Annotated in this window: 50 protein-coding genes (1 of these 50 cut by a window edge); 16 read left to right on the top strand and 34 right to left on the bottom strand. The window is 62.3% G+C overall.

Annotated elements, in window-relative coordinates; translation table 11 throughout:
* Nucleotides 1-47: the 3' portion of a kynureninase gene (gene kynU, locus X757_RS148015; protein ID WP_023684705.1), read on the top strand. 1,201 nt of this gene lie to the left of the window's left edge; the window shows 47 of its 1,248 coding nt (coding positions 1,202-1,248); its start codon lies off the left edge, out of view; the stop codon is at nucleotides 45-47.
* Between the two features lie 105 nt (nucleotides 48-152).
* Here kynU and kynA read toward each other — a convergent pair whose 3' ends face one another.
* Together kynA and X757_RS148025 are read right to left on the bottom strand one after the other, a co-directional pair.
* Nucleotides 153-989 (bottom strand): tryptophan 2,3-dioxygenase, encoded by an 837-nt coding sequence (gene kynA, locus X757_RS148020; protein ID WP_031202749.1) that lies wholly within the window; start codon nucleotides 987-989, stop codon nucleotides 153-155.
* On the bottom strand, nucleotides 986-2,611 hold the full coding sequence (locus X757_RS148025; protein ID WP_023726642.1) for an AMP-binding protein: 1,626 nt from the start codon (nucleotides 2,609-2,611) through the stop codon (nucleotides 986-988). The genes kynA and X757_RS148025 overlap by 4 nt, the downstream gene beginning before the upstream one ends.
* A 160-nt stretch (nucleotides 2,612-2,771) precedes the next feature.
* On the opposite strand from X757_RS148025, the gene X757_RS148030 reads away from it, so the two are divergent.
* The gene (locus tag X757_RS148030; RefSeq protein ID WP_373432841.1) at nucleotides 2,772-3,608 is read left to right on the top strand and encodes an alpha/beta hydrolase; all 837 of its coding nucleotides are present in this window, start codon (nucleotides 2,772-2,774) and stop codon (nucleotides 3,606-3,608) included.
* Between the two features lie 44 nt (nucleotides 3,609-3,652).
* On the opposite strand, the gene glp is transcribed toward X757_RS148030, so the two are convergent.
* Genes glp through X757_RS148055 form a run of 5 tightly spaced genes read right to left on the bottom strand, consistent with a single transcriptional unit; the run spans nucleotide 3,653 to nucleotide 9,096 of the window.
* A complete protein-coding gene (glp, locus tag X757_RS148035; RefSeq protein WP_023726640.1) occupies nucleotides 3,653-4,858 on the bottom strand; it encodes a gephyrin-like molybdotransferase Glp in 1,206 nt (401 codons plus the stop codon).
* Nucleotides 4,858-5,340, bottom strand: a complete 483-nt coding sequence (moaC, locus tag X757_RS148040) for a cyclic pyranopterin monophosphate synthase MoaC (RefSeq protein WP_023726639.1) — start codon at nucleotides 5,338-5,340, stop codon at nucleotides 4,858-4,860. The genes glp and moaC overlap by 1 nt, the downstream gene beginning before the upstream one ends.
* Nucleotides 5,341-5,342: 2 nt before the next feature.
* Nucleotides 5,343-6,155 carry an indole-3-glycerol phosphate synthase TrpC gene (trpC, locus tag X757_RS148045; RefSeq protein ID WP_023726638.1) on the bottom strand — a complete coding sequence of 271 codons (813 nt, stop codon included), beginning with the start codon at nucleotides 6,153-6,155 and terminating at the stop codon, nucleotides 5,343-5,345.
* Between the two features lie 3 nt (nucleotides 6,156-6,158).
* The gene (gene trpD / locus X757_RS148050) at nucleotides 6,159-7,169 is read right to left on the bottom strand and encodes an anthranilate phosphoribosyltransferase (RefSeq protein WP_023696567.1); all 1,011 of its coding nucleotides are present in this window, start codon (nucleotides 7,167-7,169) and stop codon (nucleotides 6,159-6,161) included.
* A gap of 31 nt (nucleotides 7,170-7,200) precedes the next feature.
* A complete protein-coding gene (locus X757_RS148055) occupies nucleotides 7,201-9,096 on the bottom strand; it encodes a peptidyl-prolyl cis-trans isomerase (RefSeq protein WP_023688560.1) in 1,896 nt (631 codons plus the stop codon).
* Between the two features lie 147 nt (nucleotides 9,097-9,243).
* Between X757_RS148055 and tpiA the strand changes: the two genes are divergently transcribed.
* The 5 genes from tpiA to X757_RS148080 all read left to right on the top strand — a co-directional run bounded on the left by tpiA (nucleotide 9,244) and on the right by X757_RS148080 (nucleotide 14,381).
* Nucleotides 9,244-10,014, top strand: a complete 771-nt coding sequence (tpiA, locus tag X757_RS148060) for a triose-phosphate isomerase (RefSeq protein WP_023688559.1) — start codon at nucleotides 9,244-9,246, stop codon at nucleotides 10,012-10,014.
* A 196-nt stretch (nucleotides 10,015-10,210) separates the two neighbouring features.
* Nucleotides 10,211-10,699 carry a preprotein translocase subunit SecG gene (gene secG / locus X757_RS148065; RefSeq protein WP_023693455.1) on the top strand — a complete coding sequence of 163 codons (489 nt, stop codon included), beginning with the start codon at nucleotides 10,211-10,213 and terminating at the stop codon, nucleotides 10,697-10,699.
* 201 nt (nucleotides 10,700-10,900) lie between these two features.
* Nucleotides 10,901-12,019, top strand: coding sequence for a L,D-transpeptidase (locus X757_RS148070; protein ID WP_023693456.1), 1,119 nt, complete (start codon nucleotides 10,901-10,903; stop codon nucleotides 12,017-12,019).
* A gap of 154 nt (nucleotides 12,020-12,173) precedes the next feature.
* Nucleotides 12,174-13,811, top strand: coding sequence for a CTP synthase (locus tag X757_RS148075; protein WP_081725397.1), 1,638 nt, complete (start codon nucleotides 12,174-12,176; stop codon nucleotides 13,809-13,811).
* 24 nt (nucleotides 13,812-13,835) lie between these two features.
* Nucleotides 13,836-14,381 (top strand): DUF1697 domain-containing protein, encoded by a 546-nt coding sequence (locus X757_RS148080; RefSeq protein ID WP_023726637.1) that lies wholly within the window; start codon nucleotides 13,836-13,838, stop codon nucleotides 14,379-14,381.
* An 89-nt stretch (nucleotides 14,382-14,470) separates the two neighbouring features.
* Here X757_RS148080 and X757_RS148085 read toward each other — a convergent pair whose 3' ends face one another.
* The 5 genes from X757_RS148085 to X757_RS148105 form a co-directional block, all read right to left on the bottom strand.
* Complete coding sequence (locus tag X757_RS148085; RefSeq protein WP_023710457.1) at nucleotides 14,471-15,928, bottom strand: NCS1 family nucleobase:cation symporter-1; 1,458 nt, start codon at nucleotides 15,926-15,928, stop codon at nucleotides 14,471-14,473.
* A 200-nt stretch (nucleotides 15,929-16,128) separates the two neighbouring features.
* Nucleotides 16,129-16,917 (bottom strand): trehalose-phosphatase, encoded by a 789-nt coding sequence (gene otsB / locus X757_RS148090; RefSeq protein WP_023672690.1) that lies wholly within the window; start codon nucleotides 16,915-16,917, stop codon nucleotides 16,129-16,131.
* On the bottom strand, nucleotides 16,914-18,695 hold the full coding sequence (locus tag X757_RS148095) for a trehalose-6-phosphate synthase (protein WP_023682445.1): 1,782 nt from the start codon (nucleotides 18,693-18,695) through the stop codon (nucleotides 16,914-16,916). The genes otsB and X757_RS148095 overlap by 4 nt, the downstream gene beginning before the upstream one ends.
* 145 nt (nucleotides 18,696-18,840) lie before the next feature.
* The gene (locus X757_RS148100; RefSeq protein WP_023682446.1) at nucleotides 18,841-21,003 is read right to left on the bottom strand and encodes an amylo-alpha-1,6-glucosidase; all 2,163 of its coding nucleotides are present in this window, start codon (nucleotides 21,001-21,003) and stop codon (nucleotides 18,841-18,843) included.
* A 43-nt stretch (nucleotides 21,004-21,046) separates the two neighbouring features.
* Nucleotides 21,047-22,108 carry a glycosyltransferase family 4 protein gene (locus X757_RS148105; RefSeq protein ID WP_023726636.1) on the bottom strand — a complete coding sequence of 354 codons (1,062 nt, stop codon included), beginning with the start codon at nucleotides 22,106-22,108 and terminating at the stop codon, nucleotides 21,047-21,049.
* Between X757_RS148105 and X757_RS1000000169730 the strand changes: the two genes are divergently transcribed.
* Complete coding sequence (locus tag X757_RS1000000169730; RefSeq protein ID WP_373432840.1) at nucleotides 22,094-22,600, top strand: DUF982 domain-containing protein; 507 nt, start codon at nucleotides 22,094-22,096, stop codon at nucleotides 22,598-22,600. The two genes, X757_RS148105 and X757_RS1000000169730, sit on opposite strands and share 15 nt — an antisense overlap.
* 184 nt (nucleotides 22,601-22,784) lie before the next feature.
* Nucleotides 22,785-22,943, top strand: a complete 159-nt coding sequence (locus X757_RS1000000168010) for a hypothetical protein (RefSeq protein ID WP_023696179.1) — start codon at nucleotides 22,785-22,787, stop codon at nucleotides 22,941-22,943.
* A gap of 601 nt (nucleotides 22,944-23,544) precedes the next feature.
* Here X757_RS1000000168010 and X757_RS1000000168995 read toward each other — a convergent pair.
* The 5 genes from X757_RS1000000168995 to X757_RS148130 form a co-directional block, all read right to left on the bottom strand.
* Nucleotides 23,545-23,745, bottom strand: coding sequence for a hypothetical protein (locus X757_RS1000000168995; protein ID WP_081725396.1), 201 nt, complete (start codon nucleotides 23,743-23,745; stop codon nucleotides 23,545-23,547).
* Between the two features lie 2 nt (nucleotides 23,746-23,747).
* On the bottom strand, nucleotides 23,748-23,933 hold the full coding sequence (locus X757_RS148115; protein ID WP_023682450.1) for a hypothetical protein: 186 nt from the start codon (nucleotides 23,931-23,933) through the stop codon (nucleotides 23,748-23,750).
* Nucleotides 23,934-24,588: 655 nt separating this feature from the next.
* Nucleotides 24,589-26,103: a YdiU family protein gene (locus X757_RS148120; RefSeq protein ID WP_023726635.1), complete on the bottom strand. Its 1,515-nt coding sequence runs from the start codon at nucleotides 26,101-26,103 to the stop codon at nucleotides 24,589-24,591.
* 243 nt (nucleotides 26,104-26,346) lie between these two features.
* A complete protein-coding gene (locus X757_RS148125; RefSeq protein WP_023672682.1) occupies nucleotides 26,347-27,723 on the bottom strand; it encodes an NAD(P)/FAD-dependent oxidoreductase in 1,377 nt (458 codons plus the stop codon).
* Nucleotides 27,724-27,753: 30 nt separating this feature from the next.
* Nucleotides 27,754-28,581 (bottom strand): DUF2243 domain-containing protein, encoded by an 828-nt coding sequence (locus X757_RS148130; RefSeq protein WP_023726634.1) that lies wholly within the window; start codon nucleotides 28,579-28,581, stop codon nucleotides 27,754-27,756.
* Between the two features lie 312 nt (nucleotides 28,582-28,893).
* On the opposite strand from X757_RS148130, the gene ctaD reads away from it, so the two are divergent.
* On the top strand, nucleotides 28,894-30,552 hold the full coding sequence (gene ctaD, locus X757_RS148135; protein ID WP_023682453.1) for a cytochrome c oxidase subunit I: 1,659 nt from the start codon (nucleotides 28,894-28,896) through the stop codon (nucleotides 30,550-30,552).
* Between the two features lie 103 nt (nucleotides 30,553-30,655).
* On the opposite strand, the gene sdhD is transcribed toward ctaD, so the two are convergent.
* Nucleotides 30,656-31,045 (bottom strand): succinate dehydrogenase, hydrophobic membrane anchor protein, encoded by a 390-nt coding sequence (gene sdhD, locus X757_RS148140; RefSeq protein WP_027050929.1) that lies wholly within the window; start codon nucleotides 31,043-31,045, stop codon nucleotides 30,656-30,658.
* A gap of 658 nt (nucleotides 31,046-31,703) precedes the next feature.
* Here sdhD and cphA point away from each other — a divergent pair.
* The 3 genes from cphA to X757_RS148155 are packed head-to-tail and all read left to right on the top strand — an operon-like array spanning nucleotide 31,704 to nucleotide 36,201.
* On the top strand, nucleotides 31,704-34,481 hold the full coding sequence (cphA, locus tag X757_RS148145; protein WP_050586853.1) for a cyanophycin synthetase: 2,778 nt from the start codon (nucleotides 31,704-31,706) through the stop codon (nucleotides 34,479-34,481).
* Complete coding sequence (locus X757_RS148150; protein ID WP_023682456.1) at nucleotides 34,481-35,380, top strand: isoaspartyl peptidase/L-asparaginase family protein; 900 nt, start codon at nucleotides 34,481-34,483, stop codon at nucleotides 35,378-35,380. Before cphA ends, X757_RS148150 begins: the two co-directional genes overlap by 1 nt.
* On the top strand, nucleotides 35,377-36,201 hold the full coding sequence (locus tag X757_RS148155) for a cyanophycinase (protein ID WP_023682457.1): 825 nt from the start codon (nucleotides 35,377-35,379) through the stop codon (nucleotides 36,199-36,201). Before X757_RS148150 ends, X757_RS148155 begins: the two co-directional genes overlap by 4 nt.
* Nucleotides 36,202-36,398: 197 nt before the next feature.
* On the opposite strand, the gene X757_RS148160 is transcribed toward X757_RS148155, so the two are convergent.
* Nucleotides 36,399-36,896 carry a hydrolase gene (locus X757_RS148160; RefSeq protein ID WP_023702861.1) on the bottom strand — a complete coding sequence of 166 codons (498 nt, stop codon included), beginning with the start codon at nucleotides 36,894-36,896 and terminating at the stop codon, nucleotides 36,399-36,401.
* A gap of 39 nt (nucleotides 36,897-36,935) precedes the next feature.
* Nucleotides 36,936-37,106 (bottom strand): hypothetical protein, encoded by a 171-nt coding sequence (locus X757_RS1000000166665; RefSeq protein ID WP_023672674.1) that lies wholly within the window; start codon nucleotides 37,104-37,106, stop codon nucleotides 36,936-36,938.
* 935 nt (nucleotides 37,107-38,041) lie between these two features.
* Here X757_RS1000000166665 and X757_RS148165 point away from each other — a divergent pair.
* Nucleotides 38,042-38,866: an SIR2 family protein gene (locus X757_RS148165; protein WP_023696169.1), complete on the top strand. Its 825-nt coding sequence runs from the start codon at nucleotides 38,042-38,044 to the stop codon at nucleotides 38,864-38,866.
* Nucleotides 38,867-38,995: 129 nt separating this feature from the next.
* On the opposite strand, the gene X757_RS148170 is transcribed toward X757_RS148165, so the two are convergent.
* The 3 genes from X757_RS148170 to X757_RS148180 form a co-directional block, all read right to left on the bottom strand.
* Nucleotides 38,996-40,063, bottom strand: a complete 1,068-nt coding sequence (locus X757_RS148170) for a M42 family metallopeptidase (protein ID WP_023696168.1) — start codon at nucleotides 40,061-40,063, stop codon at nucleotides 38,996-38,998.
* A 47-nt stretch (nucleotides 40,064-40,110) separates the two neighbouring features.
* Nucleotides 40,111-40,539 (bottom strand): GFA family protein, encoded by a 429-nt coding sequence (locus tag X757_RS148175; RefSeq protein WP_050587750.1) that lies wholly within the window; start codon nucleotides 40,537-40,539, stop codon nucleotides 40,111-40,113.
* A gap of 69 nt (nucleotides 40,540-40,608) precedes the next feature.
* Entirely contained in the window at nucleotides 40,609-41,220 is a 612-nt protein-coding gene (locus tag X757_RS148180) for an ATP-dependent Clp protease proteolytic subunit (protein ID WP_023672669.1), read from the bottom strand.
* Nucleotides 41,221-41,701: 481 nt separating this feature from the next.
* Between X757_RS148180 and X757_RS148185 the strand changes: the two genes are divergently transcribed.
* Nucleotides 41,702-43,066 (top strand): Do family serine endopeptidase, encoded by a 1,365-nt coding sequence (locus tag X757_RS148185; RefSeq protein ID WP_023706876.1) that lies wholly within the window; start codon nucleotides 41,702-41,704, stop codon nucleotides 43,064-43,066.
* Nucleotides 43,067-43,249: 183 nt separating this feature from the next.
* On the opposite strand, the gene X757_RS148190 is transcribed toward X757_RS148185, so the two are convergent.
* The 6 genes from X757_RS148190 to X757_RS148210 form a co-directional block, all read right to left on the bottom strand.
* The gene (locus X757_RS148190) at nucleotides 43,250-44,215 is read right to left on the bottom strand and encodes an ABC transporter permease (RefSeq protein WP_023726633.1); all 966 of its coding nucleotides are present in this window, start codon (nucleotides 44,213-44,215) and stop codon (nucleotides 43,250-43,252) included.
* A gap of 3 nt (nucleotides 44,216-44,218) precedes the next feature.
* Entirely contained in the window at nucleotides 44,219-45,223 is a 1,005-nt protein-coding gene (locus X757_RS148195; RefSeq protein ID WP_023726632.1) for an ABC transporter permease, read from the bottom strand.
* Nucleotides 45,220-46,038, bottom strand: a complete 819-nt coding sequence (locus X757_RS1000000169725) for an ATP-binding cassette domain-containing protein (RefSeq protein ID WP_373432843.1) — start codon at nucleotides 46,036-46,038, stop codon at nucleotides 45,220-45,222. The genes X757_RS148195 and X757_RS1000000169725 overlap by 4 nt, the downstream gene beginning before the upstream one ends.
* Before the next feature lie 887 nt (nucleotides 46,039-46,925).
* On the bottom strand, nucleotides 46,926-47,906 hold the full coding sequence (locus tag X757_RS148200; protein WP_023672664.1) for an ABC transporter substrate-binding protein: 981 nt from the start codon (nucleotides 47,904-47,906) through the stop codon (nucleotides 46,926-46,928).
* 103 nt (nucleotides 47,907-48,009) lie between these two features.
* Nucleotides 48,010-49,629 carry a GMC family oxidoreductase gene (locus X757_RS148205; protein ID WP_023726631.1) on the bottom strand — a complete coding sequence of 540 codons (1,620 nt, stop codon included), beginning with the start codon at nucleotides 49,627-49,629 and terminating at the stop codon, nucleotides 48,010-48,012.
* A complete protein-coding gene (locus tag X757_RS148210; protein ID WP_023682469.1) occupies nucleotides 49,626-50,375 on the bottom strand; it encodes an FCD domain-containing protein in 750 nt (249 codons plus the stop codon). The genes X757_RS148205 and X757_RS148210 overlap by 4 nt, the downstream gene beginning before the upstream one ends.
* Before the next feature lie 187 nt (nucleotides 50,376-50,562).
* On the opposite strand from X757_RS148210, the gene X757_RS148215 reads away from it, so the two are divergent.
* Nucleotides 50,563-51,657: a mandelate racemase/muconate lactonizing enzyme family protein gene (locus tag X757_RS148215; protein WP_023726630.1), complete on the top strand. Its 1,095-nt coding sequence runs from the start codon at nucleotides 50,563-50,565 to the stop codon at nucleotides 51,655-51,657.
* 1,355 nt (nucleotides 51,658-53,012) lie between these two features.
* Here the strand turns inward: X757_RS148215 and X757_RS148230 are convergent.
* The 5 genes from X757_RS148230 to X757_RS148250 all read right to left on the bottom strand — a co-directional run bounded on the left by X757_RS148230 (nucleotide 53,013) and on the right by X757_RS148250 (nucleotide 56,418).
* On the bottom strand, nucleotides 53,013-53,750 hold the full coding sequence (locus X757_RS148230; RefSeq protein ID WP_031251355.1) for an SDR family oxidoreductase: 738 nt from the start codon (nucleotides 53,748-53,750) through the stop codon (nucleotides 53,013-53,015).
* 70 nt (nucleotides 53,751-53,820) lie between these two features.
* The gene (locus X757_RS148235) at nucleotides 53,821-54,318 is read right to left on the bottom strand and encodes a 2,4'-dihydroxyacetophenone dioxygenase family protein (RefSeq protein ID WP_023710477.1); all 498 of its coding nucleotides are present in this window, start codon (nucleotides 54,316-54,318) and stop codon (nucleotides 53,821-53,823) included.
* Between the two features lie 201 nt (nucleotides 54,319-54,519).
* Nucleotides 54,520-55,287: an NADH dehydrogenase ubiquinone Fe-S protein 4 gene (locus X757_RS148240; RefSeq protein WP_023726627.1), complete on the bottom strand. Its 768-nt coding sequence runs from the start codon at nucleotides 55,285-55,287 to the stop codon at nucleotides 54,520-54,522.
* Nucleotides 55,288-55,357: 70 nt separating this feature from the next.
* Complete coding sequence (locus tag X757_RS148245; protein ID WP_023696160.1) at nucleotides 55,358-55,867, bottom strand: Hsp20/alpha crystallin family protein; 510 nt, start codon at nucleotides 55,865-55,867, stop codon at nucleotides 55,358-55,360.
* A 74-nt stretch (nucleotides 55,868-55,941) separates the two neighbouring features.
* Nucleotides 55,942-56,418: an Hsp20 family protein gene (locus X757_RS148250; RefSeq protein ID WP_023693482.1), complete on the bottom strand. Its 477-nt coding sequence runs from the start codon at nucleotides 56,416-56,418 to the stop codon at nucleotides 55,942-55,944.
* Nucleotides 56,419-57,671 lie beyond the last annotated feature (1,253 nt).

Here is a 57,671-nt window from a genome sequence, read left to right as displayed (position 1 = left end):
GCGCCTGGCAGGACGCCCGCTTCGCGGTGAAGACCGCGGTTACGTGAGAAACCAGAGCAATTTCAGGAAAAGTGTGAAGCGGTTTTCCGTCCGAAATTGCGTCAATCAAAGAGCTAGAGCATTTCGCCGTTTCCGTTAAACGGTGAAATGCTCTAGAGCCGGGTGCGGACCGTCCAGAGCTCCGGAAACAGCACGACCTCCAGCATCTTCTTCAGATAGGAGGCGCCTGAGGTGCCGCCGGTGCCGCGCTTCAAGCCGATGATGCGCTCGACCGTGGTGACGTGGTTGAAGCGCCAGCGGCGGAAATAATCCTCGAAGTCGACCAGCTTCTCGGCCAGTTCGTAGAGCATCCAGTAGCGCTGCGGGTCGCGGTAGACGGTTTGCCAGGCAGCCAGCACGTCTTCGTTCTCGACGCGCGTCTCGCGCCAGTCCGTGCGACTGGCGTCGGCGCCGATGTCGAAGCCATTGCGCGCCAAAAGCAGAAGCGCCTCGTCGTACAGCGACGGCGTGGCCAGGATGGCTTCCAGCCTGTCCGTAAGGTCGGGCCGGTGCTTGTGCGGCCCGAGCATGGCAAGGTTGCGGTTGCCGGCCATGAACTCGATAGCGCGGTACTGCCACGACTGGAAGCCCGAGGATTGGCCGAGCGCGTCGCGAAACTCGGTGTATTCGCTTGGCGTCATCGTGCGCAGCACGTCCCAGGCATTGTTGAGCTGCTCGAAGATGCGCGCGACACGCGACAGCATCTTGAAGCTCGGTTCGAGGCGGTCGGCGCGGATCGAGCGGATCGCGGCGCCGATCTCGTGGAGGGCCAGTTTCATCCACAATTCGGATGTCTGATGCTGGATGATGAACAGCATCTCGTCATGGGCAGAAGACAGCGGCGCCTGCGCATCGAGCACCTTGTCCAGCTGCAGATAGTCGCTGTAGGACATCCGCTCCTTGAACGACATCTGCGCGCCATCGGACGCCGGATCGTGCGGCTTAATCAATTGATCTTCTCCGCGCGCAACCGGAAGCGCTGGATCTTGCCGGTCTGGGTTTTGGGCAAGGCGTCGATGAACTTCACCGAACGCGGATATTTGTAGGGCGCGATCGTTGCCTTGACGTGGTCCTGCAGGCGTTTGACGGTCAATGCGTCCGGCGAAACGCCTTGCACAAGCACGATATGCGCCTCGACGATCTGGCCGCGTTCGCCGTCCTCGGCGCCGGTCACCGCGCATTCGGCGACGTCGGGATGCGAGAGCAGCGCCGCTTCGACCTCGGGGCCGGCGATGTTGTAGCCGGCGCTGACGATCATGTCGTCGGAACGCGCGGCGAAGTGGAAGAAGCCATCCTCGTCCTGCGTGAACGTATCGCCGGTGAGATTCCAGCCGTCGCGGACATAGTCCTTTTGCCTGGCATCGGCCATGTAGCGGCAGCCGGTCGGGCCGCGCACCGCCAGCCGGCCAGTAGAGCCGCGCGGCAACTCCCGCATCTCGTCATCGACGATGCGTGCCTGATAGCCGCCGACGGGTTTGCCGGTGGAGGCCGGCTTCATGTCGTCGAAGCGGTTGGAGATGAAGATATGCAGCATCTCGGTGGCGCCGATCCCATCGAGGATCGGCTTGCCGGTCTTCTCAGTCCATTCCTCGAAGACAGGCGCCGGCAGCGTCTCGCCCGCCGAAACCGCGACGCGCAGCGAGGACAAGTCAGCGCCTTGATCCATGGCCTTGAGCATGGCCCGATAGGCGGTTGGAGCGGTGAAGGAAATGGTCGCTTTGTAGGTCTCGATGATGTGGATCATGTTGGGTGGCGTCGCCTGTTCCAGCAGCGTCGCCGCGGCGCCGAAGCGCAGCGGGAAGATGGCGAGCCCGCCAAGACCGAAGGTAAAGGCAAGGGGCGGGGAGCCGACGAAGATGTCGTCGGGCGTCACCTCCAGGATTTCGCGGGCATAGGCGTCGGCGATGATCAGCAGGTCGCGGTGGAAATGCATCGTCGCCTTCGGCACGCCGGTGGTGCCGGAGGTGAAGCCGAGCAGGGCGACATCGTCGCGGCCGGTGTTGACGGCAGTGAAGGTGACCGGCTTGTCGAGGGCGGCGCGGTCGAGTTCCGCGTCATGGTTGGCCGTGCCGTCGAAGCCAATGACCTGCTTGAGATACGCACTGCCCTTGGCGCAGGCGGTCATCTCGTCCATCAGCCTTGCATCGCAAAGCGCAACCGTGATTTCCGCCTTGTCGACGATCTTGGCGAGTTCGCCGGCGCGCAGCATCGGCATGGTGTTGACGACCACCGCGCCAACCTTGGTGGCGGCCAGCCAGCAGGCGACCATGGCCGGATTGTTGGCCGAGCGGATCAGCACCCGGTTGCCCGGCTTGACGCCATAATTCTCGACCAGGGCATGGGCGAGCCTGTTGGTCCAGTCGGACAGTTCCTTGTAGGTGCGGCGGCGGCCATTGCCGATCAGCGCGGTGTGGTCGCCGAACCCTTTTTCGACCAGCCTGTCGGTCAATTCGACGCCGGCATTTATGTGGTCGGGATAGTCGAAGCCGTCGAGCAAAAACTCCGGCCATTGCTCCGGCGGCGGCAGGTTGTCGCGCGTGAATGTGTCGATATGCGCTGATGGCCCAAGCATTTTCGGCTGCCCCTGTCTGCCTCGCGCCCATGGCTGAACAAGGCGCAGGATCGCACCAGTCGAAATTTGTTTCAAGCCTAAAATGTTTTTAGGTCGCAGGATTGACGCCGCCCTGTTCGGCGGCCATTCCTGTCGACTGAACTGAAGCCATCCGGGAGGGATGCAGATGCTCCAACATCGTGTTGCCGATTGGGACAATGCCTACGCCAACGGCGACAACATTGCCGGCAGCAATCGCTGGCCGGCCGCGTGGGACACACCGGCACAGGCTTTTCGCGACACAATGTCGGCGTCCGGTCGGGCCAAGCTCGACATCGCCTATGGCGACAGCCCGCGCAACAGGCTCGATCTGTTCCTTCCCGATGTCATGCCCAAAGGGCTCGTCGTCTTCATCCATGGCGGTTACTGGAAGGCGTTCGACAACAAGCCATGGTCGCATCTGGCCAACGGCGCGGTTGCCAATGGCTTTGCCGTGGCAATGCCGACTTACACGCTTTGTCCCGACATACGCATTTCCGGCATCGTCAGGGAAATCGCGGCGGCGATCGGCAAGGCGGCGACGATGGTCGGCGGGCCGGTGATCCTGACCGGGCATTCCGCCGGCGGCCATCTCGCCTCCAGGATGGTGACGACAACGACGCCTCTGGCCGCCGATGTGGCCGGCCGCATACGCAATGTCGTCTCGATCTCCGGGGTTCATGATCTGCGGCCGATCATGCGGACGGGGATGAACGCGACACTGGCCATTGATGAAGCGGAAGCACTGGCCGAAAGCCCGGCGCTGCTGCGCCCGATGGATGGCGCACGCATCACCTGCTGGGCCGGCGGCGGTGAGCGGGCGGAGTTCCTGCGCCAGAATGCGCTGCTTGCCAACATCTGGATCGGCCTCGGCGCCACGACCAGCACAGTGGTCGAGCCGGACCGGCATCATTTCAGCATCGTCGACGGGCTTGCCGATCCGACACATCCGCTGACGCGGACATTGCTGGCGGAGTAACAACCAGTCTTGTCTCTTGGAATTAACGGTTTGGATCCGCGACCTCAGCGCAACATCAGAATGCTGCAAGCAGCGCCTGCTTCTGCCGCCGGAGCGAAGGGCTCGCGCACGATCAGGCCGTTGGCGTCGGCCAGCATTCTCAGCATCGAGGAATCCTGGATGCCAAACGGCGTCGCCACCAATGCGCCGGCTTCTTCCCGGACCACGGCGCGCACATAGTCTTGCCTTAGATCATTGGCCGGCATCGAGGCGCCAAGCTGAGCCTGGCGGATGTCCTGCCGGTGGGGACGGCCGCCGAGCTGCGCCAATAGCGGCTTCAGGAACAATTGCGAGCAGACCAGGCTCGCCACCGGATTGCCGGGCAGGCCGATGCACCTGATATCGCCCAGCCGCCCGAACATCAGCGGCTTGCCCGGGCGCATGGCGAGCTTCCAGAAGTCGAGGTTCATGCCTTCGCCGGTCAGCACGTCATGAACGAGATCATGGTCGCCGACCGAGGCGCCGCCGAGCGTGACGATGACGTCGGCTTTCGCATCGACCGCCTTTTTCACCAGCGCCGCGATCGCTTCCTTGCGATCGGCCGCTATACCGAGATCGAGCGCGCGAGCGCCGACCGACTGCGCCACAGCAGCGACGCCATAGGCGTTGGACGAGATGATCTGGGCGGGGCCAGGTTCGCTGCCCGGTGGCAGCAATTCGTCGCCGGTGGCGATGATGGCGACCAGCGGCCGTTGCACCACGTTCAACCGGGGATGATTGGCCGACGCCGCCAGCGACAATGCAGCCGGATCGAGCACGCGGCCTTTCTCCAGCAGCACGTCGCCTTGGGCAAAATCCAGTCCAAGGCGGCGGATGTTGCGGTTCTTCGCCGTCGGTTCGGTGACCTCGATCCGGCCACCGCCGAGATCGCGAACATTTTCCTGGATGACGATGGTGTCTGCGCCTTCAGGCAGCGGCGCGCCGGTGAAGATGCGCACGGCTTCCGCCTTGCCGACAGCGCCGTCAAAGCCGCGCCCTGCAGGCGCCGTGCCGATCACCGAAAGCCTCGCGGGGAGGGTCGCCACATCCTGCGCCCGTGCGGCATAGCCGTCCATGGCAGATGCATTGAAAGGCGGCTGGGTACGCAGCGCCACGACCGGCTCCGCCAGCACCCGGCCGGCCGCATCCGCCAGCGCGACGCTTTCACCGGGCAACGCCACAGCGCCGTCGAGGAGGCGTTGAAGCGCCTCGGCGACCGGAACCAGCGCCATTACGAACCCGCCCTGTAGTCGCCGGACTTGCCGCCGGTCTTTTCCACCAGCCTGATGCCGGAAATCACCATGGCACGGTCGACCGCCTTGGCCATGTCGTAGATGGTCAGGCACGCCACCGACGCCGCGGTCAGCGCCTCCATCTCGACCCCGGTCTTGCCGGTGACGCGGGCAAGCGCGGTGACCCTGAGGCCGGGCAGCGTGGTGTCCGGTTCGATGTCGACCGACACCTTGGTCAAAAGCAGCGGATGGCAGAGCGGGATCAGCTCATGCGTCTTCTTGGCCGCCATGATGCCGGCAATGCGCGCGGTACCCAGCACATCGCCCTTCTTGGCGTCGCCGTCGAGGATCATCTTCAGGGTTTCGGCCCGCATCGACACAAAGCCCTCGGCGACCGCCGTGCGCGTCGTCTCCGCCTTGTCGCCGACATCGACCATGTTGGCCTCGCCCTTGGCGCCGAGATGGGTGAGGGCGGCTGCCATTGTCAGGCTACCTCTGCCTTCGCCTTGCCTGTCAAAAGCAGCCGCGTTGCCGCAGCGACATCCTCTTGCCGCATCAGGCTCTCGCCGACGAGGAAGGTGCTGATGCCGGTCTTTTGCATCCTGAAGCAATCGTCGTGGGTGAAAATGCCGCTCTCGCTGACCAGCAATCGGCCGCCCGGCACCATCGACGCCAGCCGTTCCGAGGTTTCGAGGCTGGTCTCGAATGTTCTGAGATTGCGGTTGTTGATGCCGATCAGCTGCGACGACAGTTTTACCGCGCGCTGCGTCTCGGCCTCGTCATGCACCTCGATCAGCGCATCCATGCCGAGTTCGAATGCGGTCGCTTCCAATTCGCTGGCCAAAGCATCATCGACGCTGGCCATGATGATCAGGATGGCATCAGCGCCCCAGGCGCGAGCCTCGTAAACCTGGTAAGGGTCGAACAGGAAATCCTTGCGCAGCGCGGGCAGGGCGACGGCGTTGCGCGCATTGGTGAGAAATTCCGGCGCGCCCTGGAAGGATGGCGCATCGGTCAGCACCGAAAGACAGGCGGCACCGCCTTTCTCATAGGCCTGCGCCAGTGCGGGCGGGTCGAAATCGGCACGGATCAAGCCTTTGGATGGGCTTGCCTTTTTGATCTCGGCGATCAGGCCGAAGCTGCCCGATCTGCGCTTCGCCTCAAGCGCCCTCCGAAAGCCACGCGGTGCGTCGGCGTCCTTGGCTCGCGCCTTGATCTCGGCCAACGGTATCCGCGCCTTCGCCGCCGCGATCTCGTCGCGCTTGTAGGCCTCGATCTTGCGCAGAATGTCAGCCACGGCTCATCCGTTCGAAATCTCGACCAGCCTGTCGAGCACGCCCAGCGCCCGGCCGCTGTCGATGGCCTGTGTGGCCGCGGCCATGCCGTCGGCAAGCGTCGTCGCCTTGCCGGCAACCACCATGCCGGCGCCGGCATTCATCAGCACCGTATCGCGATAGGCGCCGGCAGAACCGCCCAGCATGTCGCGCAACGCCTTGGCGTTGTAGGCGGCATCGCCGCCGCGCAGCTCGTCCTTGCTGTGGCGCTGCAGGCCGACGGCTTCCGGGGTGAGCGTGAAATGGCGGATCTCGCCGCCGGCCAGTTCCGCCACCTGCGTTTCGCCGGTGGTGGTGATTTCGTCATAGCCATCCCCATGGACCACCCAGGCATGCTCGGTGCCCAACGCCTTCAATGTCTCGGCCACCGGCACGATCCATTCCGGCAGGAACACGCCGACCATCTGCCTGCTGACGCCAGCCGGATTGGACAGCGGTCCGAGCAGGTTGAAGATGGTACGCGTGCCGAGCTCGACGCGGGTCGGGCCGACATGCTTCATCGCAGGGTGGTGCGCCGGCGCGAACATGAAGCCGACGCCGGCCTCCTGGATGCAGCGGCCGATCACCTCTGGCAGGATATCGATCTTAACGCCGAGCGCGACCAGCACATCGGCAGCGCCCGTCAGCGACGACAGGCCGCGATTGCCGTGCTTGGCGACCGGCACGCCGCAGCCGGCAATGACGAAGGCCGAAGCGGTCGAGATGTTGACTGAATGCGAATTGTCGCCGCCCGTGCCGACAATGTCGATGGCGCCCTCAGGAGCTTCGACGCGCAGCATCTTGGCACGCATGGTGGCGACGGCGCCGGAAATCTCGCTCACGGTCTCCCCGCGCACGCGCAACGCCATCAGGAAGCCGCCGATCTGGCCCGGCGTCGCGTCGCCAGACATGATGATGTCGAAAGCTTCGCGCGCTTCCTCGAAGGTAAGCCCGGTTCCCGTGGCGACCTTGGCGATATGGGTCTTCAGGGCGCTCATTGGGCCAAGACGTTCATTGGGCTAAGGCCATTCATTGGGCGAGGGCTTGGGAAACGGCGGCCTGGTCGACGCTGACGGCGTACTGCGTCTGCAACTGCGCCACCAGCTGGTCGAGCAGATCGTCGGACATGCCTTGCGTGAAGGATTTTTGCGCATCGTCGGGTACCGAGCTGGCGTCGGCTCCGGCCGGCTCGAACACTTCGGCGACCTTGAACAGGATCTGGCCGTCGCCGGTGGGCGAGGGGATCAGCCCGGTGCCGCCTTCGCCGACCCCGAACATCGCAGCAGCACCCTCCTTGCCGAAATCGACATCGTCGGCCTCGCGCTTCACGCCGCGCTTGGTCTGCTTTTCAAGCTTCAGTTCGCCGGCGATGACGTCGAGTGTGGTGCCAGCCTTGAGGCGCTTGTCGAGTTCGTCTGCTTTCGCGGTCAGCCGCTTGGTCGTTTCCTCTGTCGTCCAGTCCGCCACCACGCGCTGGCGGACTTCGTCCAGCGTGCGGTCGCGAGCCGGCGTGATCGATGTCAGTTCATAGAACACGAAGCCGTTGTTAGGCGTGGTCAGGGCTTGATTCTCGGTGTTGGGCTCGGCCTCGAACACCGCCTTGATCAGGTCCGGCGATGCCGGCAGGTCCTTGATGATGGTGCCGTCCGGCTTGAGGCCGGTGCGGTCTATGGCCTCGACGGTGACGTCCTTGAGCTTCAGTTTGGCGGCGGCTTCGGCCAGCGTGCTGCCGGCGGCGCGGGTGTCTTCGTAGTTGTCGTGCACGTCGAGCAGGATGCGGCTTGCTTCGCCGAGCGCCAGATCCTTTCGGATCTGGTCTGACACTTCCGCCAGCGGCTTCACCGTTTCCGGTTTGATCTCGGTGACGCGCAAAAGCACCGGACCGAACGCGCCCTGGACGACCGGGCTGACTTCGTTGACGGCAAGCGCGAATGCGGCATCGGCGACCGCCTTGTCGGTGATCTTATCCTTGGAGAGCGTGCCGAGCAGCGTGTCGGCCGGGGTCTTGCCCTGCGCGGTGACGATCTTGTCGAAGGTGGCGCCCGTCTTCAGCGAATCGGATGCCGCCTTGGCGGCGTCCGCGGAAGGGAACACCAGCTGTTCGATGGTGCGCATTTCCGGCGTGGTGTAGCGGCCCTTGTTCTTGTTGTAGTCGTCGCTGACCTGCTGGTCCGTTACGGCGCTGACATCCATGATGTCTTCGGGCTCGAGCCGGACATAGGAGAATTTGCGGTATTCTGGCGCCGCGTAGGTTTTCTTGTTGGCCTCGAAATAAGCCTGAAGCACGCTGTCGGATGGCGCCTCGATGGGCTCCACCAACGCCTTTGGCAAGATCAGATAGTCGATGGTGCGGTCTTCGCCCCGATAGAGCGCAACTGCCTTGAAGAAGGTGTCCGGAGCCTTGAGGCCGTCCGAAACCGCTTCGACGATCTGCTGGCGCACCGCCACCTGAGCCCGGTTCTTCAGATAATCCTCCGGCCGCATTCCCAGTTCGCGCAGCCGGGATTCGAACAGCCGGCGGTCGAACTGGCCATTCGGGCCTTGGAAGGCGGGTTCCTGCCGCGTCAGTTCGGCCAGCCTGTCCTTGGAGAAGCCAAGCCCGAGCTTGCGCGCCTGTTCGTCAAGGACGGCGCCGGACACCAACTGAGCCAGCACCTGGTTGTCGATGCCATAGGCCTTGGCCTGGTCGCGGCTGATGCGCTGGCCGATCTGCTGCTGCAGCATGGCGATCTGGCGATCGTAGGCGAGGCGGTACTCGGTGATCGACACGGTGGTGCTGCCGGCGGTGATCACCGCATGATGGCCAGCCAGGAAGCCGCCCGTCATCCGCGTGGTGACGCCCCAGGCAAGGAAACTCAACACCAGCAGCGACAGCAGGGCTTTCGCGACCCAGGTCCCTGCCGCGCTTCTCAATATACCAAGCATTGTTACTTCCGATTTTTGCGCAGTTTTGCGTGCGCCCGAGTCTGAAACAAGCGCAATAGCGCCCTTCCGGCTCACTGTCGATTGCTTTGTGGCCTGATTTTGATAGGGAGGGCGAGACCCCAATGTCGCCCGGAGAACCAGATCCCCATGACGCCAGGAATTCGACCGCTCGTTGCCGGCAACTGGAAAATGAACGGCACCAGCGCTTCGCTGAACGAGCTCAGGATGATCGGCAACGGCTTCATGAGCGGGCTCGACGCAGAGACCGAAGCATTGGTCTGCGTGCCGGCGACCTTACTGTCGCGCGCCGTCGAAATCCTGTCGCGCACGCCGGTGCGGGCCGGTGGCGAGGACTGCCACATCAAGGAAAGCGGCGCCTTCACCGGCTGCGTCTCAGCCGAGATGCTGAAGGATGCGGGCGCCAGCCACGTCATTGTCGGCCATTCCGAGTGCCGCGAACAGCGCAGCGAGGACGATGCCATCGTCCTCGCCAAGGCCTCGGCGGCGTGGCGGGCAGGGCTCGTCGCCATCATCTGCATCGGCGAGACCAAGGCCGAGCGCGAAGCGGGCACAGCACTCGACGTGTTATCGCGCCAGGTCGCCGGCTCGGTGCCACCGAGCGCAACGCCCGCCAACACCGTTATCGCCTACGAGCCGGTATGGGCTATCGGCACCGGCCTGACGCCGACCGCCGAAGACGTGGCGGAGGCGCACGCGCATATCCGCCAAAAACTGGCGGAAGCGCTCGGCGCAGCCGTGGCCGGCAAGATGCGCATCCTCTATGGCGGCTCGGTCAAGGCGTCCAACGCTGTCGAACTGCTAGGCGTCAAAAACGTCGATGGCGCGCTGGTTGGCGGCGCCAGCCTGAAGGCGTCCGACTTTCTCGCCATCGCCGAGGCATACCAGAATATCTCGTAGGCCCCGGAATTTCGTTGCCGACCAGTTCGGTCATAGACTTATGAACGCAGCAGTTCGGCGGAAATCGTTGCAAAGGGCGCATTGCTTCCCATATTCCGGCCACGGGCTTGGAAATGCCGTTAAAGCATTGTATGGAGCCGCCTCCAAATCACCGGCCCTGATCGCCAGGGAGCGGCAGGGCTTGCCAGGATAAAATATGGAAACCGTACTGATCGTCATCCACCTCATGGTCGTGCTCGCCCTTGTCGGCGTGGTGCTGCTGCAACGCTCCGAAGGCGGTGGTCTCGGCATTGGCGGCGGTTCCGGTTTCATGACCGCGCGTGGCGCCGCCAATGCGCTGACGCGGGCGACGGCGATCCTGGCCGCGGCCTTCTTCGTGACGTCGCTGACACTCTCGATCGTTGCCCGCTATGGCGAAAAACCGATCGACATTCTCGACCGCGTGCCGGCCGACAGCGGCAACGGCGTGCTCAATCAGTTGCCCGGCACGACGGCGCCGACGCCGCCTTCGGGCAACACCGCACCGGCCGCGCCCGCGGCCAACGGCGCCGCCACCACGCCGCCCGCCACCACGGCCCCGGCGACGGCTCCATCTCCGGCGACGCCACCTGCAACCGATTCGGCTACGCCGCCGGCTACCAATGGCGTTACCTTGCCGGTGACACCGCAGGTTCCGAACCAGTAGTCGGTAGCGTCAGATGCCGCGATCTGTTGTTGTTTCAACACAGTCGCGGCAAATGGCACACGATCACGAAGATTCGACCGCACCCCGTGCTTGAGGCCCGTACGCCACTTCGATTATAGATTGCCGGCGGCACTTTCTGCGCCCTTGGGGGGCGCCGGGCGACGCCGTGGGCAACAAGCATTGAACGATCGGATCTTCGCCATGCAGCTTCGCAGCTTCATTTTCATGGGGTTTTGTGCCGTATTCGGCATGAGCTCCGCGGTCTTCGCCGGCACTCCGGCAATGACCTCACCGCAGGCGGTTGGCAAAACCGCTGTCATCAACGTCGCCGCCAAGAGCGATGCGACGCAGCTGAAGCTTCTCAAGAAGAAGAAAAACCCGAGCCCGGATGATCTGGCTCAGATCAGCAAGCTCGAAGACAAGATCGCCGCCGACAGGGATCTCGCCCGCGTCAAGGCGCTCGAGGCCCGCAAGCTGGCGATGCGCGATGCGGCGAAAGCCAGGGCCGATGCCCAGCGCCAGGCGTTCCTGGCAAGCAAGGGCAAGCCGGTCGTGGTTGCCGACGCCAAGCCAGGCAAGAAGACCACCAAGATCATCGCTCCGGTTGACCCGATCGCGCCGATCGAGCCGATCGAATCGGCTGAACCGCTTCCGGCCGAAGCGATGAATATCGCGCTGACCGGCAACAATGGCGAATTGCGCAGCGAGGCCCCGGGCCAGAAGCCGACGAGCGGCGGACTGTTCGCCGGCCTGTTCGGCGGCACGTCCTCTGCCTCGTCGATTGCCTATCTCCCCGAAACGCGCGCGCTCGACCAGGCTCTCGCCAAGCGGCAAGCCAAGAAGCAGTTCAAGGTGAAGCCGGAATTCGTGCCGCAGGACGTCGAATTCAGCGGCTATGAGCCGGGTACGATCGTCATCGATACCAGCGCGCGCCGCCTCTACCTCGTCGAATCGGCTTTCACCGCCCGCCGCTATGCGATCGCGGTCGGCCGCGAAGGCCTGCAGTTCAAGGGCAAGGTTGCCGTTGGCGACAAGCAGGAATGGCCGCGCTGGATCCCGACGCTCGACATGCAGAAGCGCGAACCCAAGCATTATGGCCAGTACAAGGACGGAATGCCCGGCGGCGGCCAGAACCCGCTCGGCGCCCGCGCCATCTATCTCTACGACGGCAAGAAGGACACGCATCTGCGCATCCACGGCACCATCGCGCCGCAGTCGATCGGAACCAGCGCCTCCAATGGCTGCTTCCGCATGATCAACGAGCACGTCATGGACCTCTACAGCCGCGTCAGGGTCGGCACCAAGGTCGTCATCATCTGACGCTTTCACAAACCTGCCGAAAGGGCCGGCTTTTGCCGGCCCTTTTGTTTTGACCAAAACACCAGTCTCGAACCTCGGGACTATCGCGCCTTCTCTGGAAAAAGCCTCAGCGGCGGTTTTTTCTCTGGCGGAATCAATTCGGCCGCGTTAAGCGATGACTCCCATGGCGCGATATGTATTCATCACAGGCGGCGTGGTTTCCTCACTTGGAAAAGGCATCGCTGCAGCGGCCCTTGGGGCTCTCTTGCAGGCGCGAGGCTATCGCGCACGCATCAAAAAGCTCGATCCCTATCTCAATGTCGATCCCGGAACGATGTCGCCTTACCAGCATGGCGAGGTTTTCGTCACCGATGACGGCGCCGAGACCGATCTCGATCTTGGCCATTACGAGCGCTTCACCGGCCGCTCGGCCAACCAGCAGGACAACATCACCACCGGCCGCATCTACAAGAACATCATCGAGCGCGAACGGCGCGGCGACTATCTCGGCGCCACCGTGCAGGTCATTCCGCATGTCACCGACGAGATCAAGAATTTCGTGCTCGACGGCAATGACGACTATGATTTCGTGCTGTGCGAGATCGGCGGCACGGTTGGCGATATCGAGGCGATGCCGTTTCTCGAGGCGATCCGCCAGCTCGGCAACGATCTGCCGCGCAACAACGCCGTCTATGTCCACCTGACCTTGATGCCTTACATCCCGACGGCCGGCGAGTTGAAGACCAAGCCGACCCAGCATTCGGTCAAGGAACTGCGCGGCATCGGCATCGCGCCCGATATCCTGCTGGTCCGCGCCGACCGCGCCATCCCCAAGGAAGAGCGCAGAAAACTGTCGCTGTTCTGCAATGTGCGCGAAAGTGCCGTCATCCAGGCGCTCGACGTGCCCCACATCTATGACGTGCCGATGGCTTACCACAAGGAAGGGCTCGATTCGGAAGTGCTGGCCGCCTTCGGTATCGATCCGGCGCCGAAGCCACGTATGGAGCCCTGGCAGGCCGTGTCCAACCGCATCCACAATCCGGAAGGCGAGGTGACGATTGCCATTGTCGGCAAATACACCGGCCTCAAGGATGCCTACAAATCGCTGATCGAGGCTTTGTCGCATGGCGGCATGGCCAACCGCGTCAAGGTCAAGCTCGACTGGATCGAGAGCGAGATTTTCGAGAAGGAAGACCCCACGCCGTGGCTGGAAAAGGTGCACGGCATCCTGGTGCCCGGCGGCTTCGGCGAGCGCGGCTCGGAAGGCAAGATCCTGGCGGCGAAATTCGCCCGCGAGCGCAAGGTGCCGTATTTCGGCATCTGCTTCGGCATGCAGATGGCCTGCATCGAGGCGGCGCGCTCGCTGGCCGGCGTCGAACACGCCTCGTCGACCGAATTCGGTCCGACCGACGAGCCGGTCGTCGGCCTGATGACCGAATGGCTGAAAGGCAACATGCTGGAGAAGCGCCGCGAAACCGGCGATCTCGGCGGCACCATGCGGCTTGGCGCCTATCAGGCTGAACTCGCCAAGGGTTCGAAGATCGCCGACATCTATGGCGACACCCAGATTTCCGAGCGCCATCGCCACCGCTACGAGGTCAATATCGACTACAAGGAGCGGCTGGAAGATTGCGGCCTGGTGTTTGCCGGCATGTCGCCCGACGGCGTGCTGCCGGAAACGGTCGAATACCCCGACCATCCCTGGTTCATCGGCGTCCAGTACCATCCGGAGCTGAAGAGCCGGCCGCTTGAGCCGCATCCCCTGTTCGCCAGCTTCATCTCGGCCGCGGTGGACCAGTCGCGACTGGTCTAGGGCCACGGTGAGGTTTCGCAGCTGATGCAGACCTATGTTGCGCTGCTCTACAGCATTATCCTCGGCGAAGGCCGCCGGGTCGTCATGGCCGACCTCAAGGCGATGGCTGAACAGCTTGGGCTGAAGAACCCGCGCACCCTGGTGGCGACCGGCAATCTGGTCTTCGAGACACGGGCGACCGGCATCGCCAAGCTGGAACAGCGGCTGGAAACGGCCTTCGAAAAAACCTTCGGCCGCAACGTCGTCATCATCGTGCGCACTGCCGAGGATTGGCTGAAACTTGCCGCCGGCAACCCATTCCCGGCCGACTCTGCCGAGGCAGGCGATCAGGTGGCTGTGCGGGTGATGCGCAAGCCAGCGCCAGCGGATGGTGTGGCCGCGCTCCAGGCCTATGCCGCGGAGGACGAGAAGGTGGCTTCGGTCAACGTTGACATCTGGGTCGTCTTTTCGCGCGAGCGGCCAAGCTCGCGGCTGCTCGCTGCCATGAACCACAAGCGCATGGGCATCGGCACCGCACGCAACTGGAACACGGTGCGGAGGTTGGCTGAGATGGTAGGGAGTAGGGAGTAGGGAGTAGGGAGTAGGGAGTAGGGAGTAGGGAGTAGGGATTATACTATTCCCACTGACTACTGACTACTGACTACTCCCTATCTCTCATTTCACGCCTTTGCCGTCCTGGCCCCTGCGCCAAGGGCGGCGGTGCGAAGGACGTAGTAGATGACCCCTGCAATGCCGACACCGAAGAACCAGCCATAAACGCCCCACCATGCCGGCAGCAAGTTGGTGAAGTTCGGCAGGACCGAGGAAAAGATGGCGCCGATGCCGGCGGCTATGAAGGCGTTGACGTGCCAGCCGCCCTGGAAGCGGAACTCGCCATGTTCGCGGTACAGTGCCTCGACGTCGACCTCGCCCTTCCGGATCAGATAGTAGTCGACCATCATCACCCCGAAGATCGGCCCCATCGTCGCGCCGATGACGTTGACGAAAGATGCGGCACTGCCTTCCCACGGCGCGAAGGGATAGAGCACCAGCGCGATCACAGCTGCGATATAGCCGCCCTTCTTGAAGTCGATCTGCCGGGGAAAGACATTGGAGAAGTCGAAGGCCGGCGAGACGAAGTTTGCCACCACATTGATGCCGAGCGTCGCCACGGCAAAAGTCAGGGCTGCAAGCGCTGCCAGGAACCAGCTGTCGAATTTCGCCGAGATCTGGTCGGGATGCAGAAGCACTTCGCCATACACGTCGAAGGCAGCGATGGTGGTCACGCCGGCGACCAGCGAGAACAGGATGAGATTGATCGGCAGGCCCCAGATGTTGCCCTTGCGCAGCGATGCCTTGTCTGGGGCATAGCGGGCGAAATCGCAGAAATTGAGATAGAGCGCCGAGAAATAGGTGACCCAGATCGCCGCCACCGCAAACAGCGACGTCCAGGAGCCAGGGGTTCCGGGTACGCCGGCATCCTTTGTCTTGTCGAGCAGCACATCCATCGGGATGTCGCTGGTGAAGGCAAACCTCCCGGATTTTACACAGAGATAGATCGCCAGGATCAACATCATCACCCACACCGCCGGGCCGGCCCAATCCTGGAAGCGGCGCACCGTTTCCATGCCGTTCTGGATGATCAGCAATTGCAGTGCCCAGATGACCACAAAACAGATCACTTCCAGACCCGTATGGCCGAGGAAATGCGTGTTGGCGTTGAAATCGGCGAACCATTGCGAGCGGATCAGCAACGCCACGATCGCGCCCGATGCCGCCGCCGTCTGCGCGCCGTACCAGAAGCAGGCGACGATGGCGCGCACCAGGGCCGGAATGTTGGCGCCCCAGATGCCGAAGGAGGCGCGCGCCAGCACGGGGTAGGGCACGCCGGTCTTCACGCCGGCATAGCCGACCATGTTCATCAGCGCGTAGATGATCAGCGAACCGATGCCGATGGCGATGATGAAATTGACGAAGCCGCCGCAAAACAGGAACAGGCTTGCGGCGAGATAATAGCCCCAGAGGCTGTGGACGTCCGACGTCCAGACGTTGAAGATCGAGAACGGCCCCCAGTTTCGGACTTTGGCCGGAGCCAGATCCTCATTGTATAGATCAGGTGATGCGCCTTGTATGGTCACTGCGATGTCCTCCCCTTGATGCCGCACGCGCCCTCACGCGTCGACTGCGCAGGTTATGCCTTACGCAGGGGAACCGGCAAGCAATCCATTTGCCGGCTTTGGCCTTAAAGATATTCAATGAGAACAGCGCTTATCGATCGGCTTTTGGCGAAGGCCGGCGCAAACGCGGCGATCTTGATTCGACCCGCAGACGGCAGGGATCAGGACGCTTTGCGGTTGAGGGCCGGTGATGCGTCGAAATTGGCGGCAAGCCAAGCTATCGCGCAGGTGACATCATCGAGCCTGTATTGGGCCACGGTCGGCCCACGCGGCTTGACCCGGATCGAGATGCCGCCGGCCTCGTTGATCGCCTCGAAACCGTTTTCGTCGGCGGTGTCGTCGCCGAGAAAGACCGGCCGCCGTCCGGCAAAGGGCGGGATTGCCATGAAACGCCGCACGGCAGCGCCCTTGGCTGCTTCGAGCGGCATGAGTTCGACGCCGGCGTTGCCCGGGATAACCCGATAGCCCTTGGGAAGCTCGGTCAATGCCTGTTCGGCAAGATGCGTTGCCCTGGCCAGCAGATGCGGCGCCGCACGCGTATGGATGGCGAGGATCGGACCCTTGCGCTCGATATGAACAAGGCCGTCATCCAGTTCGGCCTCGATGGCGTCGGCAAGGGCAGCGATATCGGCGGGAGCATCGGCGGTAACGACCGGGCCGTCCGGCGTCAGCCGGTGTTCCAGCCCATAGAGACCGGCAACACGCAGCTTCAACGGATGAAACAGGCGGTCGGCGCCTTCGACCGAGCGGCCGGTGATAAAGGCGACAGCGCCGTCCAGCCGTTCATCGACGACGCCGAGGAGGTTGCGCAGTTCGTCGCTTACGGACACGGCGTCGGGGTGCGCCGCGTGCTCCAGCAACGTGCCGTCGATATCGAGGAAAAGCGCCCATTGTCCTTCCGGCAGGTCGGGTGCGGTTGGCAGGCCCGGTGCTTTCGACAGGCTATTCATGACGCCACCTTCCGCATGCGGTCGAACAGCGAGACGATGTTGGTGTCGGTGTTTGCGGGCCGCTCGGCGACACTTGTCGCTCTTTCGAGGTCGCCGCGTTTGCGCAGGCGCGCCGCATCGAGCAGCATGCTGCCGGCCCAGCGAAAGACATTGTTGTCGCGCACTATTTCGCGCATCGGGCGCATGCGCTCGCGTTGTTCGTCCGGTGACATGGTCAGCGCCTGCAGCAGCACCTGGCTCATCATCGCCGCGTCGTAAGGATTGACGATCAGTGCTTCCAGCAGTTCGCGCGACGCGCCGGCAAACGTGCTGAGCAACAGCACGCCCTGTTCGTCGTCACGCGCGGCGACGAATTCCTTGGCTACGAGGTTCATGCCGTCATGCAGGCTGGTGACCATGCAGATGTCGGCGGCGCGATAGATCTCATAGACCTGTTGCTGCGAATGGTGCTCAGCCACCATGACCACGGGCTTGTAGCCGTCATGACCGTAGCGCTGGTTGAGCTCGTTGGCATAACGCAGGCATTCATCGTGCAATTGCTGGTACGCCGGCAGCGTGCCGCGGCTTGGGGCAGCAATCTGCAGGAACACTACCTTGCCGATCCACTCGGGGTGGCGCGTAAACAATTCGTCCAGCGCATGGAAGCGGTCGAGGATGCCCTTGGTGTAGTCCAGGCGCTCGACGCCGACGCACAGCTTGACGTCCGCCGACAGGCCGAACCGCTCACGCAGGCGGGCGCGGCTTTCCTCGACCGGCGGCAGTTTGGCCAGGAGTTCGGCCGGCCATTCGATGGAGATGGGATAGGCGTGCACCAGGGTCGTCCGCCCGCCATACGAGATCGCGGCGTCGGCGCGCTCGATGCGGCTTTCCAGGAACCGGTCTACGCTTTCAGTGAAATTATTGGCATGAAACTGGGTGTGAAAGCCGATGATCGAGCTCCCGAGCAGTCCATCAAGAACGCGTTCGCGCCATGGGCAGATGCTGAACACTTCGGAGTTCGGCCACGGGATGTGCCAGAAGGTGATGATGATCGCCTCCGGCAGGCGCTCGCGGATCATGCGCGGCAGGAGCGCGAAATGGTAATCCTGAACCAGCACGATCGGCCGCTCATTGCGCGCCTCGGCAACCACCATATCGGCGAATTTGCGGTTGACGGCCTCATAGGCCTCCCAGTCCGAGGCACGGAAGACCGGCCGGGTGAAGGCGATATGGCAGAGCGGCCAAAGCCCTTCATTGGCAAAGCCGAGATAGTAGCCCTGATATTCGTCGTCGCTCAGCCACACGCGGCGCAGCGTATAGGACGGATTGTCCGGCGGCACCTGAACCCGATCGTTGCTATCGACCGTCAGACGATCCGCCGTTCCGCCGCCATAGGCGATCCAGGTGCCGCTGCAGGCGCGGGTGATAGGCTCAAGCGCCGACACCAGGCCGCTGGCCGGCACCAGAAGCTCGACGCCGTCGTCCTTGATGTTGTGGATATAGGGTTCCCGGTTCGAGACGACGATGACCTGCGCGTCCGGCAGGTCGTCGGCAAGTATCTTGCGCAAGGTGTCGGGCGACCAGTTCACCAGCGCCGCGTCGGGAGATTGTCCGTTCTTCTCGAACTCCCGCAAAACCTTGCGCGTCGCTTCCGATGCGACGTCCTCGCCGGCAGTCGGTGCAACCGTCAAGCTATGGCTACGACGTTGCCTGGAGATCGATAACAGAACGGCTAGAATCGAAAGGCCAAGGCTTGCAAGGATCAAGACCCAGAGCAGGGCCATGCCATAATCAGTCATTCCAATTCCAACTCAATTTTGGCCGTCAGGGCCTTTTTCTTCATGGTTCGATTTTGAGTGTTCGCAGCCGACGATCGCCCGTGAGAACCTGTGTTTTTTGCAACGCACAAACCCTGGGATCGGTTCCCGTTGAAAGCCGTTCCGATCATGTCCGCACGATCAGCGGAACCAGCCCCTCATGGCGGTCGGCGAGAAAGGCGACGACGCGGTCGCCGACGCGCTGAAAGGTAAGATCGACCCTCTTTTCGGCGACACCCAGATGCCTGAGCGTCAGCGTATCGATGCCGATCGGCAAACGGGGTCGAGTGACGTGGATTTCGCCGTTCCAGCCGTCGATTTCCAGACCGAGGCACGCCTGCATCAGCATGAAGGCCGAACCGGCGGACCAGGCTTGCGGCAGGCAGGCGACGGGGTAGGCGATCGGTGCTTCACCCGGCGAGCGGGTAAAGCCGCAGAACAGTTCCGGCAGCCGCATGTTGAAGTGCACGGCGGATTCGAACGTGCCGCTCATCAGCCGCACCACGCTGTCACGCTCGCCGAACCGCGCCAGGCCGGCGCCGCACATCGCCGTGTCGTGTGGCCAGATGGAACCGTTGTGGTACGACATCGGGTTGAACAGCACAGCATCGTCGGAAAGCGTTCGCACTCCCCAGCCGGAGTGGAAGGAAGCCGAAAGCAACTGGTCGGCGACCATCTTAGCCCGCGCCGGTTCGGGCAGGCCGACGTAGAGCAGGTGTCCGGCATTCGAGGTGCGCACCTTGCACGGCTCTCCGGCGCCGTCGATCGCCAGCGCATAGAACCCGAGATCGTCCAGCCAGAAATCACGCTCGACGGCGATCCGCATCTCTTCGGCGCGATTTTCCCAGTGCTCGGCCTGCGCGAACTCGCCCCGGCGGCGGGCGAGAGCGGCAAGGCCCCTGAAGGCGGCGAAGACATAACCCTGCACTTCGACCAGCGCGATCGGCCCCTTGGGGATGCGCCCGTCGGCGTGGAAGACGGAGTCGAAGCTGTCCTTCCAGCCCTGGTTCGCAAGGCCGGATTCGGCAGCGCGCTGATAGGTGACGAAGCCGGTTGCGCGGCTGGCCTCTTCCGTCCACTTGGCGGCGGCGCAGAGAGACGGCCACAGGCTGGCGATGAAGTCCATGTCGCCGGTGCGTTCGGCATAGGCGCAGGCGAGGTGGATGTAGAGCGGCGTGGTATCGACGCCGCCATAGTAGCGGCCGAAAGGCAGTTCCTGCAGCGCCACCATCTCGCCCTTGCGCGTCTCGTGCATGATCTTGCCGGGCTGCGAGTCGCTGAAAGGCGATGTCTCGGTCGCCTGGTGCTGGGCGAGGAAGGCAAGCACGCCGCGCGCCAGGCCGGGGTTGAGCCATAGCATCTGCAGCGCCGAGATGACGCCGTCACGGCCGAAGGCCGTCGAAAACCAGGGGATGCCGGCATAGGGGTAGGGGCCGGTCGACAGCTCGGTGGTCAGCAAGGCGACATCCGCGCGGGCGCGTTCGACCCAATCGTTGAAGACGCGGCCCGAACTGTGCACCGTCGCGCCATGGCGGCGCTTGGCCCGCATGCCGAAACGAGCGCGCGCCGCGGCCGCCCGAAAACGGTCGCGATCGGGCGTTTCGGTCAGTTCCGCGCCGACCTCGACGTAAAGCATCTTGCTGCTGCGTTTGGTCACTGCGATGAGGAAATCCGCGCGCTCGGCGCTCAACTGGTCCGGCGGCTGCGAGAACGAGATCGCCGACACCCGCGCCAGCCCGTCCAGTCCGTCATAGCGCAGCAGCACCGAGGCAGGCTCGATCTCCGCTGCATGCGCCATTCCGCGCTTCGGCCGGGTCGAACCGCGCACCTCGAACATGTCGCGGAAATCGGCGGCAAAATGCAGCGAGACGCGGATTGCCGAATGCTCCTGGCTGTAGTTGGAAAGGGTGATGCGCTCGAACAGCCGGTCCTGCCACAACAGCCTGACGCGCTCGATATGGATGGCGCCCTGCGGGATGTCGCGGCCACCGACGCTTTGCATCGGCAAATTGGTCATATTGCTGGTGAACAGCACATTGTCCTGGCTGAGCGAGGCGCCGAGCAGCGATGTCTGCCGGCCGCCGACGGTGAGCCTGAACTCCGACAGCACCCGGGTGTCGTCACGGAAGAAACCGTCGCCCGCACCCCTGATATCGCCGTAGGCATCGGCCACGGCAAAACAGTCGCCTTGCTTTAGGGCAAACAGCCGGTGCGGCTCGCGCGGCGCGGTTTCGTCCAGGGAGGCAAGGGCCACGGCAGGGTCGAGCTTGCGCTCGTCAAGTTCGGTCATCAGTCACAAATCTCTGTTTCGGGCTCGGAACGTCCGCCGTCGTTCACGACGCTTTCGATTCAGCCGGGGCGCCGATGAGACGCGCATAGGCAGTGAGATAGTCGCGCGCCATCCTGTTGGCGGAGAACCGACTTTCGAAGACGGCGCGCACCTTTCGCCGGTCGAGTTGCAGCAAGGCCGGCACCGCGGCGACCGCGGCGTCGAGAGAATCGACGACAAATCCGGTAACGCCATGGTCGATGACTTCCGGCAACGCACCGCAGTTCCAGCCGATGGTTGGCGTACCGCACGCCATCGCCTCGATCGCGGCAAGGCCGAACGGCTCGGGCCAGTCTATCGGAAACAGGAGACCAGCGGCATTGCCGAGGAATTCAGTCTTCTCACCCTCGGCGATCTCGCCGACATAGTCGATGCGGTCGCCATCGATCAAGGGCTCGATCGTCTCATGGAAATAGGCGCGATCATCGTCGCCGATCTTGGCCGCCAGCTTGAGCTTCATGCCCGACCGCAAGGCGATGTCGATGGCCCGGTCCGGCCGCTTGTCGCGCGAAAGCCGGCCGAGAAAGGCAAGGTATGGTTCGCCCGCCGCCGTCTCGAAGGTCGGCTGATAGAGACCCGTCGGCAGCCCGTGATGGATGGTGGCCAGCCAATTGGCATTCGCAAGCCCGGTCTTCTGGCTATGCGAGATCGAGATCAGCGGAAAGCGCGGAAAACGCTCATAGGCTGGCGCCAGATCGACATAATCGAGCCGGCCATGAGGCGTCGTCACCGTCTTGTCCGGCATGGTCTCGAAGAACGAGAAATGCAGGAAATGGCTGAGATGAAAATGAATGATATCAAAGTCGTGGGCTCGGTTCCTCACATCGGCAAGCATCGCAAGATGCGCCGCCGTGTCCGATTTCAGTGGACGCGGATCGAGGCGTAGCGCGCGTTCGCGACCTGGTATCAGTCTGGCCGACGTCCGGCTGTCGCCGCTGGCGAACAGCGTCACCTCATGGCCGAGTTCGACCAGACCTTCGGTCAGATAGGAAACGATGCGCTCGGTGCCGCCATAGAGAAGGGGTGGCACCGATTCGTGCAAAGGGGCGACATGGGCTATGCGCATGGTTTGAACGTGTCCCTCAAGGCAATCACGAGAGCGAAATGCATCAGCCGGCCTAACGTTCCGGACAAAAGCGGGCGTCGGCAACCCAAGCCCACCAGCGCAGATTTTTTTGCAATAAGCGGAACAAACGCGCCATCCGCGAATTTAGTAGGGTTGGTTCGCGCTGCGGCCGACCAGGGAGAGAACAAAATGGACCGCTTGCATTTCTTTACGCCCGTGCGCATTGCGCGCGGGCAGGGACACCCCGTCGAGGAAGTCGATAGCGTTGCCGAAGCGATGGTCTTTTTGCAGAAATGGCCATTGGGACGGCGTGGGCCTGTGTATCAGTGCGCCGTGAATTGCTGCTCCGCGGCCCTGTCGGGCAGAATGTCGGCCGAAGCAGCCAGGAAGGCGTTTACGGGCTTTGCCCGCATCACCCGGCTGCTCGATGATGACATGGCCCTGCCGATGGGCGGCGAAAGCATGGCGGAAGTCCACGCGCTGAGGCGCTAGGCGCCGGTCCAGCCATTTGGCTATTGAACACTCGGGCTTTGGCGGCGCGGGCATCATCTTTTTCGCACCGGAGTATTCCGGCGCGGCCCTTCACCTCATGGGCCACACTGTGCTTTCATGCGGCGTTTCGCATGACCGGTGGGTGACGACCATCGACGGGCGGTCCGAACGTGGAGGGTAGACAATGCCGAAACTGATCCTGGGAACACTCGGCGCTATCGTCATCGCCCTCATCTGGGCGGTCTTTGCCAGTTTGATGGGCGCGCCATCGATCGTGATCACGGTCGGCGCGGTCGCCATTGGGGCCGGCGTCTACACCTACGTCGACCGACGCTCGACTTGACGCGTCCCCGGTCTGCCGCGCGCTCGACCAATTGCACGCCGGTGTTTGACGAGCGCGGCAGCCGCGGCGGGCATTCTTCAAAGATGAGCTTGCTGGCCGCATAGAGAGCCAAGGCGCAGACAGGGCGCCACACGTCGGACCGGGCTCCGCGAGAACTTGGGAGAGATCGTCAAAGATCTTTCAATCCGGCCAATGTAGATCGAAACGGCGAATCTGTGGATTTCCGGTGGAACATCGTCGCCTTGAAACACTTCGGGCGTTGCACTGCCCCATCAGTGCACGTTCCCTTGTTCTGTTGGAACCGGCCGGCTGCCGAAAGGTGGCCGGCTTTTTTGTATATTAGCGGAACCTGAAATTACGGGGCTTGTTCTGGATGCGGCAGCGAGCCCCTCGCTGCTGGTCGAGGGCCGTAACCCTTGGCCGGGCCCGCATCGCTCCGCCAGTGGTGCGGGCCCACGGCCTCCGGTTTTTCCGGGCGTCTGGACTCGCCGATCCTTACCCTGGTCCGGCTAATGCATGTCACTCAAAAAATGGCTCAGTTGTGAGACAACGACATGCACACGCGGCGCGCTTTAGCACAATCATTCACAAAGCCGTGGGTTCAACTGTTGCTACCCTTCTTGGCTGGATTGTGCGAATGATGACTGTCCTTTTCACCACCACCCCCTGAAACTCGGCTTTTGGATCGACGGTCTTCATCCGCCGGGGGTTTGTTGACCTGCAGGGGTTTTCTGGCGTTCTCGTGCGATGCGCCTGGCCCGCCCTGCCGGATCGTGTTCGGGTGTTTCTTCGATGTGGACATGATCACCGATCCTGCTGACGGCCCTGATGAGTGGTGTTGACCTTGGTGTTGGCTTGCTGCCCTTGGCGCTCCGGATCCGGCGCTCCGTGAGTGCCGTGCTGGGCATCATCGTGGCTAATCTGTCGCCCTTCTCCTCGACCCTTCTGGCTCTGGTTCTCAGGCGGCACGGGCGGCATTTTGCTCGACATCTGCATCTCCTTGGGTTGGTCTCGTGACTCCAAACCGTGATCGTGGGGGGAAGTTCCGTCTGCTTCATCAGCACCTGTGCTTTTCGGTGCCGACGGTGACTCCCAACAGCGGCCCGCGTTGCTGGTCGAGGACAGGCAATCTCTGGGCGGGCCGCGTCGCCCGCCAGTGGTGCGGGCCTGCAATATAAATCCTAAGCTAGTTTATTGCGAGCTTCCGGCGACTTGCGTAGCGGGCCACAGTGGCTTTCAGGAGAGCAGTGTGTTGTATCCGGTCGATTTGGAGCGACCGAAATACAGTGCTTGACCACGTTGCTGACATGATCGGTGACGAGCGCGGTGTCGCGCCTGGATCGCGGCAGCAGCCTCTGGTCCGATCTGCCCGCAGCTGGTGGCAGCTAAAACGACGTCAAAAGACCTAAGTCTCTTTGATCGCCCTCGCTGCTCGCACGAGCGATGACCAGTCAGCTCCCATGGCTGCGACAAGGTCTCGAGCATCTTCGTCTGATATTCCGGTACGGTCTACGAGCTTCCGTGCCAGCAATTCGAATGCCAATTCTATGATCGTCACAGCTCAGCCCTTACGAGAGTGCCCGTGATGATAGCTTGCAACTGGGTCTTCCGCATTTGCACATGTTAAGCGACCATCACGAATGTCTCATGTACCGCAGAATGTCTGCAGGACGCGCTCATCCGGGCGTGGCGGCTCAGCAAAGCGTTCCATTCCCGGCTGCTCATCGAAGGGACGGCTGACGACCGCCAGGATCTCCTCGAACGGTCTGAAGTCGCCGCCCAACGCCGCCTGGATCATCGCCTCGATGCGATGATTGCGGGGGATGAATTTGGGATTGACCGATTGCATGGCAGAACGGCGCGTGGCCGTGTCGGCTGCTTCGCCTGCAATGCGCTGGCGCCACCGCGCCGACCAGGCATCGAATGAGCCTGGATCCTTAAACAACTGCCGCGCCGTGCCTTGGCCGTCCGCAGCGTCGAGGTCATCGCCCAGGCGCCGAAAGCCGAGCGTAAAGTCCGCTTCGCCGTGAGCCAGCACGTCCAGAAAGTCGGCAGCGAGTTGCAAGTCGCCTTCCGCTTCGGTCAGCAGTCCGAGTTTTCTGCGGAAGCCGCGCTGCAACACAGCCTCATAGGAGGCCTGGAACGACCTCAGCACCTCTTCCGCTTCAGACACTGCTTCATTCTCGTCCGTGCTCATGAGCGGCAGCAGGGTCTCGGCAAAGCGCGCAAGGTTCCATGTGGCGACACGAGGCTGGTTGGCATAGGCATAGCGACCGGCGCGGTCTATCGAACTGAACACCGCGCTGGGGTCGTAAGCGTCCATGAAGGCGCATGGGCCATAGTCGATCGTCTCGCCCGAGATCGACATGTTGTCGGTGTTCATGACGCCATGGATGAAGCCGACCAGCATCCAGCGCGCCACCAGGTCCGCCTGTGCGGCGACAACGGCCTCCAGCAAAGCCCGGTACGGCCGTGCTTCCCCCGCCAGCTGTGGGAAGTGACGCTGAATGGCATAGTCGGCCAGTATCTTGAGCGCCTCGGTGTCGTGGCGCGCGGCGAAATATTGGAACGTGCCGATCCTGATATGGCTTGCCGCCACCCGTGTCAGGACGGCGCCGGGCAGCCGGACCTCGCGATAGACCGGGTCGCCGGTGAGCACCGCCGCAAGGCTTCGCGTCGTCGGAATGCCGAGCGCCGCCATCGCTTCGCTGACGACATATTCGCGCAGGACAGGGCCGAGTGCGGCGCGGCCGTCACCGTTGCGCGAGAACCGCGTTGGTCCCGATCCTTTCAGCTGGATGTCACGGCGAACGCCGTTGACGTCCACCACTTCGCCAAGCAGCAGGGCGCGCCCGTCGCCAAGCTGAGGCACGAAGTTTCCGAACTGGTGGCCCGCATAGGCCAGGGCGATTGCTTGCAACCCTTCCGGAAATCTGTTGCCGGCAAGCATCGCCACTCCATCCGGGCTGGTAAGCTGGTCGGCATCGAGCCGGAGTTCCTCCGCGAGGTGCCGGTTGAACCGGATCAGCCGCGGTTCGGACACCGGCTTCGGATCTGTTTGCGCGAAGAAGCGCTCCGGCAATTGCGCATAGCTGTTGCTCAGGGCGGGAAGCCCCGTCTGAATGACCGGGGGTTGTTCAGCAGTCGCAGGTGACGTCATGACGAGCTGTCTCTGAAGAGGAGGGGTTCAACAGATCCCGTTTCGAGGAGCCTGTGTTCATTTGTTCATATAGGGACGCAACGTCGTTGGTGCCATCCGGATCCATCAGGCCGGCACCGGATACAAGCTGGGAACCACCCGCCTCAACTATCGAGGTTCGGGCTGCCGTGGGACGACGGGCCGTGGCGGAATCCAGAGCTGACCCCCGCATCGCCACTGTCTCCGAACTGAGCACCCGGCAATCTAGTCAGTGCGGGCGTGCAATGCCGGGGCGGCGTCTGCCTTGGTTGGCAGCGGCTCTCTCGGGGCCGCTCCCGGCGATGATTTCGAACCCGGTTCGACTCGCTCCTCGGCGATGAGCCGGGCGCCACGCTCATAGGTCAGGTAGCGCCAGAGCCACTGGATCGAGACCTGAACGCGGTGCTGAAAACCAACGAGCAGGTAGACATGGATGAGCGCCCAGGCAGACCAGGCGAACCAGCCTTTCAGTTTCAGCCTACCCGATTCGAACACGGCAGCGTGGCGGCCGACAATGGCCGTGTTGCCTCGATTGCTGAAGACAAAAGCGGGCAGCGTATCGCCAGCATCTATCCGGCGTGCCAGTGCCTTGCCGAGGTGCTCGCCCTGCTGCTTGGCGACCTGGGCAAGACCCGGCAATGGCTGGCCGTTCCCATCGAGGACCAGTGCGACGTCGCCAAGCGCGAAGACATCGGGATGGCCGACGACCTGCAGGTCGGATTCGACCTTCACCCGACCGCCGCGGTCGAGCCCGACACCAAGCTGGGCGACCAGCGGAGAAGCCGCCACCCCGGCGGCCCAGAGCGTCAAGGCCACCGGGATCACCTGGCCGCCGACGGTGATCTGATGCGCTTCTATCGCCTCGACCCGGTTGCCGAGCGCGACCTCGACGCCCAGGCTTTCAAGGCGCAGACGTGCATATCTGGAAAGCTCCGGGGCGAATCCGGCGAGCAGACGCTCGCCGGCTTCTACCAGTATGATCCTTGTCTTCTCGGGCCGGATGTTGCGGAAGTCGCGCGCCAGTGTGTGCCGGCTGAGTTCGGCGATCGAGCCCGCCAGTTCGACACCGGTCGGGCCGCCGCCGATAATGGCGATCGTCATCAGCCGGGATTGCTCGACTGGATCGGTGGTCCGTTCCGCGTGCTCGAACGATAGCAGCAGCCGTGACCGGATCGTGCGCGCGTCCTCGATGGTCTTCAAGCCGGGACAAACCCGAGCCCAGCTCTCCTGGCCGAAATAGAATGGCTGCGAACCGGTGGCCAAGACCAGGATGTCGTAGGGGACCGTGGTCCCATCGGCCAGCACCAGTATCCTGGCTTCGGTGACGATCTCGGTGACATCGCCGAAGAGAACCTGAACCGAGGGATAGCGGCCCAGGATCTTGCGGATTGGCTCGGCGATGTCAGGCGCCGACAAGGCGGCGGTTGCAACCTGATAGAGCAAGGGCTGGAACAGGTGGTGATTGTGGCGGTCGATGATCGTCACCCCGATTTCCGCCTTGCCGAGCGCCTTGGCAACCTCCAGACCGGCAAAGCCTCCGCCGACCACGACGATGCGCGGTGTCAGGCTCCGGCCGTGGCTGCTCTCGGTGGCGAACTGCATGCTTGATACTCCCCTATCCCTGTCCGGAAGTCATAGCCTGGCAGGAGTGCCTCGCTGCTGGCTGGAGCTACTGCTCATTCCGGCGGCATCGGTCCAGGCGAGGCAACCGGCAATGACAGGCGTCGTGCTGACCACAAGGGCGCCGCGCGCGTGAAGGGATACCAACCCGCGCCATGAGACGCGGTCGACCGCCAAGATGGTGCCGCTGGCGTCGACCCATTTGAGATGGGCGTCGGCGACTTCAACGGCCCGCATCATCGCCGCCGGTTCCATCCCGGCCCGAAAGACGATGATGGAATTGGCGGCACCGTTGAAGAACGGGCCGGCGCCGGCTGCCAATCCCGCGAGCAGGACGATGCTGGTAAGCGCTGCCGAAGCACCGCGTGCCGGTCCGCCGCGGTTGGGCAGCACCAGCACCAACACAAGCGGCACGATGCCGAAGATGACCAGCCACGCAATATCCCAGGCGAGCGGCAAGTCGCTGTTCATCTTGATCCGGTGCAGACCCAGCAGCCAGTGAAACACGACGGCATCGACGACATGCCAGACGCCGAACCCGGCGAAGGCGAGCCGCAGGATCTCCGTGGTGGTCCCGGGCCGCGCGCCGGCCGCCCTCGCGGCCACCAGCAGCACCGTGCCGGCGACGGCGAGCACATACATGAAAAGATGGAAGAGGCCGTCGGCCATGATCTGGAAGCGCAGGTCGGAACCCACCGGATCGGCGACGCCCGAGAGAAGATGATGCCATTGCAGGATCTGATGCAGGACGATGCCGTCGAAGAAACCGCCGAGCGCGAAGCCGAGCAGCAGCCAGCCGGCTCGCGTTCTCGGGTCGAGTGTCGCGGTGATCGCGTCCATGTCAGGACCACCGGCTCCAGGCCGGGGCGTTCAGTTGCCTGCGCACCGACATGTCCGGCGGCATGGGGTCATGGAGACCATGACGCGCCTCGAGCCAGAAGGCGGATATCAGCCCACCAACCACCGTCGTCAGAACCAGTGTCGCAGCAATTATCGCCAGCATGGACGTCGATCCTCAGCCGCGCAGGGTCGGCCGCGCGGAACCTAACAGCGGCTTCCGTGGAATGTTCCTGGCTGTCGGTTCGGTGGAGGGAACAATCAAGTTCCAGCACGGTTCGATGCTGGCGACGGACGGCTCAAGCGGAGAAGGTCATGAACGAATATACGGCGGCAGATCCGGGCGGTCTCGACGGCCATCAGCCGAGCGGCATCACCCGATGGCTGTTTTCGACCAACCACAAGGACATCGGCACACTCTATCTGGTCTTCGCTTTCATCGCGGGGGTGATCGGCATGCTCTTGTCGGTGAGCATGCGAATCGAGCTGCAGCAACCCGGGATCCAGTTTTTCCCCGGACTGGCGTCTATGATCTACGGTTACCAGGGCGACGCGGCGATCGACGCCGGCAAGCAGCTTTACAACGTCTTCACCACGGCCCACGCGCTGATCATGATCTTCTACACTGTGATGCCCGCCCTGATCGGCGGCTTCGCCAACTGGATGGTTCCGATCATGATCGGCGCCCCCGACATGGCCTTCCCGCGCATGAACAACATCTCGTTCTGGCTGCTGCCGCCGGCATTGATGTTGCTTTTATTGTCGATCTTCATGCCCAGCGTCCCCGGCGGCTATGGCCCTGGGACCGGCTGGTTCCTGTACCCGCCGCTGTCGACCTCCGGCCATCCCGGTCCCGCCGTGGATCTGGTCATCCTGTCTCTGCACATTGCGGGCGCCTCCTCGATCCTGGGAGCCATCAACTTCATCACCACCATCTTCAACATGCGCGCGCCGGGGATGACCCTGCACAAGATGCCCCTGTTTGTGTGGTCGATCCTCATCACCGCCTTCCTGCTGCTGCTGGCTCTGCCGGTGCTGGCCGGCGCCATCACCATGCTCCTGACTGATCGCAATTTCGGAACCACGTTCTTCGCGCCGGACGGCGGAGGCGACCCGCTGCTGTACCAGCATCTCTTCTGGTTCTTCGGCCACCCGGAAGTCTACATCATGATCCTGCCGGCGTTCGGCATCGTCAGCCAGGTGATCTCGACCTTCTCGCGAAAGCCGATCTTCGGGTATCTCGGGATGGTCTACGCAATCGTGGCGATCGGGGTGATCGGCTTCGTCGTCTGGGCCCACCATATGTACACCAGCGGGATAGGCCTCGACACGCAGCGCTACTTCACCTTCGCCACGATGGTGATCGCAGTGCCGACCGGGATAAAAGTGTTCTCCTGGATTGCAACCATGTGGGGCGGCTCGGTCAGCCTGCGGACGCCGATGCTCTGGGCCCTCGGCTTCATATTCCTGTTCACCGTAGGCGGGGTGACGGGCGTTCAACTCGCAAATGCCGGCCTCGACCGTGAACTGCACGACACATACTTCGTCGTCGCGCATTTCCACTACATACTTTCACTGGGAGCGATCTTCGGCATCTTCGCGGGCTGGTATTACTGGTTTCCGAAAATGACGGGATATCTCTACAATCCGCTTCTGGCTGGGGTCCATTTCTGGACGACCTTCGTCGGCGTGAACCTCGTCTTCTTCCCCCATCACTTCCTTGGATTGGCGGGCATGCCGCGTCGCTATGTCGACTATCCCGACGCATTCGCCGGCTGGAACATGGTGTCCTCGTATGGATCGTACCTGTCGGCCGCGAGTGTCGTGATTTTCCTCTTCGGCATCTTGGAAGCTTTCTACCGGCAAAGAGCCGCCGGCATGAACCCATGGGGGCCAGGAGCTACCACATTGGAGTGGGAGCTGACCTCTCCACCCCCTTTCCATCAATGGGACAGGCTGCCGCAAATCAGATGAGGCCGGGTTGTCGAACTCCTTTGCGCAAGCAAGCCCGGTTCGCCGCTGAGGCGAACTTCAGCCTGCCGGTGGCAGACGCTGGCTGCAGCTGAGAACCGGATCGCTATCTGAAGCTGATTAACAGCACAGCGAACAAGCTTGCGAGCGCGACTGCCCAGCAGAATAACCAATTGGCGATCAGAAGAAGCGATTTGAGCACGGTGGCATGGCAGTAATCTTCGATGATCGATTGCATTCCAAGCCGCATGTGAACGCAGCTTACGAGAATGAAGCCAATAAGGGCTGGCGCGACATAGATCGATCCTACGACGCTGAGGACGGCGTCTCGAGGCTCACCGACCAGCATTATAACGACCGCGACGATGTAAATGACAAGGATCAACAGGGCAGCAGATGTCAGCCGCTCCAGCATGAACGTTTCGGTTCCGTGTTTCGCCGATCCAAGGCCCCGCACTCGAGCTAGCGGAGTTCTGATTGAGGGTCTGTCAGCCATGGCGTTTCCCCAAAACTACTTGGTTGCCTTGCGCGCAACTCAAGCTGTTGCTGTTTCGATGCCCGGGCCGTCGGTGCCGACGGATAGTGGGCAAGCACGGTCTCCAGTCGAACAAGGCGGGCTTTGTGGGCGTTCAGTTCGTATCCTGAACGCCATCCAATTTGCCTGGGTCTGCCATCTCTGCATAGCTCGCTTTCAAGCAGCGAGATACGAAGGCGGACCGCGTCGATCTCCTTGACGAGCGCGGCCTTCACCGATTTTCGACTCTGCATGGCTGTAGTTCCGGTGCAAGGATGGTTCCAAACCTGACGCGTCTGGAAATGTTCCCGGGTGCCGAAGGCGTGCTGAAGATTAATGCCTCAGTGCTGGACCCGCACAATGGGTCGCCATGAGCTAAAGCCGGGCACTAGCTCAACGGGCGCGATGTGCCCGGCGAATGCTTGTGAAAACGAGCGAATGCCTGGCCCGCCTCGTCCCGAGAGATAAGTAGCCCTCAGAACAGCGACCGCACGTGGCCGAGATGACCAGAGGGTGTTCTTGGGCCAACATATGTTAACGGCCACTTTTGTTTCTCTCTCCTGCAAAAATATTTGGGCTGAAAGAGCCGGGAACTAACCGATCCTCCGGATGTTGCGGAGTTAGTCAGGAGAAACGGACTATGTCGGACAAAGAAATTCATCGGGGCGCCTCGCGTTTTCGCCCTATCCGCGTCGTGGACGCCCGCGTGTTTCGCGGGCCGCACCTCTATAGTATGACGCCAATGGTCCAGATTCGGATCGACCTCGGAGCCCTTGAGGCGTTCCCGACAGACAAACTGCCCGGGTTTTCCGAACAAATCGTCCGACTGTTGCCCGGCCTTGCGGGCCATGGCTGCAGCTATGGCGCCGCCGGCGGCTTCGTCCGCCGCATGCAGGAAGGAACCTGGCTCGGCCACGTCGTCGAGCATGTCGCCCTGGAACTGCAGAGCATGCTCGGTCACCGGGTGACACGAGGAAAGACACGGTCGGTCAAAGGCAGTCCCGGCACTTATAACGTCATGTTCGCCTACAAGGATGAGCTTGTCGGGCTGCTCGCCGGACGCGTCGCGCTCGAACTGGTGGACAGCCTGCTGCCGGCCAATCTGCATGGTGTCGAGGGGCTCGGCGACATTGCGGAAACGCAGGGGCCATTCGAGTTCGCAGCCAGGCTGCAGCAGCTCAAGCGTCTGGCCGCCGAGCGTGCCTTGGGGCCTACGACTGCTTCCTTGGTGCGCGAGGCCGAGAGGCGGGGCATACCCGCCGCGCGGATCGACGACAGCAGCCTCGTGCTGTTTGGTCACGGAAAGCATCAGAAGCGGATCCGCGCCAGTTGCAGCGACCTCACTTCCGAGATTGCGACCGAGATCGCCTCGGACAAGGACCTGACCAAATTCCTGCTGCAACAGGCCGGCCTGCCGGTGCCACGCGGGGAGCTGGTGCGATCGGCGCAGGACGCAGTCGCGGCGGCAGCACGGCTGGGCTACCCCGTGGTCACCAAACCACTCGATGGCAATCATGGAAGCGGCGTCAACATCGGTCTGGCAACAGAAGACGAGGTCCGCTGGGGCTTCGAACAGGCGCGAGAACACAGCCGTAGCGTTATAGTCGAGCAGCATTTCGTCGGCTCGGACCACAGGATCCTGGTGATCGGCGGAAAGGTGGTGGCGCTCGCCGAGAGGGTTCCGGCCCATGTGGTCGGCGATGGCCGGAGTTCTGTCGCCGAGCTCGTCGAGGAGACGAACCGCGACCCACGAAGGGGAGAGGGCCATTCCTCGGTATTGACCCGCATCGAGATCGACGAATGTGTCGAGCATTTCCTGTCAAAATCGCAGCTCACCCTGGCGAGCGTTCCAGCGCCGGGTCAAATGGTGCTCTTGCGGCCCACCGCCAATCTCTCCACCGGTGGGACCGCGATCGACCGAACGGAAGAAATCCATCCCGAAAACGCGCTGATCGCCAGGCGGGCGGCACAGATCGTCGGCCTCGACATTGCCGGGATCGACTTCGTCTGTCCCGACATCTCACGGCCGGTGAGCGAAACCGGCGGCGGCATCATAGAGGTGAATGCCGGTCCTGGCTTTCGCATGCATCTCGAACCCTCGTCGGGGCGCGCCCGCAACGTCGCACGGCCCGTGCTCGATCTTCTCTTCAAAGGCGGCAAGGACGGCCGGATTCCGATCTTCGCGATCACCGGGACCAACGGCAAGTCGACCACTGCCAGAATGCTGGCGCACATCCTGCAGGCGAATGGCGCAACAGTCGGGCTCACCTCGACCACCGGCGTGTACCTGAACGGCGAACGAATCATCACAGGCGATTGCTCAGGCCCGCAGAGCGCCAGGATCGTGCTGCGCGAGCCGGGTGTCGATGTCGCGGTGCTGGAATGTGCACGCGGCGGCATCCTGCGCGAAGGGCTTGCCTTCGATGCATGCGATGTTGGCGCGGTGCTGAACGTCCACGGCGATCATCTCGGGCTGAGGGGCATCGACACAATCGAGGACCTGGCGGAGGTGAAATCGGTCGTGGTCGAGTCCGTCCGCCGCGGCGGATGGAGCATTCTCAATGCCGACGACGTCCATACGTCCGCAATGTCGCGCGATGCCGGCGGCAGGATCTGCTACTTCTCGCTGGCGAGCAGGAGCGAGTGGCCCGGTTTCTTGCGCAGCCACCTGGCGGAAGGCGGCCGCGCCGTGACGCGGGAGCCCAGCAGCGACGGCTGGGACATTTTCATCCACGAGGATGGGGAATCGATGTTCTTGATGAGCGTCGACGAAATTCCCGCGACCTTCGAGGGTTCGGCCGAATTCAACGTTGCCAACAGCCTGGCAGCCGTCGCCATGGCGCATTGCCACGACGTTCCGGCGGCAACGATCCGGGCGGCGCTGGCCGAGTTTGGCACCTCGTTCGAGCAATCTCCCGGTCGCCTCAACGTCTTCGACGGACATGGTTTCCGCACCATCGTCGACTATGCGCACAATCCGGAGGGGCTGAAGGCGCTCGGAAAGCTCGTTTCCCACATGAGGCGCGGCTATCAGCGCACGATCGGCCTGGTCGCCATACCGGGCGACCGCCGCGATTGCGACATACGCGAGATGGGCGCGATCGCTTCGCGGATATTCGACGTCATCGTCTTCAAGGAGGATGAGCAGGAGCTGCGCGGCCGAGCCCCCGGAGCGATCGCCGGCTTGCTGCGGGAAGGTGCCTTGAACGCCGGCTGCGCCCCAGGCCGCATTCACGCCGTCTGTCCCGAGAAGGAGGCCGTCGACGTGTGTCTCAGGCTTGCACGGGAAAACGACCTTGTCGTGCTGACCGTCGACGACGTTGAAGCCGTGTGGCGGCAGGTAACCGGCTTCGGAGGCGCGACGCCTTCGAGGGGAGGGCCCGATCAGACCCATATTCGCCATCTGAGGGCTGGCTGATGTGGTCGCTGATCCTGCACGGCGGCGCCAAGGAGATCGATCCGCAAGAGGAGGAGGCGCATCGCAACGGATGCATCGAGGCACTCGAGGCAGGTCGGGCCGTCCTGGCCGGCGGCGGAACGGCGGTCGATGCCGTGGAAGCGGCCGGTCGCATCCTCGAGGCGGACCCGACGTTCAATGCGGGATATGGAAGTGCCCTCAATTCGGACGGCGAGGTCGAGATGTGCGCTGGCCTGATGGAGGGCAGGGACTTCAATGTGGGTGCCGTCGCAGTGATCAAGGGCGTGCGCCATCCAATCAGTGTCGCGAAGGCAATGCTGCATGAGGAGCCGATCCTGCTGGCGTCGGAGGGGGCCCGGCGTTTCGCCGCCGACAAGCAGCTGGAGCTTTGCGATCCGGCGGATTTGATCACGCCGCAGCAGCGCGACGCCTCCAGCAAGTCGGAGGCGAAGGATACGATCGGTGTGGTTGCCCTGGATCAGTACGGGGACATCGCCGTGGGCACTTCGACCGGCGGACTGGACGGCAGTGCTCCGGGTCGTGTGGGGGATTCTCCGCAACCCGGTTGCGGCTACTATGCCGACAACCGGTTGGGAGCCGTCGCCTTCTCGGGAGACGGTGAGCATATTGCGCGAAAGGCTCTCGCGGCCCGTGTCATGCAGTCACTCTCGGCGCGGCAGGCATTGTCCTCGGGACAGGCTGAAGGCGGCCTGGAGCAGGTGCTGAATCCCGCGCTCAAGGAAGTCGAGGCGATCGGCGGCGAAGCCGGAGCCATCGTGCTTACCGCGACCGGCGTGTCTGGATGGGCGCATAACAGCAGGGAGTTCGCAGTCGCTTTCATGACCAGCGAGGACAACCACCCGCACGTTTTCCTGCGCAAGAAAGACGTGGGCAAATGACCGACAAGAAGAAAAAACGATCCTCGAACGGTAAAGCTGGAACGCTCGTCATCATCGGCGGCCACGAGGACCATGATGGCGATCGTGTCATCTTGAAGGAGGTAGCGAGCCTGGTTCCGAACGGCCGCCTGGTGCTTGCCACCATCGCGTCTCATGAGCCGGATGGCTATCTCGAGAAGTATCAGAGGTCCTTCGGTGAGCTGGGCATCAAGGATGTCATCGAACTCTACGTTAACGACCGCCTCGAGGCAGCTCATGAAAAGAAAATAAGTGCGCTCGCAAACGTGAGCGCGGTGTTCTTCTCCGGCGGCGACCAACTCCGGATCACCAGCCAGATCGGCGACACGCCCATCGACGAGCGGGTGCACGAAATCTATGAAGCCGGCGGCGTCATTGCCGGCACCTCCGCGGGCGCGTCGGTCATGAGCGACACGATGATGGTGAAGGGGCCGAACGCAGCCTCCTTTCGGATCGGCCACATTCGGATGGCGCCGGGACTGGGCCTGCTGCCGAATGTAATTATCGACCAGCACTTTGCGGAACGGGGCCGCATTGGGCGGCTCATCGGGGCGGTGTCGCAGAACCCGCGCGTCCTCGGCATCGGCATCGATGAAGACACCGCGATCGTGGTGAAGGGCGAGATGTTCAAGGTCATCGGCAGCGGCGCTGTCTATCTGGTCGATGCAGCCGGCGTGACGCATTCCAACATCGCGGAAGGTGAGCCTGATGCCGCCCTTTCCATCCATGATCTTAGGGTTCACGTGCTGAGCTCAGGCGACGGGTTCGATCTCGCGCTGCGACGGCCGGTAGGGCTTCCGTAAGACTTCGCCACACTCAAGCTGATGGTGCGGCGCGGTCCGCGTACCGCGAAAACCGCATATATGAAGCAGTTCTCCTATTTGAAGTCGCCCAACCAGAATTGTCGCATTGTTGCGGGTCCGGCAGGATTACAGACGGCCTCTCGTCGGCTCCAATCCCGCTAAGCTGAAGACCTTCGCTCGCCCGGCGTTCTGTCGGGCTAACCCCGCCGGCGACTGGCCTGAATGGCAGCAAAGGTTACCGGACGAAACCCCCATGCGTCGACGCCGACATCATGCTGGCGCGTCATCGGCTTCAGACGACCGTGCGAATGACCGTGCAGGTTTACCGACCTCTTGCCGATCTGGTTCCAGGTGCGAAAAGGATAGTGGCACAGAACCAGCAAGCTGCCCTCGACAAGAAGCTCCATGTAGTGGTGCACGCTCGCCCAGGCCGGGTCGCCAATGGTGGCGGCGCCATCATTGTTGCCAATTATCAGGTGCTTGGACCCGTTAAGAGACGACAGCAGTGAAGACACGGTCTCGGCTGGACCCTTGGCGAAATCGCCGAGGTGCCAGACCTCGTCGTTCGGGCCAACCGTTTCGTTCCAAAACGCAACCAGCGCCTGGTCATGCTCGACCAACGAGGCGAAGGGACGCCGGTCGAGGCGCAGAATGCGCGGATCGTTGAAATGCGTATCGGAAGTGAAGAAGATCATGCGCCGCGGCCGGCTGCGATGCGCGATTGGCGGTCGCCTCTAACTGCCGGAGCGCTCTTCGGCTTCATCATCGATCCCGATCGGGGCTTCCCTGAGCATCTTGAGTGCCTCTTCCTTCGTAAGGCCGCACTTGCGCGCGAAGTAGAGCGCCTCGATCGCCTTTTCGCGATCCGCCGTGGATTTTGCGTGCTGTTTGGGCTTTTTGCCCATCGTTCTCTGCCACCTTCCGAGGCCACCAAACCATCACAGTGCCGCGTTGTTCCCGTGCATGGGCTGACCTGCCGGACTGCGCGAATGCCGATGTCGCCGACACCGCGCGAGCCCCAGACAGCGCGTATATCAGCCGGCTCGCGACAACGGCGGAGCGACTCCAACCCCGACAGCGTGAATTCAAACGAAAGCCCGCGCCGTGGGAGGGGCCGGCGCGGGCGATCGGGCTACCGATCTTGCAGCGCGGGGGTCGACCGCTGCATGGCTCGAACTGTGCAAGCGAGCATTTGTTCCGGGCCGCATGCAAAGCATCGGCGTTTCATTGCAATTCTGGGGGACACAACCAGCATTTCGCTTCAGTCCGCCGCCGATGTAGGAGGATGAATACCGCCTTGCGCTAATTCGTCCGCCCTGGACACGAAACCAACCGCGCATTGAGCGCGTAGCTTCGGCGATTTAAAAACACCTGCACTGGAATATTTCCGGGCGCATGGAACATCTCCGGCCGCTGATGTTTAGGCCGGAATGACGATGATCTCTGTTCTTACAATGATTTACTCTCTCGCCATCTTTATCGGCGCGAAGCGGCGCAACCTCTTGGTGAATGCGAAACTCGATAGAGTTTTGCGCAATATGGCTGGCGCAGAACTGAATCAACGTGGCCAGTAAACCGCAACACCGCCGGTTCCAGTTCACAGCCAGTGTCCTCGCGGCCGCTACCTCGGTTCGGGTGGCAAGCGGCTCGGCAGGACTGCAAGGGCCGCCCCCTCTGGGCTGGCTGGTGCACGGTCGATCCGATTTAGTCGATGACGGCGGGGCACGATGCTCCCGCAGTGCGCCGTGCTGGCTCGAATTGCGGGACCAAGTCCAAGATTCGCGCACGGGGCACGCACCTTTAGGTCCGGCCCACGCGAGTGGCTTCGGAGGACCTATCCATGAACGATGATGATCCTATAGATTCGCTCGCCAATGCAATTCGTCATCGCAGCGCAATTTTGTTTGTGGGGGCGGGGGTATCGATCAGCGTCGGACTTCCGTCTTGGGAGAAACTCATCGAGCGAATGGCAAAGGAGCTCGGCGTCGACGATGAATTTTCCACGCGACGCGATCGTTTTCAGACCTTGGCCGAATACTATCGGATCAAGCATGGCAGTATCGGACCACTTCGCAGTTGGATGGACAGAAACTGGTCTGTCGCCAAGGAACGGATCGAGAAATCGGAATTGCACCGACTCATCGTGACGCTCGATTTTCCCGTCATCTATACGACGAACTATGACCGGAACCTGGAACTCGCTTTTGAAATCCACGGTCGAGAGTACGTGAAAGTGGCCAACGCACGGCACGTTGCGCAGGCCCGTCGAGGCGTAACGCACATCGTGAAATTTCACGGCGACTTTGACGAGGACTCTTCCCTTGTCCTCACCGAAACCGACTATCTTGACCGCCTGTCCTTCAATTCTCCCCTTGATGTCCGCTTTCGCTCCGATGCTCTCGGCAGCACGATCCTGTTCATTGGCTATAGCCTCTCCGATCCAAACATCCGGCTTCTGTTGCACCGGCTTTGGCAGACCTGGCACCGGTCTGGATATGAGAAAGATCGTCCCCCTTCGTTCATCTTCATGCCCAGCCGCAACCCTGTGGAGGAGGCCGTGCTTGGGCGCTGGGGTATTTCGGTGCTCGTTGGCGCAGGTGATGATCCTGAAGCCGGTCTGACGGACTTCCTCAGGCGTTTGGTGGAAGCGGTGGGGGTGACCTGAGGCGCGCTCCCCAGTGGACTGCAGTTGGGTTTTCTCAGGTGCGCGGTGACCGACGCACCAGGCGGTGGCCGACAGGCACCAGATCAGCGACTGTTGGAGCTAGGACTTCCACAATCAATCCCGCCGCGATCATCTTGGCGTGAAGTCGATCTCCGGCGTCAATTGCCGGCAATATGCACAAACAAGGTCAATCGTCGTTTGCACATCATCCAGGCAAACAACTTCGGACGGGGTATGCATGTAACGCAAAGGCACGGAGAGCACTCCACTTGCCACGCCGCCTCGGTTCTGCTGCATGACACGCGCGTCGGTAGGGCTTGAGCTGCCCACCGCCTGAAGCTGATAAGGTAGGCCCTCTTTCTCGGCCACCGACTTCAGCAGATTGAACACCACCGGGTTGGTGTTCGCGCCTTGAGTGATTGCCGGCCCTTTCCCAAGGTCCAGTTTGCCCTGATCCTCGGCGCGAGCGCGCGGATAGTCCATCGCCACGCCCATATCGATTGCGAGGCCGGTTCGAGGTGCGATGTTGAACGCTGAGGTCATCGCGCCTCGGGACCCAATTTCCTCTTGAACCGTACCCAGGATATAGAGGCCCACGCCGGGGTGAACGCCTCCCTCCTCGGAGAGGCAGCGCAGGACCTCGGCGCCGATGAGGAGGCCAACCTTGTTGTCGAACGCTCGTCCGACAGCAAGGTTGGCCTGTAGCGCCGCAAACTCGCCGTGGATAGTGACCGCGCTGCCGACCTCTACGACCTTCAACGCTTCCTCTCGCGAACTCGCGCCGATATCGATCCACAGTTCCATCAGCGAGGGAGTCTGAGACGTGTCAGAGGCTTTGAAGGTCTGGATTGCTTTGCGACCCACGACGCCCAGGATCGGCTCCTTGCCGTGCACCCAGACACGCTGGCCGATTTCAGTGGCAACGTCCGTTCCACCTATGGTGCTGAAGAAAAGAAAGCCGTCATCGTCGATGTAATGGACGATGAAGCCGACCTCATCCATGTGCCCGGCATACATGAAGCGCATAGACGCCTCAGGATTGATGATCGCTGTGACATTGCCCATGACGTCCGTCGTCAACCTGTGGGCATACGGACGAACATACTCGCGGAAAAGCTCCGCTACGGGTTGCTCAAACCCGCTCGGCGACGGGGTCGCCACAATTTCCTTCAAGAACTTGAGTGATTCATCGCGCATCAAGCTGACTTTCACGGTTCACGGGGTGGAGGGCCATTCGAGCATGGTCATACTCGTCGGGCTTCGCGCCAATTTTGGCCTTCTTCGGTGCGATCGCCCGCGAATTGGTCAGCCCAAGGCAGGTTGTGGAGCCAGGCTTCGCGCCGGGGGGTCCAAAGCTCGTATGTCGGGAGAAGGTCGTTTGGCGCATCATCGAGAGTGCCGGTCATGATCTCGGCTTCGTCGTCGCGGAGATTCACCACGCGCGACCCGCATGCCGGACAAAAACCTCTGCCGTTGAACGCTGCAAGCTCGCCCTTGCACTGGTAAGCCGACCGCGGCCACACGGCAAAGGCACTGTAGGTGCTGCCGCTGGTTCGCTTGCAATCCTGGCAATGACACAAGCCAACGCGCAACGGCGCGCCGGTAACAACATACCTCACAGACCCGCAAAGACAGCCGCCGGTCCGCTCTATCTTGTCAACCTCGTCGTTCATGGTCGCCGCCGACATGAGTGAGGGGAAACGTGTTGGACTCCGCTCTGCCGTTTGCATCGAGGCATCAAGTTAATGGGCAATGTCTTCAACAAGGCCTAGCTCCAAAGCTCTTGCTGCCATCAGGTAGCAGCTGTTCAGGGCATGGTCGCGCAGCTCTTCCAGCGATGTTCGAGAACCTTGGACGAGATCGGCGAACCCTTCATTCTCGAGTCGCTCTGCCGTTTCCAACAGCGCAAGTTGTTCGCGAACGATCTGAAGACAGCTTCGAATTGGTCCATTCAGAACCAAGTCTTTCTCAAGCCTTCTTTCATGAATCAGCAGGACTGCTTGCGGGCAAAGGAACCTGCAGGCTTTCGGGAAGGCGGCAAGGACCGTTACCCCGGCAGAGTAAACCGTATTCTTGCCAATGATGTAGCCGTTGCGGCCTGAGTGTTTCAGAAAAAGTTTGAACTCTAGAGCTAGACGTCGCGCGCCGTCGGCGTCGCCTCCGGGCGTGTCGATTTCAACGTAGAGATCGTCTTCGCCGGAACGCACGGCTTTCAAATCGTCCAAGGCTTTGGTGACGACAGTGTCATCAATCAAGCCGTGTATACGCAAGTTTGGATCGAACAAAAGCCGGTGAAGGTCTGGAGCGGGCGGCGGGGAGACGGTGTGTTCGGCTGACTGGGGCAACAGGTCCATATAGGCATCCTCATTATGGGGGTCGAACTTAGTTGGTACCTTTTTGTTCCCTTGAGGGAGTTCGAGCGGTGGTGATCACAGCCGCGTCTCTCGGCGGCTGTGGAGCTCCCTCTTTCATTGCAGATCCTTTTCGCACCAGGCCCGGTAGAGGCACCTCAGCCGCTAGGTTGGCTCCATGGGCATATCGGGCATTTGCCGGAGCTGACGCAGTCGCTTTGCTGATTTCTGCCACGTCCGGGACCAGTCCTGTGGACGGTTGAACTCAACGGCCTCAATGGTTCCCGGCTGCTGCCTCCCGGACCCCTGCGGTCGGGCTATTTTTCCTGGCCGTGCCATTTTTCCGGGGGGCTGAAACAAACAGCTTTGTTGGCAGTTCTAGCGTCCGGAGCACCGGCTCCGCGCGGCGCGGCCGAGCGGCCGGGGCTGTCCGGCAGGAGGTCCAGCAATGTCTCACGATATGCAAAGACGATTTGCAACGCGCTTGATCGCGGTTGCGCTGATGCTCTCGGCCAGTGGCGTGGCGCCTGTCCTGGCCCAGGATACCCCGACCGACTTCACAGCGATCATCCAGCAGAAATTGCCGGCCGTGGTCGCGATCACGACCCGGGAGGTTGTCCAGGACCAGACGACGGCGGGCGACTTTACAAGTCCGTTCGACGGCCAGGGCCTCGGACCCGTTCAGCCGCAGGTGAGGGAGGCGCTTGGCTCCGGATTTGTGATCAGTGCCGACGGCTACATCGTCACCAACAACCATGTCGTTGCCGATGCGACAGAGATCCATGTCGTATTTTCCGACAAGGAAACGGCGCCGGCGCAATTGGTCGGCCGTGACCCCGCCACCGATATAGCGGTGCTGAAGGTCGACCCGCGGCCCAACATGACCACGACCAAATGGGGTGACTCGGATGCAATGCAGCCGGGCGCATGGACAATCGCGATCGGCAGTCCCTTCGGGCTCGGAGGGACTGTCACTGTCGGCGTTCTTTCGGCCCGCTCGCGAGACATTCAAGCCGGGCCGTATGACGATTTTCTCCAGACGGACGCGTCGATCAATCGAGGCAACTCGGGCGGTCCGCTGTTCAACGCACGTGGCGAGGTGATCGGCGTCAACACCGCCATCGTCTCGCCGTCCGGCGGCAGCATCGGGATCGGGTTTGCGGTGCCATCGCGCACCGCCCAAAGCATCGCCGACCAGTTGATCAGAACCGGCCGGATCGAGCGTGGCTTCATCGGGGTCCGCCTGCAGGACATCACGCCGTCGCTGGCTGAGGCCCTCGGGATGAAAGATGACAAGGGCGCGCTGGTTGCTTCGGTCGAGCCCGGCAGCCCGGCGGAGAAAGCCGGCTTGAAGCCGGGTGACGTGATCACCCGGTTCAACGGCAAGGGCATTGAGGGTGTCCATGACCTCACGCTTGCGACGGCTAGCCAGAAGCCTGGCAGCAAGGCCACTCTGACACGGAGTAACGGGGGAAAGGACCAGGAGATCGCGCTTGTCATCGGTGAGCGCAAGGATGCGGAGGTGAAGACCGGCGCTGTTCCCGACAAGAAGTCGGCGGCCGAAGGCCTCGGCCTATCCCTCAGCCCGATTCCGGATCAGGCGCGTCAGCAGCTAGGCATCAAATCAGGAACAACCGGCGTCTTCGTCGTGGAAGTGGTTCCCGATGGCCTTGCCGCCCGGAGCGGATTGCAGCCCGGCGATGTCATCATATCGGCCAACAATCGCCGCGTGACGGAGCCTTCGGATATCGTCGAGGAGTGGGCGAACTCTCGCCGGCAGAGCAAGCCCATCCTGTTTCGGCTGGAAAGGCAGGGGCAGTCCGTGTTCGTGGCGGTCGCCGGGAAATGACCGTCTCCAGGACGGCCATGTGACTGCACCAGGATCCGCTTGCGGATCCTGCTCCAAGGGTGTCGGACCCCAGGTGCACCGGGGAAGCATCGCCGCAGAAAGTCTGCGGGATGCGCTCATCGGCCGGGTGCGCAACGCGCACTGATTCTGCAGCGCCATCGTGCTCGAAGGCGCTCGCCATCCTCAGGCAGTTTCGCGCCTTGCCGTAAGCCGTGCCTGGAGAAGGACGACGACGAGCAAAAACAGCCCGCGGATCACCGACTGCCAGTAGGCTGACAGCGAAATCCAGCCCATGCCGTTTTCGAAGTTCAGGACGTTGAAAAGGATGCCGAGCAACAGCACGCCGGCCAGCGTGGTCAACACCGAGCCAGAGCCGCCGGTCAGCAGCGTCCCGCCCACGACCACGGCTGCGATGGCAAACAGCTCCCAGCCGACGCCCTCGATCGGCTGGCCTGCGCCGAACTGAGAAGCGAGGACGACGCCGGCGAGCCCGGCCAGGCACCCGCTTGCGACATAGACGAGAAATTTGACGCGGTCAGTGCGCAGCCCCATCAGCCGCGAGGCATCCTCGCCACCGCCGATGGCCAGCACCGTCCGTCCCGTGCTGGTGTAGTTCAGGACCACTGAGCCGACGGCATAGGCAACCAGGGCGATGATTGCCGGAATCGGGAAAATCCAGAAATTCCCTTGGCCGATGGCGGTGAAGCCCGAATCATAAGACACCGAAACGGTCTGGTTGCCGGCCAGAAGCAGCGCCGAGCCGCTTGCGGCCAGCATGGTGGCAAGCGTGGCGATGAATGGCATCAGGTTTCCGCGCGTAACCAGGAGCGCGTTGATCAGCCCGGCTGCCAGGCCCGCGCCAACGCCCGCTGCAAGGCCTGCTACGATGCCGTGCGGGCTCGCCAGGGCGGAAGCGACGCTGCCCAAGGCGGCGACGGAGCCGACGGACAGGTCTATGCCGCCGGTCATGATCACGAAGCACATGCCGAGCGCGACGAGCGCGAACATCGAGTTGTAGCGCAGAACGCTCATCACGTTGAAGAGGCCGAGGAAGCGGTCGTAGCGCAGGAATCCGAACAGGACGAGGGCTGCAAGCGCGATGACGACACCGTAGGTGCCGATGATGCGAACCAGTCTGGCGCTGTTCATGAATTACACCCGGTGTTGCTGCTGCAGCCAGACGGCGAATGCGATGATGCCGGCCTTGACGACGAGCGCAGCGGCGTCGGGCACGCCATTGGCAAGCAGCGTGTAGCGCACCAACTGGATGGTCAGTGCGCCCAGCAGGGTGCCGATGATTGTGGCCTTTCCACCACTCAACAACGTGCCGCCCACCGCGACCGCCGCGATGGCGTCGAGTTCCATGCCCAGCCCCACGAGATTGGCGTCGCTGGAGGAGTTGATCGCAATGACGACGAGACCGGCTAGCCCCGCGCACAGGCCGCTGATCGCATAGACGGCGAGCTTGATCCTCGATACGGCGATGCCGGCCAGTTCAGAGGCCTTTTCATTGCCGCCGACAGCCAGGATGCTTCGCCCGAACACCGTGCGGTGAAGGGCCCAAGCGGCCGCCGCAACCAGCACGGCCATGATGATGACCTGCGCGGGAATGCCGAGCGGGCGGGCAAGTCCGATCCACTGGAATTGCGGCACGCGGAAGGTCTGCAGATTGCCGTTGGTCATAACCTGCGCGATCCCGCGCCCGGCGATGAACAGCACGAGCGTTGCGACGATCGGTTGGATGCGGAAGCGCGAGACCAACCAGCCGTTGAACAACCCGAACAGGCCGGCGACGAGGATCGAGGCAACCATCGCGACGGCTACCGCCAGATAGATGTTTCCGACCGGGAAGATCGTGCCCATGAAGATCATCGGCGCCAATGCGCCGGAGATCGCCATCAGCGAACCAACCGACAGGTCGATGCCGCCGGTGGCGATCACCAGGGTCATCCCCACCGCGACGATCACAATCGTGCAGACCTGGGTCAGGTTGACGTTGAGTGTCTGCAGCGTCGCGAAATTGCGCGTATAGGCAAGGTTGAAGACGACCAGCAGCACAAGCGCGATCACCGTGCCGTAGCGCGCCAGGAAACCGAACACATCAAAGCGGCGGTTTCCAGCGTCGTTGGCTGCGGATGGTGTGGCCAGATCGCTCACGCTGCCTCCTTCGCCGCGCCGCCATGCGCCATCGCCGCGAGCACGTCCTCCTCGTTGGCTGCCTGGCCTTCCAGTTCGGCCACCCTCACTCCTTCGCGCAGCACGAATATGCGGTCGGCTCCTTCCATCACTTCCTCGAGTTCCGAGGAGATCATCAGCACGCCGAGCCCGCCATCGGCAAGCTTGCGGATGAGGCGCTGGATCTCGGCCTTGGCCCCGACATCGATGCCGCGCGTCGGCTCATCGAGAATGAGCAGCTTCGGGTTCATTGCCAGCCAGCGGGCAAGCAGCACCTTTTGCTGGTTCCCGCCCGACAACTCGCGGACCTTCTGGTTAGGCCCCGAGCATTTGATGTCGAGTTCACGAATGAAGCGCTCGACGATCTCCTTCTGCCGGGCCTCGTTCAGGATGCCATTGCGGCTGATTTTCGGCAGCAGTGCCAGTGTTATGTTCTCCGCGACGGTCATTTCCGGCACGATGCCCTCGGCCTTGCGGTCCTCGGTGCAGAAGCCCATCCCTGCGGCGATGGCATCAGCGGCACGTGCGGGATGGTAGGACGCGCCTTCCATCGTCATCTCGCCTGCGCTCCGGCGGTCGGCGCCGAATACGAGGCGGGCTGTTTCGGTGCGGCCGGCGCCGAGCAAGCCGGCAAAGCCGGCGATCTCGCCGCGGCGCAGGTCGAAGCTCACGTCACGCACCAACTGGCCGGCCGCCAGCCCTTGCGCGGTAAACAGCACATCACCGATCCTCGACCGATCGCGTTCGCCGAACGCGGTCGCATGGCCTTCGACGGCTGCGACGTCGCGGCCGAGCATGGCCGCGACCAGCTCCAGCTTGCCGATGTCGCTCATCGCCGCGCTTCGCACCGTGCGGCCGTCACGCATGATCGTGACCCGGTCGCAGACCTCGTACAACTCGTCGAGCTTGTGGCTGACGAACAGAACGGAGACGCCGTCGGCCTTGAGCTGACGGATAACGCTGAACAAGAGATCGGAAGAGCACACGTCTGAACTNACTCGTCGAGCTTGTGGCTGACGAACAGAACGGAGACGCCGTCGGCCTTGAGCTGACGGATAACGCTGAACAAGACCGAGACTTCACGCTCGTCTAGCGAGGAGGTCGGCTCATCCATGATCACGAGGCGGGCGGAAAAGCCGATGGCGCGGGCGATCGCCACCATCTGCTGCGTGGCGGTGTTGAAATCGCTGAGCGGGCGGCGCACGTCGATGCCGATCGAGAAGCGGCTGAGCAGGCGCTCGGCTTCCGCATGCATCGCGCTCCAGTCGAGCAGGCCGCGGCGGCGCTTCTCGCGTCCAAGGCAGATGTTCTCGGTCACCGAGCGCAGCGGTACGAGATTGATCTCCTGGTAGATGGTGCTGATGCCGCTGACCTGCGCCTGATGCGGAGACCCAACTTCGAACGGCTTCCGTTCGAACAGCACCTGCCCCGCATCCCGGCGGTAATAGCCGGTGAGCACCTTGATAAGTGTCGATTTGCCCGCACCGTTCTGGCCGATGAGTGCGTGGATCTCGCCCGGAAGAACCTGGAGCGAGGCATCGGCCAGGGCAGGGATGCCGGCAAAACGCTTCTGGATGTCACGCATGTCCAGGAGCAGCGCGGCTTGGTCCGGCTGAGCGGTCATCGTCAAACTCCCAAACCCTACCCGCCGAAGCGGGTAGGGCAACTGGAAAGAAAGTGGATATCAGAACGCAATATCGAAGTCTTTCTTCGCGTTCGTGGCGTCGAAGAAGGCATCCTCGTTCTTGATGAACGGCGGGATCTTCTTGCCGGCCGCATAGTCGGCCATCGTAGCGAAGGCCTTCGGCCCGAACAGCGGACTACAAGCGCAGATAGCGCCGATCTTGCCGTCAATGATCGCCTGGACGCCTTCCTTCTCGCCGTCGATCGACAAGATCAGCACATCCTTGCCCGGGGTCTTGCCGGCTGCTTCCAAAGCGGCGATGGCGCCCAGCGCCATCTCATCATTATGCGCGTAGATGATATCCGCATCAGGGTGCGCCTGAAGCAGCGTCTCGGCGACCTGCCGGCCCTTGTCACGGGCGAAGTCGCCGGACTGCGACGCCAGGATGGTGAACTGCGAGTGCTTGGCGATGAAATCGTCGAAGCCTTTCTTGCGGTCGGTAGCGGCCGAGGCTCCGGTCGTGCCTTCCAGCTCGATGATCTTCGACTTGCCATTGGCGTTCTTGACCAGCCATTCGCCGACGCGGGTCGCCTCCTCGATGAAATCCGAACCGATGAAGCAGACATAATCCTCGCCCGGCTTGGCCATGGTGTGATCAACGTCGCGGTCGACCAGAAACACCGGTATGCCGGCATCGCGCGCGGCAAGAATGACCGGCACCAGGGGCTTGTCTTCGCGGGGCGGCAGGAAGATTGCGTCGACGCCCTGCGCGATCATCGAGTTCACGTCGGAGGCCTGCTTGGCCGACGAACCGGCGGCATCCGTGTAGACCAGCTGATGGCCAAGCTTGGCGGCTTCGTCCTGCATGCTCTTGGTCTCGGCAAGACGCCACGGATTGTTGCTTTCCGTCTGGGCGAAACCGACCTTGTACTTGTCCTTCTTGGCGAGCGGCGGGAGCGCCGCGAAGGCGCGTGAGCCGAGTGTCAGCGCGACCGCGCCGGCGGCGGAGCCAACCAGTAGTTTTCGACGGGTAATGATCATGCTCTTTCCTCCTTTATTGTCGCTTTCAGCGACTGTGTAATTTCCTCACGATATCGGCCCAGACGGCTTCGGCGATGACGCCGTCGGCAAGCTGGATCCGGCGCTATGCCGCCTCCAAAATAAAGTCGGCGCAGCGGTCGCCCAGCATCATGGCGGGCGCCGCCGTATTGCCGGCATTGATGTTGGGGCAGGCCGACATGTCGGCAACCCGCAGATTGTCTATTCCGCGCACGCGCAGCGCCGCGTCCAGCACCGCCATCCGGTCGCTGTCCGAGCCCATCCGGCATGTCCCGGCCGGATGGTAGTTGGTCTTCACAAAGCGCTTGCAATGCTTTGTCATGGCTTCGTCGCTGAGATCATCCTGGCTTGGCACGGCAATGGCCTTGACCCGATCGGCGAGCGGCTTGGTCTGAAAAGCCTGCAGAAAATAGCGCTGGCCGGAGATCATTTCCCTCATGTCGTCGGGATGTTTAAGGAGGTTCGGCGAAACGACCGGCATGTCCTTCGGATCCGCCGAACGCAGCCTCACGAAACCGCGCGACTTTGGCTTCACCACCACTGTCGTCACGGTAAGCCCATAGGTGTTCTCGACCAAGGTCAGGATATCGCGGTCCAGATAGACGTGCGGTACGCAGAAGGCCTGGATCGTCGGTTCGCCCTCGGGATCGGCCGGATTGACGAAGGCTCCGGCCTCCACCCCCGCTGATAGGATCGTGCCGGTGCCGAAGAGCTTGAAATGCAGGCCGTTCCTGATCATCCGCCAGCCTTGGCCCTGCCTGAAATAGCCGTATGGGCCGTTTGCGGTGGCGATGATCGGCACCTCAGGATGGTCGATCAGGTTTTCGCCGACCCCAGGCAGGTCGGCGACGCAGGAAATGCCGTGCCCGGCAAGGGCCTCGGCGGGGCCGATGCCGGACAGCATGAGCAATTTCGGCGAGACGAGGGCACCGGACGAGACGATCACGTCGGCATCCGCATGGACGGTATGCTCGGCGCCCGACGCATCCGAGTAGATGACGCCGGTGACCCGACCTTTTTCGATCAGCAGCCGGCTGACTGTGCAATTGAGTTTCAGCGTCAGCTTGGGATCATTCGTGAGCGGCTCGATGAAGGCGTAGGCGGCGCTGCTCCGCTTTCCCCGCCGGTTCATGAACTGGTAGAAGCCGACCCCCCGCTGCGACGGTCCGTTGAAGTCATGGTTGTACGGCAATCCAAGGCCTTGGACCGCCTGGACGAACCAACGGGAAACATCATCGATGTGGCCTGGATCCGAGACCAGCAGCGGACCTTCGCTGCCATGCAGTTCGCCGCCGAGGCGGTTGTTTCCCTCCATGCCGGTGAAATGCGGCAGCACCGCCTGCCAGTTCCAGCGCACGCCGGCATTGTTGCCGCGCAGCAGCTCGTCCCACTCCTCATAATCGGCCGAGCGGCCTCGCATGTAGACCTGGGCGTTGACCGAGGTGCCGCCGCCCAGCACGTTGCCTTGCGAGATTTCATGGACGCGGCCGTCGAGATGGGCCTGCGGCTCGGTGCGGTGATAGCGCATGAATTTCGAGCCGTTGATCATCTTGAAGATGCCGGGCGGCATGTCGAGCAAGGGATGATGATGGGAATGGCCGGCCTCCAGCAGCAGGGTTCGCCGTCCCGCTTTGACAAGCCTTGCCGCCGCGACGCAGCCGGCTGCTCCGCCGCCCACCACGATATGGTCGTAGGACTGCGTCATGCCTCCGGCGCCTCACGGCTTTCGAATGTACCGCGGACATACTCCCAGGCCGCCGAGAGGTGGTTGAGCAGCGCCCGCTCGGCGCCGTCAGGATCTCGCTCAATGATGGCCGTGCAGATTTCACGATGGCTGAGGAAATTCACGCGGTTGCGCTCGGGCGACCGCGGCATGCGCATCCAATGCGGCGACAGCCAGGCGGTAAATGCCTTGTGCACGACAGGCAGCACCGGGTTGCGCGCGATGTCATAGAGCGCTGCGTGGAACGCCACGTCCGTCGCATAGAATTTCTCGGAATCCGGGATGGCAGCCTCGTTCATCGCCAGCGCCGCCCTCAGGGCTGTGACGTCATCCTTGCGGGCATGGATGGCGGCGTTGCGCGCCAGCGACGCCTCGAGGAAGACGCGCATGTCGTAGAGGTTCTTCACGCCCGCCTGGTCGCTCAGCAGATGTCCTACAATGCCGTCGAGGGCGCCGAGCGCGGCATCCAGGCCAGGCCGGCGCGCCACGGGCCGGAACCGCGGACGCGCTTCCACCAGGCCGCGGCTGGCCAGGCGCGCAATCGCCTCACGCACAACGCCCCGGCCCACACCATACTCGATCATCAGTTCGCGCTCGGCCGGCAGGTAGCTGCCGTCGCCAAGCCTTCCGGACGTGATGTCGGCCTCTATGCCGGCCACCATCGCGTCGGCCGCGCGGGCGGCGAGAATAGCCGCGGGCATCTCAGGACGCTCTTCCGTATCCAGCAAGCCTTTTCCTCTCAGATGGTCCTGTTATTAGAAGGTAAATCGGACCAAAGCACAAGCGGATTGATGCTTTTGTAGGACCAAAAATGACGGATTGCCTTCAGAACCGCTGAAAGATCAGCCACATTGTTGCCAGTCAGCGCTGCCGGTGCAATTATGGTCCGATGAAAAAACGTGAATGGAGCGCAGCATGAGCCGCACCGAAATCAAGGAAGTCGAGACCCGGCTGTTTCGGGTCCCACTGCGTGAGGTGATGACCGATGCCAAGCACGGCGCGCACACGCATTTCGAGCTGGTCACCGTCACGCTGAGGCTTGCCGACGGCACCGAGGGCACAGGCTACACCTACACCGGCGGCAAGGGCGGCTATGCGATCAAGGCAATGATCGATCACGACCTCGCGCCGTTCCTCAAGGCACGCGACGCAACGCAAATCCACACGATCTACGACGGCATGCTCTGGCACATCCACTATGTCGGGCGCGGCGGCATCGCTTCTTTCGCGATCTCGGCGATCGACATCGCATTATGGGACCTCAGGGGCCGGCGTAGCGGCCTGCCGCTTTGGCAGATGGCGGGCGGGGCCGGGAAGAGTGCCAAGGCCTATCGCGGCGGCATCGACCTAAACTTTACCCTCGATCAGCTTTTGGCCAGCATCGATTCCTATCTCAATGCCGGCTTCACCGGGGTGAAGATCAAGGTCGGCAAGGACGACCTGGCCGAGGATGTGGCCCGGGTGAAAGCAGTTCGCGAGCGCATAGGACATCACATCACCTTTATGGTTGACGCCAACTACGCGCTCGACGTCCCGCGAGCGATCGAGGCAGCGAGAGCATTCGCCGCCTACGATCTGCTGTGGTTCGAGGAGCCCATCATACCCGACGACTATGAGGGTTACGCCAGCATTGCCAAGGCGACCGGAATGCCCCTGGCAATGGGAGAAAACCTGCATGTCATCGAGGAGTTCGAGCATGCCTTCGCTTGGTCGAATCTCGCCTACATCCAACCCGACGCCTCCAACTGCGGCGGGGTCACCGGCTGGCTGCGCGTGGCAGCGCTCTCACGCAAGGCTGGCATTCCGGTCTGCAGTCACGGGATGCAGGAACTTCATGTCAGCCTCGTTGCAGGTCAGACAAATGCCGGCTGGGTGGAGGCGCATAGTTTTGATATTGACCATTATACCACTGAGCCGCTGAGGCTTCAGGATGGTTTGGCGATAGCACCCGACGAGCCTGGAGTGGGCGTTGTCTTCGACTGGCGGAAATTGGCGGATTTTCGCCAATAGCGCCTTGCATGGAACATGGTGCCTGTCGCTGCCGTTTAGAAATCTTGGAGGCGGCCGCATGCATTTTGTCCAGATCCTGCTTCCTCGTTCCGGCAACGCGGAGAGCGCTTCGCCGAGGAAGACTTCGACCGTCTGAAGAACGAACTCGCCGCCGCCGCAGCCAGCGGGCATACCACTTATCGGATGCCACACTTACATTTGTAATTGCAGCGACGCTTCACCGGCTTTAACTCACGCGATCATAGCAGCGACACGACAAATGCAGGCGGCCGCCCGAACACCGGCAGAAGCTGCAAGCATTGGGTGCGCCTGCAGGGAGGCGGCGATGGTTGCAAGGCGTACGGACACTGCGCATGCGGTTATGGAGGACTTCATTCTATCACGGCACCGCTCACTGGTCCGCGAAGTTGGATTTTACGAGGCTATGAGTCAAACCCGACAAGCGATCGCCGCATCGCGCGAGGTGCTGAGGCGCTTTCGCGAACGTCAGGGCGACGACACTCCTCGAGCAAAGAATGCAGACCGTGGTCCTGTCGCCGTGTCAGCCTTCGATGCCGACATCATACGCGCTGCATGCCGAGATCTGATCGCGGAGATGAACGTGCCCGAGTGTCAATGGCGCGAGCTGGCGCGAAGTCTGGTGCGCGAATTCGTGACCTGCGAGGAGACCGAAGCCGGTTTGGTGGATTGGATCGTCCGCCGGCCAGCGATGACGAAGACGGACGAAGCCGGCCGACCGGAGCCAGCCGGCGAGGCGGCGAATGAGCCAGGAGTCAGTCGACCGCAATCAACGCGAGCAAACAGGTCTCCCGGCGACTTGTTGCGCGGAACTGCGGTGGTCCGAGGATCGGAAACTTTGGCGAGCGGCTTGGACACATCTGATCCTCCTCGTTTTTAGGCGTCCGGCCCCGTGTCCGCATTCGGAGACGAATGCGTCCAGCCGACTGTCTAAGGCAGACGGCGACGGCCATGTCGCGTTGCTCCCGGCCTTCGCTCACAAAGGAGCCCAAGCCGGATGCCAACCAGGCTGCATTAGGCCAATGGGAACAATTTGCGCGGGCCGAGCTTGGGCTAGCGTCGTACAGAGGTGCAACTATGCAAGATAATTTTGACCGAGCTTCATCCGTCGCGGAGGTTGCGGAATCATTCGTGAGATCCCGGAGGCCGTTCTCTGTCGTATCGACCCGGGATGCGGTCACGATTGTCAGGAAACAGGCAGCTTTTTGCGAGCATACGGATGGCGAGCTTGCGGAGTTGGTGGCGGCAATTGCGGTCAGGCATGGTCGATTGGTCGCGTTCGATCTTGATCTCGACGACACAGGCTTGGAGATCGGTCGCGCAGCATAGCCAACGCCTCACGCAATGAGATAGCCACCGTCAACCGGCAAAATTGCCCCAGTGATGAACCCCGCGAGCGGCGAACACAAGAACAACGCGGGGCCGGTCAGGTCGCCCGGCGTACCCCAGCGACCCATCGGAGTGCGTTTCATCAATTCCGCGTTGCGAACTGGATCGGCCCGTGGCGCGGCGGTCATGGCGGTCTCGATCCAGCCAGGCGCCAATGCGTTTACGCGGATGCCATCCCCGGCATAGGCGATGGCGAGCGACTTGGTAAGTTGCACGATGGCGCCCTTGGATGCGGCGTAAGCCGGGGCATGAGCCGCGCCGAAAAACGCGAACATCGAGGCGATGTTGACGATGGCGCCCCCGTTCGAGAGTGCCCCTCGGAACGCGCTCGCACTCCGCATGGAGCCGGTGAGATTGATATCGACCACCGTTTCGAAACCCTGGACAGTGAATTCGGCGGCGCGCAGGTTTACCCCTGCGCAATTTACGAGCGCTGCAACGGATCTGAACTGACTGGAATATCCTTCGACCGCAGTCATGTCCCGGACGTCGAGTACTGAATACGAGACGGCGGTGCCGTATGCACGAGCGGCCGCTACCTCGGCGGCCGTGGCCCCCGTCGCGTGGACAATTGCCCCGGCCTCGGCGAACGCCATGGCGATGCCGTTTCCGATACCTGTCGTGCCTCCGGTAATGACGACGGTCTTGCCCGCGAAGAAGGGCATGGCCCATATGGAGTCGGTCACTAATATCTCCTCGTTTCGCCTCTGTGGCGGACCGCGAACTCACCGCAGCGGAAGGCAAACGGGCGGATGTCTACCGTACGAATTGATCGACGAAATCGTCACCGAGACCCACGCTCGCATAGTGATTTCTGCACATGTCGATCTTGGTGAAAACGTCCTCGAAACCAATCTGCTTGTTATCCTTGTCCAGGTAAACCATGCAGCCGGAAATGTTGAAGAAGGTGATCATCTCGGGCACGTCGCTTGGAACCGTGAGCGTGTGGATTTCACCGGGCGGCTCGAAAACGTAAGATCCCGTCTCTGCCACCCAGTCGTGTTCAAGATAGTGCCAACGCCCCTTGATCACATAGCCATGCACGGGGGCCGGATGCAGATGACGGCTTAATATCCCGGCCCGGCGTACGCGGAGCAGATTGCACCACTGCCCTTGCATTGTGTTGAGCATAAGTGGTCGGAACCACACGCCCTCCGCCTGTGGGACCCAGACACGCTCGTCTTCGGGGACGGCAGCGATCGCGATCTCTTTCGGTGCCAGGGGATGGGCGGAGCCGTTGAAGGATTGATACATAGGAACCTATCGCCAATTCATTGGAGTCCATATCAGCGCGATCCTAACAACTGGGCCGAGTTCTGCCGAGGCGCAATCGGGCGCCCACGCATTGGGAAAGTTGTCGGCGCGCGCCCGCCCGCTGCCGCGACCGCAAGCGGGAAGGGTTTCGGGATGGTCCGTTGGGCGTCGAAGACGATCAGTGGGTTCCTTCTTGCCTTATCATGCGGCTATCCGGGAGTGCACCGGGCTGGTCCTGGTCTGGAAGCCCCGGTTTCGGACTTCCAAGGCCAGCAAGGCGAGTTCGACCTCGTCCAATCGCGACGGGCGTGCATTTTCCGGCATGCCTTCGGCGGTGGCCAGGTCGATCAGGTACTCGTTCCAGGCCCAGTTCTTGAGCACAGCGCGTTTCTCGTCGGGTGCGAGCACCGGGTCATCCACAACCTCCATCGGAGAGGCGTAGAATGTCTCCGGCTCGGAAAGCGCCGTCTGTATGTGCGCTGCCTGTGCGCCGGCGCCATAGCCGTGGCTTGCCTGGAGCCAAGCCAACTGCAGCCGCTGCCAAACCAGGTCGGAAAAGGCCTGTTTCTCCTCCGATGCATGCTGGCGCGTGACCTTGGCCTGGGAAGCAGGAGGTGCAGCCTGCACGACATAGTTGAGGCCTTGACGCTCGGCATAACGGATCGCCGCTTCCAGCGTCGGAAAGTTCAGTTCAACCTGGGTCAGGGTGTCCCGGCCACCGGTATAGCCCATCAGCGGCTCGATGAACGGGGCTGTGCGGCGTTCGAAGACCAATCGCCAGGCCTTGCGGGGCTTTGCCGAGGTCATGGCCGGGCGGCAGGGCTGGTAGATCCGCGCCACTGCGCCCTCCGGAAACACTGACCGTCCCATTGACAAAGCCGGCTCGTCTAGACGAGGCCGATTGTCATTGTCCGGCCGGACGGACGTCTTGGTTAGGTTTCTGTTGTCGCTGCTTTGAACTGTCTCCATTGCCTGTCCCTCCCGTTATGAAGGGTCGCACGGGCAGCGGCCGTAAGGGCCGCCACCCATACTGCATCCGTCAGTTCTTCCCGTTGATTGCGATCCGCTTGGCCTTCGCCTGCGCCCGCTCGGTCTTGGGCAACGTCACGGTCAGCACCCCGTTCTTGAAGGCGGCGTTGACCTTGTCTTCTTCAACCTCGTAGCCGAGCGGAATGAGGCGCTCGAAGCGACCGTAGAAGCGCTCGGAGAACTGCCGGTCCTTGTCCTCGGTCTCGGAACGCTTCTCGCCTTTAAGCTTGAGCGCCCCATTTTCCAGCAGGACTTCTATGTCGCTCTCGTCCAGGCCAGGTATTTCCGCCGTGACGCGGACTTCCTTGTCCGTGTCGGAGATTTCGACACTCGGCCAACTGGCGGCGAAAGAGGGACCGAAGGCCGGCAGTCTGGCGCCAAAGCTGCGGAAGGCGTCATCGAACAGCCGGTTTACCTCCCGGTGGAGGGAGACGAAGGGGTCTCGATCTCCGTCGGGGAAGAGACTGGGCGCCGAGTTTCCGTTGCCCCGGCCCCATGGGATCAAGTCACGTACGCTCATTGTCTTTCTCCTTTTGTAGGTCTCTGAGTCGGGCGGGACGCCCGGCTCAAGCGAAAGCCTTCATGGTGGATTGCTCAGGCGGCCAGCTTGTCGGTCTCGACCTTGGGCGCCTCGATCTTCGGCATGGGAGCCCCGCTGGAGATTTCGATCTTGCGCGGTTTCATCTCCTGGGGAACCTCGCGCTTGAGATCGATGCTCAGCAGCCCGTTCTCAAGGCTGGCGCCCTCGACTTTGACATGATCGGCCAGTTCGAACCGACGCTCGAAAGCGCGCCCGTTGATGCCGCGGTACAGATACCGGCCGTTCTCATCGCCGGATTGCGACCCGCTCACAACCAGCATGTTGGGCTGGTGGGTGACGGTCAGCTGGTCCTGCGAGAAACCGGCGACCGCCATCGTGATGCGATACTGATCATCATCAACCTTGGCGATATCGCAGGGCGGCCAGTTGTCGAACGAGGCCACACGGCTCGCACTTTCAAGCATGTCGACCATGCGGTCGAAGCCGATGCTGGACCGGTATAGAGGGGTAAAATCGAGGTTTGTCTTCATAGCCACATCCTCCTTGAGCAACATGGAGAACAGAAGGCGCCAAGAGCCTTGCCGCCTCCTGGTGTTGCCGGCCCCATTGGGCGGCCGGCGACCATCATTTAGAATCGCGACGTGCACCTTCAAGAGGAAGAATAGGAAAATTTTCATCGGCAATCTGGGCGAACGCACCGATGCCACACCCCTCCCGCCGGCGGGGTCACTCGCCGACGGGTCCATGGTGCAAGAACAACTACGTCGCCCTTAAATCCGATCGACGAATGGTACGAACGCGGCCACTGCCGCGCTGTCACTGCAGTCAGGACCGGCACGCTCATCCGATTGATCCAACTGTTGCAACGCATCCATGATCGTGTCGAAGCTGACCGGTTCACCCGCTCCCGGCAGCATGCGAAGCGCTGGCACGGATTCTACGGCGCAGGCATCCGACGCCCATGACGAAAGAATGGCGCGCTACTCCTGAACAGCCAGGGCAACGTCGGCCAAAACGTCGTGGGGATGTTTGAAATGCCGCGCCGGATGCAGCAAGCGGTCCAGAAAACGTCGGGGGCCACGGGTTCAATCGATGCAAAATAGGTCGAAATGGGTCCTTCCATGGATGGTCCTCCGCTTCAGACAATCTCATGCGAGTTTGGCGGCTCTCGCCAGCGGCTGTCGCGATCACGACCAGGCAGATCATCCAGGAACGACGCTCAACGACTTTCCCTAGGGTGATGTCGATACCGAGACTCATCGTCCGGCACCCTGGGCGGCTCGATCACGACCGAAGCGAACGAGCCGTTCGCGATCGAGGGTGGCGATGCTGCACTTCCCCAGATGTTCGGAGCATAGCGAGGGCTGCGGCCTTGGAGCGGCGAGGGGACTTGCCTACATCGCACATGTCGTCGATATGGAGGTCGATGAGTTCGCCGAAGGCTTCAGGCGCGCTAACAGGGCTTTGTCGGCGTCTCACTGCGATCGACTTGGTGTCGGTGCCCCGGCGCCGCGCATCCTCGCGTTGCAGGAAGGTCTCGCTGACGCAGCGTGTGCGGCAGGTTCTAAGGTTCTGATGTTAAACAGATGCTGAAAAATCAAATCAAATGTTTATGAGGGTTCGTGTGCAAATACTGCACACGCAAGTTCCGCTTCTCTTCTTTTTTCGTTCCTACGAGGGAGCTGCCGAAAGGCCTTTTCGGACCCTCTTTTGCCGACGATACTATCCGCTCCAATGTGAATGCTCACCAGGATGTCCGTGAACCTGATTGTTGTCTGCGGCG

This window comes from Mesorhizobium sp. LSHC412B00, from assembly GCF_000503035.1.
Lineage (GTDB): Bacteria > Pseudomonadota > Alphaproteobacteria > Rhizobiales > Rhizobiaceae > Mesorhizobium.
This window is presented reverse-complemented; position numbering and strand designations above follow the sequence as displayed.

Coding starts and splice junctions, on each gene's coding strand:
- X757_RS148250 (WP_023693482.1), bottom strand. CDS start 56,418: ATGAAGACAAACCTCGATTTTACCCCTCTATACCGGTCCAGCATCGGC.
- X757_RS148245 (WP_023696160.1), bottom strand. CDS start 55,867: ATGAGCGTACGTGACTTGATCCCATGGGGCCGGGGCAACGGAAACTCG.
- X757_RS148025 (WP_023726642.1), bottom strand. CDS start 2,611: ATGCTTGGGCCATCAGCGCATATCGACACATTCACGCGCGACAACCTG.
- X757_RS148235 (WP_023710477.1), bottom strand. CDS start 54,318: ATGTATCAATCCTTCAACGGCTCCGCCCATCCCCTGGCACCGAAAGAG.
- X757_RS148130 (WP_023726634.1), bottom strand. CDS start 28,581: ATGGACGCGATCACCGCGACACTCGACCCGAGAACGCGAGCCGGCTGG.
- X757_RS148100 (WP_023682446.1), bottom strand. CDS start 21,003: ATGACCGAACTTGACGAGCGCAAGCTCGACCCTGCCGTGGCCCTTGCC.
- secG (WP_023693455.1), top strand. CDS start 10,211: ATGGAAACCGTACTGATCGTCATCCACCTCATGGTCGTGCTCGCCCTT.
- X757_RS148165 (WP_023696169.1), top strand. CDS start 38,042: ATGAACGATGATGATCCTATAGATTCGCTCGCCAATGCAATTCGTCAT.
- X757_RS148180 (WP_023672669.1), bottom strand. CDS start 41,220: ATGGACCTGTTGCCCCAGTCAGCCGAACACACCGTCTCCCCGCCGCCC.
- X757_RS148115 (WP_023682450.1), bottom strand. CDS start 23,933: ATGTCGAGCAAAATGCCGCCCGTGCCGCCTGAGAACCAGAGCCAGAAG.
- X757_RS148240 (WP_023726627.1), bottom strand. CDS start 55,287: ATGGAGACAGTTCAAAGCAGCGACAACAGAAACCTAACCAAGACGTCC.
- X757_RS148075 (WP_081725397.1), top strand. CDS start 12,174: ATGACTCCCATGGCGCGATATGTATTCATCACAGGCGGCGTGGTTTCC.
- X757_RS148080 (WP_023726637.1), top strand. CDS start 13,836: ATGCAGACCTATGTTGCGCTGCTCTACAGCATTATCCTCGGCGAAGGC.
- X757_RS148120 (WP_023726635.1), bottom strand. CDS start 26,103: ATGACGTCACCTGCGACTGCTGAACAACCCCCGGTCATTCAGACGGGG.
- X757_RS1000000168010 (WP_023696179.1), top strand. CDS start 22,785: ATGCCGAAACTGATCCTGGGAACACTCGGCGCTATCGTCATCGCCCTC.
- X757_RS1000000169730 (WP_373432840.1), top strand. CDS start 22,094: ATGGGCTATGCGCATGGTTTGAACGTGTCCCTCAAGGCAATCACGAGA.
- tpiA (WP_023688559.1), top strand. CDS start 9,244: ATGACGCCAGGAATTCGACCGCTCGTTGCCGGCAACTGGAAAATGAAC.
- X757_RS148170 (WP_023696168.1), bottom strand. CDS start 40,063: ATGCGCGATGAATCACTCAAGTTCTTGAAGGAAATTGTGGCGACCCCG.
- X757_RS148030 (WP_373432841.1), top strand. CDS start 2,772: ATGCAGATGCTCCAACATCGTGTTGCCGATTGGGACAATGCCTACGCC.
- X757_RS1000000166665 (WP_023672674.1), bottom strand. CDS start 37,106: ATGGGCAAAAAGCCCAAACAGCACGCAAAATCCACGGCGGATCGCGAA.
- cphA (WP_050586853.1), top strand. CDS start 31,704: ATGTCGGACAAAGAAATTCATCGGGGCGCCTCGCGTTTTCGCCCTATC.
- trpD (WP_023696567.1), bottom strand. CDS start 7,169: ATGAGCGCCCTGAAGACCCATATCGCCAAGGTCGCCACGGGAACCGGG.
- X757_RS148160 (WP_023702861.1), bottom strand. CDS start 36,896: ATGATCTTCTTCACTTCCGATACGCATTTCAACGATCCGCGCATTCTG.
- X757_RS148215 (WP_023726630.1), top strand. CDS start 50,563: ATGAGCCGCACCGAAATCAAGGAAGTCGAGACCCGGCTGTTTCGGGTC.
- X757_RS148055 (WP_023688560.1), bottom strand. CDS start 9,096: ATGCTTGGTATATTGAGAAGCGCGGCAGGGACCTGGGTCGCGAAAGCC.
- X757_RS148150 (WP_023682456.1), top strand. CDS start 34,481: ATGTGGTCGCTGATCCTGCACGGCGGCGCCAAGGAGATCGATCCGCAA.
- glp (WP_023726640.1), bottom strand. CDS start 4,858: ATGGCGCTGGTTCCGGTCGCCGAGGCGCTTCAACGCCTCCTCGACGGC.
- X757_RS148070 (WP_023693456.1), top strand. CDS start 10,901: ATGCAGCTTCGCAGCTTCATTTTCATGGGGTTTTGTGCCGTATTCGGC.
- X757_RS148205 (WP_023726631.1), bottom strand. CDS start 49,629: ATGACGCAGTCCTACGACCATATCGTGGTGGGCGGCGGAGCAGCCGGC.
- X757_RS148190 (WP_023726633.1), bottom strand. CDS start 44,215: ATGAACAGCGCCAGACTGGTTCGCATCATCGGCACCTACGGTGTCGTC.
- moaC (WP_023726639.1), bottom strand. CDS start 5,340: ATGGCAGCCGCCCTCACCCATCTCGGCGCCAAGGGCGAGGCCAACATG.
- X757_RS1000000169725 (WP_373432843.1), bottom strand. CDS start 46,038: ATGCTCGGCCGCGACGTCGCAGCCGTCGAAGGCCATGCGACCGCGTTC.
- X757_RS148105 (WP_023726636.1), bottom strand. CDS start 22,108: ATGCGCATAGCCCATGTCGCCCCTTTGCACGAATCGGTGCCACCCCTT.
- X757_RS148200 (WP_023672664.1), bottom strand. CDS start 47,906: ATGATCATTACCCGTCGAAAACTACTGGTTGGCTCCGCCGCCGGCGCG.
- X757_RS148175 (WP_050587750.1), bottom strand. CDS start 40,539: ATGAACGACGAGGTTGACAAGATAGAGCGGACCGGCGGCTGTCTTTGC.
- X757_RS148155 (WP_023682457.1), top strand. CDS start 35,377: ATGACCGACAAGAAGAAAAAACGATCCTCGAACGGTAAAGCTGGAACG.
- X757_RS148125 (WP_023672682.1), bottom strand. CDS start 27,723: ATGCAGTTCGCCACCGAGAGCAGCCACGGCCGGAGCCTGACACCGCGC.
- X757_RS1000000168995 (WP_081725396.1), bottom strand. CDS start 23,745: ATGTCCACATCGAAGAAACACCCGAACACGATCCGGCAGGGCGGGCCA.
- ctaD (WP_023682453.1), top strand. CDS start 28,894: ATGAACGAATATACGGCGGCAGATCCGGGCGGTCTCGACGGCCATCAG.
- sdhD (WP_027050929.1), bottom strand. CDS start 31,045: ATGGCTGACAGACCCTCAATCAGAACTCCGCTAGCTCGAGTGCGGGGC.
- otsB (WP_023672690.1), bottom strand. CDS start 16,917: ATGAATAGCCTGTCGAAAGCACCGGGCCTGCCAACCGCACCCGACCTG.
- X757_RS148095 (WP_023682445.1), bottom strand. CDS start 18,695: ATGACTGATTATGGCATGGCCCTGCTCTGGGTCTTGATCCTTGCAAGC.